The sequence below is a fragment of the Oceanimonas marisflavi genome (assembly GCF_003049725.1).
Classification (GTDB): domain Bacteria; phylum Pseudomonadota; class Gammaproteobacteria; order Enterobacterales; family Aeromonadaceae; genus Oceanimonas; species Oceanimonas marisflavi.
The window spans coordinates 1-56612 of record NZ_QAGM01000004.1 but is presented as its reverse complement, the minus strand read 5'-3'; the positions used below and the strand labels follow the sequence as shown (position 1 = coordinate 56612).

General features: G+C 60.4%; 53 protein-coding genes, 1 tRNA gene, 3 rRNA genes and 1 riboswitch (1 of these 58 running past the window's edge). Of the genes, 15 read left to right on the top strand and 42 right to left on the bottom strand.

Going from position 1 to position 56612, the window contains the following annotated elements:
• The 4 genes in view from DA373_RS03865 to DA373_RS03850 are tightly spaced (at most 43 nt apart) and all read right to left on the bottom strand, a layout consistent with a single transcriptional unit that may run on beyond the window.
• Nucleotides 1-77 carry the 5' end (the start) of a DUF2489 domain-containing protein gene (locus DA373_RS03865; protein WP_107851036.1) on the bottom strand. Its footprint begins 382 nt before the window's first position, so the window shows 77 of its 459 coding nt (coding positions 1-77); its start codon is at nt 75-77; its stop codon lies off the left edge, out of view.
• Nucleotides 74-628 carry a Der GTPase-activating protein YihI gene (yihI, locus tag DA373_RS03860; RefSeq protein WP_107851035.1) on the bottom strand — a complete coding sequence of 185 codons (555 nt, stop codon included), beginning with the start codon at nt 626-628 and terminating at the stop codon, nt 74-76. Before yihI ends, DA373_RS03865 begins: the two co-directional genes overlap by 4 nt.
• Complete coding sequence (locus DA373_RS03855) at nt 625-1284, bottom strand: class I SAM-dependent methyltransferase (protein WP_107851034.1); 660 nt, start codon at nt 1282-1284, stop codon at nt 625-627. Before DA373_RS03855 ends, yihI begins: the two co-directional genes overlap by 4 nt.
• A 43-nt stretch (nt 1285-1327) precedes the next feature.
• Complete coding sequence (locus DA373_RS03850; RefSeq protein ID WP_107851033.1) at nt 1328-1945, bottom strand: c-type cytochrome; 618 nt, start codon at nt 1943-1945, stop codon at nt 1328-1330.
• A gap of 142 nt (nt 1946-2087) precedes the next feature.
• Between DA373_RS03850 and yihA the strand changes: the two genes are divergently transcribed.
• Both yihA and rsuA read left to right on the top strand, forming a co-directional pair.
• Entirely contained in the window at nt 2088-2726 is a 639-nt protein-coding gene (gene yihA, locus DA373_RS03845) for a ribosome biogenesis GTP-binding protein YihA/YsxC (RefSeq protein WP_107851032.1), read from the top strand.
• Nucleotides 2726-3415, top strand: coding sequence for a 16S rRNA pseudouridine(516) synthase RsuA (rsuA, locus tag DA373_RS03840; protein ID WP_107851031.1), 690 nt, complete (start codon nt 2726-2728; stop codon nt 3413-3415). The genes yihA and rsuA overlap by 1 nt, the downstream gene beginning before the upstream one ends.
• Before the next feature lie 30 nt (nt 3416-3445).
• On the opposite strand, the gene DA373_RS03835 is transcribed toward rsuA, so the two are convergent.
• Together DA373_RS03835 and DA373_RS03830 are read right to left on the bottom strand one after the other, a co-directional pair.
• Nucleotides 3446-4978: a GAF domain-containing sensor histidine kinase gene (locus DA373_RS03835; RefSeq protein WP_107851030.1), complete on the bottom strand. Its 1533-nt coding sequence runs from the start codon at nt 4976-4978 to the stop codon at nt 3446-3448.
• Nucleotides 4975-6750, bottom strand: a complete 1776-nt coding sequence (locus tag DA373_RS03830; protein WP_198650230.1) for a sensor histidine kinase — start codon at nt 6748-6750, stop codon at nt 4975-4977. Before DA373_RS03830 ends, DA373_RS03835 begins: the two co-directional genes overlap by 4 nt.
• Nucleotides 6751-6890: 140 nt before the next feature.
• Here DA373_RS03830 and DA373_RS03825 point away from each other — a divergent pair, with 140 nt between their 5' ends.
• Entirely contained in the window at nt 6891-8546 is a 1656-nt protein-coding gene (locus tag DA373_RS03825) for a GGDEF domain-containing protein (protein ID WP_107851028.1), read from the top strand.
• 9 nt (nt 8547-8555) lie between these two features.
• Entirely contained in the window at nt 8556-9353 is a 798-nt protein-coding gene (locus DA373_RS03820) for a response regulator (protein WP_107851027.1), read from the top strand.
• Nucleotides 9354-9380: 27 nt separating this feature from the next.
• On the opposite strand, the gene mnhG is transcribed toward DA373_RS03820, so the two are convergent.
• The 9 genes from mnhG to polA all read right to left on the bottom strand — a co-directional run bounded on the left by mnhG (nt 9381) and on the right by polA (nt 19252).
• On the bottom strand, nt 9381-9755 hold the full coding sequence (gene mnhG / locus DA373_RS03815; RefSeq protein WP_198650229.1) for a monovalent cation/H(+) antiporter subunit G: 375 nt from the start codon (nt 9753-9755) through the stop codon (nt 9381-9383).
• On the bottom strand, nt 9745-10020 hold the full coding sequence (locus DA373_RS03810; protein ID WP_107851026.1) for a monovalent cation/H+ antiporter complex subunit F: 276 nt from the start codon (nt 10018-10020) through the stop codon (nt 9745-9747). The genes mnhG and DA373_RS03810 overlap by 11 nt, the downstream gene beginning before the upstream one ends.
• 3 nt (nt 10021-10023) lie before the next feature.
• Nucleotides 10024-10497: a Na+/H+ antiporter subunit E gene (locus DA373_RS03805; RefSeq protein WP_107851025.1), complete on the bottom strand. Its 474-nt coding sequence runs from the start codon at nt 10495-10497 to the stop codon at nt 10024-10026.
• On the bottom strand, nt 10494-11996 hold the full coding sequence (locus DA373_RS03800) for a Na+/H+ antiporter subunit D (protein ID WP_107851024.1): 1503 nt from the start codon (nt 11994-11996) through the stop codon (nt 10494-10496). The genes DA373_RS03805 and DA373_RS03800 overlap by 4 nt, the downstream gene beginning before the upstream one ends.
• A complete protein-coding gene (locus DA373_RS03795) occupies nt 11993-12340 on the bottom strand; it encodes a Na+/H+ antiporter subunit C (RefSeq protein ID WP_107851023.1) in 348 nt (115 codons plus the stop codon). The genes DA373_RS03800 and DA373_RS03795 overlap by 4 nt, the downstream gene beginning before the upstream one ends.
• A complete protein-coding gene (locus DA373_RS03790; protein WP_107851022.1) occupies nt 12341-12769 on the bottom strand; it encodes a Na+/H+ antiporter subunit B in 429 nt (142 codons plus the stop codon).
• Nucleotides 12769-15066: a putative monovalent cation/H+ antiporter subunit A gene (locus tag DA373_RS03785; RefSeq protein WP_107851021.1), complete on the bottom strand. Its 2298-nt coding sequence runs from the start codon at nt 15064-15066 to the stop codon at nt 12769-12771. The genes DA373_RS03790 and DA373_RS03785 overlap by 1 nt, the downstream gene beginning before the upstream one ends.
• 199 nt (nt 15067-15265) lie before the next feature.
• Nucleotides 15266-16072, bottom strand: a complete 807-nt coding sequence (thiD, locus tag DA373_RS03780; protein ID WP_107851020.1) for a bifunctional hydroxymethylpyrimidine kinase/phosphomethylpyrimidine kinase — start codon at nt 16070-16072, stop codon at nt 15266-15268.
• Between the two features lie 40 nt (nt 16073-16112).
• A riboswitch (TPP riboswitch) is annotated at nt 16113-16213 on the bottom strand.
• A gap of 306 nt (nt 16214-16519) precedes the next feature.
• Nucleotides 16520-19252, bottom strand: coding sequence for a DNA polymerase I (polA, locus tag DA373_RS03775; RefSeq protein ID WP_107851137.1), 2733 nt, complete (start codon nt 19250-19252; stop codon nt 16520-16522).
• A gap of 313 nt (nt 19253-19565) precedes the next feature.
• Here polA and elbB point away from each other — a divergent pair, with 313 nt between their 5' ends.
• The gene (gene elbB, locus DA373_RS03770) at nt 19566-20213 is read left to right on the top strand and encodes an isoprenoid biosynthesis glyoxalase ElbB (protein WP_107851019.1); all 648 of its coding nucleotides are present in this window, start codon (nt 19566-19568) and stop codon (nt 20211-20213) included.
• Nucleotides 20214-20610: 397 nt separating this feature from the next.
• On the top strand, nt 20611-21192 hold the full coding sequence (locus DA373_RS03765; RefSeq protein WP_107851018.1) for a hypothetical protein: 582 nt from the start codon (nt 20611-20613) through the stop codon (nt 21190-21192).
• Nucleotides 21193-21267: 75 nt separating this feature from the next.
• Here DA373_RS03765 and DA373_RS03760 read toward each other — a convergent pair whose 3' ends face one another.
• From DA373_RS03760 to DA373_RS03750, 3 genes are all read right to left on the bottom strand, one after another.
• Nucleotides 21268-21927 (bottom strand): 7-cyano-7-deazaguanine/7-aminomethyl-7-deazaguanine transporter, encoded by a 660-nt coding sequence (locus tag DA373_RS03760; protein WP_107851017.1) that lies wholly within the window; start codon nt 21925-21927, stop codon nt 21268-21270.
• 124 nt (nt 21928-22051) lie between these two features.
• Nucleotides 22052-22309, bottom strand: coding sequence for a DUF3630 family protein (locus tag DA373_RS03755; RefSeq protein ID WP_232821185.1), 258 nt, complete (start codon nt 22307-22309; stop codon nt 22052-22054).
• Between the two features lie 2 nt (nt 22310-22311).
• Nucleotides 22312-23745 carry a protein adenylyltransferase SelO gene (locus DA373_RS03750; protein ID WP_107851016.1) on the bottom strand — a complete coding sequence of 478 codons (1434 nt, stop codon included), beginning with the start codon at nt 23743-23745 and terminating at the stop codon, nt 22312-22314.
• A gap of 119 nt (nt 23746-23864) precedes the next feature.
• Here DA373_RS03750 and DA373_RS03745 point away from each other — a divergent pair, with 119 nt between their 5' ends.
• Nucleotides 23865-24164, top strand: a complete 300-nt coding sequence (locus DA373_RS03745) for a c-type cytochrome (RefSeq protein ID WP_107851015.1) — start codon at nt 23865-23867, stop codon at nt 24162-24164.
• A 42-nt stretch (nt 24165-24206) separates the two neighbouring features.
• On the opposite strand, the gene recQ is transcribed toward DA373_RS03745, so the two are convergent.
• Nucleotides 24207-26033 carry a DNA helicase RecQ gene (recQ, locus tag DA373_RS03740; protein WP_107851014.1) on the bottom strand — a complete coding sequence of 609 codons (1827 nt, stop codon included), beginning with the start codon at nt 26031-26033 and terminating at the stop codon, nt 24207-24209.
• Nucleotides 26034-26183: 150 nt separating this feature from the next.
• Between recQ and rarD the strand changes: the two genes are divergently transcribed.
• A complete protein-coding gene (gene rarD, locus DA373_RS03735; RefSeq protein ID WP_107851013.1) occupies nt 26184-27086 on the top strand; it encodes an EamA family transporter RarD in 903 nt (300 codons plus the stop codon).
• 235 nt (nt 27087-27321) lie between these two features.
• Here the strand turns inward: rarD and uvrD are convergent, their stop codons facing one another.
• From uvrD to lptM, 7 genes are all read right to left on the bottom strand, one after another.
• Entirely contained in the window at nt 27322-29490 is a 2169-nt protein-coding gene (gene uvrD / locus DA373_RS03730) for a DNA helicase II (RefSeq protein WP_107851012.1), read from the bottom strand.
• 324 nt (nt 29491-29814) lie between these two features.
• Nucleotides 29815-30522, bottom strand: coding sequence for an HAD-IA family hydrolase (locus tag DA373_RS03725; RefSeq protein WP_107851011.1), 708 nt, complete (start codon nt 30520-30522; stop codon nt 29815-29817).
• Between the two features lie 85 nt (nt 30523-30607).
• Entirely contained in the window at nt 30608-31528 is a 921-nt protein-coding gene (gene xerC, locus DA373_RS03720) for a tyrosine recombinase XerC (RefSeq protein WP_107851010.1), read from the bottom strand.
• Nucleotides 31515-32198 (bottom strand): DUF484 family protein, encoded by a 684-nt coding sequence (locus DA373_RS03715; protein WP_107851009.1) that lies wholly within the window; start codon nt 32196-32198, stop codon nt 31515-31517. The genes xerC and DA373_RS03715 overlap by 14 nt, the downstream gene beginning before the upstream one ends.
• Nucleotides 32195-33028, bottom strand: a complete 834-nt coding sequence (gene dapF / locus DA373_RS03710; protein ID WP_107851008.1) for a diaminopimelate epimerase — start codon at nt 33026-33028, stop codon at nt 32195-32197. The genes DA373_RS03715 and dapF overlap by 4 nt, the downstream gene beginning before the upstream one ends.
• A gap of 3 nt (nt 33029-33031) precedes the next feature.
• Nucleotides 33032-34288 (bottom strand): diaminopimelate decarboxylase, encoded by a 1257-nt coding sequence (gene lysA / locus DA373_RS03705; protein WP_107851007.1) that lies wholly within the window; start codon nt 34286-34288, stop codon nt 33032-33034.
• Nucleotides 34289-34299: 11 nt separating this feature from the next.
• On the bottom strand, nt 34300-34422 hold the full coding sequence (lptM, locus tag DA373_RS03700) for an LPS translocon maturation chaperone LptM (protein WP_107851006.1): 123 nt from the start codon (nt 34420-34422) through the stop codon (nt 34300-34302).
• 72 nt (nt 34423-34494) lie between these two features.
• On the opposite strand from lptM, the gene cyaY reads away from it, so the two are divergent.
• On the top strand, nt 34495-34806 hold the full coding sequence (cyaY, locus tag DA373_RS03695; RefSeq protein ID WP_107851005.1) for an iron donor protein CyaY: 312 nt from the start codon (nt 34495-34497) through the stop codon (nt 34804-34806).
• A 4-nt stretch (nt 34807-34810) separates the two neighbouring features.
• Here the strand turns inward: cyaY and DA373_RS03690 are convergent, their stop codons facing one another.
• Nucleotides 34811-37345, bottom strand: coding sequence for a class I adenylate cyclase (locus DA373_RS03690; RefSeq protein WP_107851004.1), 2535 nt, complete (start codon nt 37343-37345; stop codon nt 34811-34813).
• A 197-nt stretch (nt 37346-37542) separates the two neighbouring features.
• On the opposite strand from DA373_RS03690, the gene hemC reads away from it, so the two are divergent.
• Genes hemC through DA373_RS03670 form a run of 4 tightly spaced genes read left to right on the top strand, consistent with a single transcriptional unit; the run spans nt 37543 to nt 41538 of the window.
• Complete coding sequence (gene hemC, locus DA373_RS03685; protein WP_107851003.1) at nt 37543-38472, top strand: hydroxymethylbilane synthase; 930 nt, start codon at nt 37543-37545, stop codon at nt 38470-38472.
• A complete protein-coding gene (locus tag DA373_RS03680; protein WP_107851002.1) occupies nt 38469-39218 on the top strand; it encodes a uroporphyrinogen-III synthase in 750 nt (249 codons plus the stop codon). The genes hemC and DA373_RS03680 overlap by 4 nt, the downstream gene beginning before the upstream one ends.
• Nucleotides 39211-40350: a uroporphyrinogen-III C-methyltransferase gene (locus DA373_RS03675; RefSeq protein ID WP_107851001.1), complete on the top strand. Its 1140-nt coding sequence runs from the start codon at nt 39211-39213 to the stop codon at nt 40348-40350. Before DA373_RS03680 ends, DA373_RS03675 begins: the two co-directional genes overlap by 8 nt.
• Before the next feature lie 9 nt (nt 40351-40359).
• Nucleotides 40360-41538: a heme biosynthesis HemY N-terminal domain-containing protein gene (locus DA373_RS03670; protein WP_107851000.1), complete on the top strand. Its 1179-nt coding sequence runs from the start codon at nt 40360-40362 to the stop codon at nt 41536-41538.
• A 211-nt stretch (nt 41539-41749) separates the two neighbouring features.
• Here DA373_RS03670 and DA373_RS03665 read toward each other — a convergent pair whose 3' ends face one another.
• The 7 genes from DA373_RS03665 to ilvG all read right to left on the bottom strand — a co-directional run bounded on the left by DA373_RS03665 (nt 41750) and on the right by ilvG (nt 50085).
• On the bottom strand, nt 41750-42619 hold the full coding sequence (locus DA373_RS03665) for an NAD(P)-dependent oxidoreductase (protein ID WP_107850999.1): 870 nt from the start codon (nt 42617-42619) through the stop codon (nt 41750-41752).
• The gene (locus tag DA373_RS03660) at nt 42616-43458 is read right to left on the bottom strand and encodes an urea transporter (RefSeq protein WP_107850998.1); all 843 of its coding nucleotides are present in this window, start codon (nt 43456-43458) and stop codon (nt 42616-42618) included. Before DA373_RS03660 ends, DA373_RS03665 begins: the two co-directional genes overlap by 4 nt.
• A 307-nt stretch (nt 43459-43765) precedes the next feature.
• Entirely contained in the window at nt 43766-45322 is a 1557-nt protein-coding gene (gene ilvA / locus DA373_RS03655; protein WP_107850997.1) for a threonine ammonia-lyase, biosynthetic, read from the bottom strand.
• A gap of 3 nt (nt 45323-45325) precedes the next feature.
• Nucleotides 45326-47176 (bottom strand): dihydroxy-acid dehydratase, encoded by a 1851-nt coding sequence (gene ilvD, locus DA373_RS03650; protein WP_107850996.1) that lies wholly within the window; start codon nt 47174-47176, stop codon nt 45326-45328.
• A gap of 67 nt (nt 47177-47243) precedes the next feature.
• Entirely contained in the window at nt 47244-48167 is a 924-nt protein-coding gene (locus tag DA373_RS03645) for a branched-chain amino acid transaminase (protein WP_107850995.1), read from the bottom strand.
• 11 nt (nt 48168-48178) lie between these two features.
• The gene (ilvM, locus tag DA373_RS03640; RefSeq protein WP_107850994.1) at nt 48179-48439 is read right to left on the bottom strand and encodes an acetolactate synthase 2 small subunit; all 261 of its coding nucleotides are present in this window, start codon (nt 48437-48439) and stop codon (nt 48179-48181) included.
• Nucleotides 48436-50085 carry an acetolactate synthase 2 catalytic subunit gene (ilvG, locus tag DA373_RS03635; RefSeq protein WP_107850993.1) on the bottom strand — a complete coding sequence of 550 codons (1650 nt, stop codon included), beginning with the start codon at nt 50083-50085 and terminating at the stop codon, nt 48436-48438. The genes ilvM and ilvG overlap by 4 nt, the downstream gene beginning before the upstream one ends.
• Nucleotides 50086-50464: 379 nt before the next feature.
• On the opposite strand from ilvG, the gene DA373_RS03630 reads away from it, so the two are divergent.
• Both DA373_RS03630 and DA373_RS03625 read left to right on the top strand, forming a co-directional pair.
• Entirely contained in the window at nt 50465-51976 is a 1512-nt protein-coding gene (locus tag DA373_RS03630; protein ID WP_107850992.1) for a YifB family Mg chelatase-like AAA ATPase, read from the top strand.
• Nucleotides 51977-52005: 29 nt separating this feature from the next.
• On the top strand, nt 52006-52296 hold the full coding sequence (locus tag DA373_RS03625; protein WP_107850991.1) for a hypothetical protein: 291 nt from the start codon (nt 52006-52008) through the stop codon (nt 52294-52296).
• Between the two features lie 43 nt (nt 52297-52339).
• On the opposite strand, the gene DA373_RS03620 is transcribed toward DA373_RS03625, so the two are convergent.
• The 8 genes from DA373_RS03620 to DA373_RS03585 all read right to left on the bottom strand — a co-directional run.
• Nucleotides 52340-52942, bottom strand: a complete 603-nt coding sequence (locus DA373_RS03620) for a thiol:disulfide interchange protein DsbA/DsbL (protein ID WP_107850990.1) — start codon at nt 52940-52942, stop codon at nt 52340-52342.
• A gap of 42 nt (nt 52943-52984) precedes the next feature.
• Nucleotides 52985-53953, bottom strand: coding sequence for a serine/threonine protein kinase (locus DA373_RS03615; RefSeq protein ID WP_107850989.1), 969 nt, complete (start codon nt 53951-53953; stop codon nt 52985-52987).
• A 61-nt stretch (nt 53954-54014) separates the two neighbouring features.
• Nucleotides 54015-55430: a cytochrome c oxidase accessory protein CcoG gene (ccoG, locus tag DA373_RS03610; RefSeq protein ID WP_107850988.1), complete on the bottom strand. Its 1416-nt coding sequence runs from the start codon at nt 55428-55430 to the stop codon at nt 54015-54017.
• A gap of 130 nt (nt 55431-55560) precedes the next feature.
• Nucleotides 55561-55974, bottom strand: a complete 414-nt coding sequence (gene cueR, locus DA373_RS03605) for a Cu(I)-responsive transcriptional regulator (protein WP_107850987.1) — start codon at nt 55972-55974, stop codon at nt 55561-55563.
• Between the two features lie 127 nt (nt 55975-56101).
• A 5S ribosomal RNA gene (rrf, locus tag DA373_RS03600) occupies nt 56102-56216 on the bottom strand.
• A gap of 7 nt (nt 56217-56223) precedes the next feature.
• Nucleotides 56224-56299: transfer RNA gene (locus DA373_RS03595), tRNA-Thr, on the bottom strand.
• Between the two features lie 11 nt (nt 56300-56310).
• Nucleotides 56311-56425: ribosomal RNA gene (gene rrf, locus DA373_RS03590) — 5S ribosomal RNA — on the bottom strand.
• Nucleotides 56426-56510: 85 nt separating this feature from the next.
• Nucleotides 56511-56612, bottom strand: a 23S ribosomal RNA gene (locus DA373_RS03585); the annotation flags it as partial.

The window sequence follows — 56612 nt, the reverse complement described above, 5'->3', positions numbered from 1 at the left end:
AGCATGCCCGCATACACGGCCAGACCCGCTATGATGACGCCGCCCGCCAGGGCGGCCATCAGCCAGGGTGAGATCATGACTTGTCTTCCTCCTCCCGGTATTGAGCAGGATCAAGCTCGGCGTCCATAAAGCGGTCCCAGAGGTCATCGCCGTCCTGAGATTCGTCATCCTCTTCCTCGTCCAGCAGGCCGAGCTGCTCCAGCAGCTGCTGATGGCGGGCCAGGGTACGGTCGAGCCAGGCCTTGTCTTCCTTGCCGAGCTTGTCGCCTTCTTCCACTCTGTCCAGCAGGGCGTTCAGGCGTTCGTCGTTCTCAAGCGCTTCAAGCTCCTGCTCCGGCGTGAGCTTGTTCGCCTTGACAGACGGCCTGGCTCTGACGGCGGCCACAGTGTCACGGGCAGCGTCTTCCTGCACCAGAGCGACCGGCTTGCGTGAGCCCAGGCGCGGGTCCTTGGGTGCCTTTTGCACTCCACCGCCCTTGTTATCACCGCCCACATTGTGGCGCGAGCCCGGGTTAAGGCCCTTTCGTTTTGCCTTGCGCTTGCGTTCCCTGCCCTGCTCGGCGGTTTCCCGGTTTTCCTTGCGGGCACCGATACGACCCGGGGTACGGGCCTTCTTGATACGTGTCATAGCGACTCCGGTTTGTGCAGAAGAATAACGTCGGCACCGATAAACTCGATGCCGAGCCCGTCCCGTTCTGCCAGCCACATAAAGGTGTCGCGGCTGAAAAAGCAGACATGGGTGGGATCCTGTTTATAGTGCCAGGAGGCAAAGGCCGCCTGGTCCCGGGCCAGCTTGGTCATCAGTCCCAGCCAGCCACCGGGCCGGAGCATGGCCAGCAATTGCTGCCACTCCCGCCCGGGATGATAAAAGTGCTCAATGGCTTCGGTACAGGTTACAAAATCATACTGACGCTGCAACCGCCCGGGATAATCCGCATAGTAAGGATCATAGGTGGTCACCATAAAACCGGCTTCATTGAGCATGGCCGCCAGCGCCGGACCAGGCCCGCAACCAAAATCCAGCCCCTCACTGCCCGGCGCCAGCCGCGCCGCAAGCGGCTCAGCCAGCCGGCTCAGAAAACGCCGGTAGCCCGCATCATGAGCATCGTTCTGGTGCAGATCATACTCGGCCTTTTCCGCCGCCTGGGCCAGTCGCTGACCAGGCTCCACAAAGATCAGCCGGCACCGGGCACAACGATGGTAACGGCGGCGATCCTGGTGAAACAGTGCATGGTCGGGAGCGTGGCAGAGGGGGCAGTGCAGAGCGGGCAAACAAGAAGACATCAACAAACCAGAAAAATGAGGGGCCGGATGGCCCCTGAATCAATCAGTGCAGACCAGCCACATACTGGGACAGCACGGCAATATCGTCGTCGGTCAGTTTGGTGGCGATGCCACGCATCATGCCGTTGGGATCATTGTTGCGCTCGCCGCTGCGGAACATTTCCAGCTGGGCCTTGATGTAGGCCGGGTGCTGGCCGGACAGGCCGGGGAACTTGGCGGACTCCAGACCCTCGCCGCGAGGACCGTGACAGGCGATACAGGCGGTAATGCCGCGCTCGATGTCACCACCCTGATACAGGGCCGCGCCACGCTCAATCACCTCTTCGGATACCGCAACCGGGGTGATGGCCTGGCTGGCGTAGTAGGCAGCCAGATCGGCCATGTCCTGCTCGGACAGCGGCATGGCCATGCCACCCATGATAGCATTGGCACGACCGGTGCCGCCGGTGGCAGCGGCCTTGAACTCGGCCAGCTGCTTCTCAATGTAGGAAGCGTGCTGACCGGCCAGCTTGGGATACATGTCGGCCGGGCTGTTGCCATCGGCACCGTGGCAGGCTGCGCAGGCGGCGGATTTGGCCTTACCGGCTTCGACGTCGCCCTGGGCCTGTGCGGTACCGGCCACTCCGAGCATTAAGGCTAGCGTGAAAACAATTTTTTTCATGACGTTCCGACTTCTCGTAGTTAGAGCTTCCAGATCACATACCTGCAAGGGCATGTTACAATGCGACTTAAAAAACCGCACTATTCTACACAATTTTGCCAGAAAGTAATCAGGGTGGCTTCATAACCTCGGGGAATTCACATTGCACAACAACAAGATAAACTTTAACGCCGCCCGCTTTATTACCAGCGCGCCCAACATACGGCAGATGCCGTCCGACACCGGCGTTGAGATCGCCTTTGCCGGCCGCTCCAACGCCGGAAAATCCTCTGCGCTGAACACAATTACCCAGCAGAAATCCCTGGCCCGCACCAGTAAGACTCCGGGCCGCACCCAGCTGATCAACGTGTTCGAGCTGAGCGAAGGCAAACGCCTGATCGACCTGCCCGGCTACGGCTACGCCAAGGTGCCGGAAGAAATGAAGCTGAAGTGGCAGGAGGCGCTGTCGGAATACCTGCAGCAGCGCGACAGCCTCAAGGGACTGGTGGTGCTGATGGACATTCGCCATCCGCTGAAGGACATCGATCAGCAGCTGCTGCAATGGGCCAGCGACTGCGAGCTGCCGGTGCTGGCGCTGCTGACCAAGTGCGACAAGCTGAAATCCGGCGCCCGCAAGGCCGAAGTGCTCAGAGTGCGCGAAGCCGTGGCCATCTTTGGCGGCAACATTCGGGTCGAGGCCTTCAGCTCCCTCAAGGGCCTGGGCGTGGATCAGGCCAAGGAAGTGCTGACCGAATGGCTGCTGCAGGACGACGAGCTCAACATAGAGGGCGAGCCCGCCTGATGCGCCTGGATCGCTTTTTGTGTGAGACCACCGGCCTGACCCGCTCCCTGGCCAAAAAGGCCCTGTCCCGGGGCGAGGTCACGGTGAACGGCGAGGTGGTCAAAAAGGGCGATATCAAAATCGGTGAGCAGCAGGTGTGCCTGGCAGGCCGTCTGCTGAGTCTGCAGCCGACCCGTTACCTGATGCTGCACAAGCCACCGGGCTATATCAGCGCCACTCAGGACGAGGTGCACCCCTGCGTGCTGCAACTGCTGCCGCCCGGGCTGGGGGCCGGCCTGCAGTGCGCCGGCCGGCTCGATGTGGACACCACCGGCCTGCTGCTGCTCACCGACGACGGCCAGTGGTCACACCGGCTGCGCTCACCCAAACGGGCCTGCCCCAAGACCTACCGGGTGGATCTGGCCGAGCCGCTGGCCGCCGGCACCGCCGAGCGTTTTGCCGAAGGCGTGCTGCTGAACGGCGAGGACAAGGCCACCCTGCCCGCCACTCTGGAAGTGATCAGCCCCACTCAGGTGCTGCTGACCATACAGGAAGGCAAATACCATCAGGTAAAGCGCATGTTCGCCGCCGTGGGCAACCGGGTTACCGCCCTGCACCGGCTGCAGATCGGCGAAATCCTGCTGGATGATTCCCTGACCGAAGGAGAGTGGCGACACCTGACGCAGGAAGAAGTGGCGTCGGTTGGGTGAGGCGTGAGGCGTCCCCTCACTTCTTTCCCCTCACTCCTCACCGGCCGCGGGAATATCCAGCCAGAAGCAGGCGCCTTCCCCTTCTTTTGATTCAAAACCCACGGCGCCGCCCATGCGCTCCATCAGCTCTTGAGTGATCGCCAGGCCCAGTCCGGTGCCGCCTTTTGGCCGGGTGTCGGAACTGTCGGCCTGAGCAAACTTTTCAAAAACCCGCGTCCGGAAGCTCTCGGGTATGCCTTCGCCCCGATCCTGCACCAGCACCCGCCAGCTGCCCTGACCGGCGGGCTCGGTATAGATATCGACCCGGCCGTGATCGGGTGAAAACTTGACTGCGTTAGATACCAGGTTGGCCAGCGCCTGCAGCAGCCGGTCCCGATCCACCCGCACTCGCACCGGCGCCGGCGGCTCGCCCAGCACCAGCTCCACGCCCCTGTCCTCGCCCAGCGGGCGATGGCATTCCACCGCCTCGTGCAACAGGCCGGCCAGATCGTGTGCCTGCACATCAAAGTGCATCTTGCCCGCCACCAGCTTTTCCATATCGAGCAAATCATTAATCAGCAAATTAAGCCGGCGGCTGTTGTTGCTGGCCACTTCCACCAGCTTCGCAATGGGCGGAGCAAGCTCACCCATGGCTCCCTGCGCCAGCAATCCCAGAGATCCGGTAATGGCGGTAAGCGGTGTGCGCAACTCGTGGCTGACGGTAGACACAAACTCCTTCTGCATGCGCTCCACCTTTTTCAGCTCGGTAATGTCCTCCATCAGCGTCCACACCAGCGGTTGCCCGCCCACATCCCGAATCAGCATACCCTGCTGACGCACCGGAAGAGCGGAGCCATCACGGCGTATCAGCTTCTTTTCAAAGGGCCCATAACGGCCATGCCGCGCCAGGGTGGCCCCGGCCTCGTTATCAGCCTCCACATATTCCGATGGCGTCAGATCAGACAGACTCAAACCTGACAGCTCGGCCTTGTCATAACCGGTGGCGTCCAGCAGGGCCTGGTTCACATCGAGAATACGACCACTTTGTGCATCACTCAGGACAATCGCGATGGACGACAGCTCAAACAGCCCCTCCAGGCGCTGCCGGCACATCAGCTCTTCCACACAGTCGGCCAGCGTGCGCAACAGCTCTGTGTCTTTATGCCCGAAGCGGCGGGGGCGGCTGTCGATCACACACAGGGTTCCAACGCGGTAGCCCTCCTGACTGTGCAGGGGGGCGCCGGCATAGAAGCGAATGTGGGGTGCCTGGGTGACCAGGGGATTATCGATAAAACGTTCATCCCTGAGCGTGTCTTCCACCACAAAAACCCGGCTGTCGAGAATGGCGTGGCCGCAAAAGGAAATGTCACGGCCGGTCTCGCAGACATTCAGCCCCTGGGCCGACTTGAACCACTGGCGATCACTGTCCACCAGTGATATCAGGGCAATTTCCACGCCAAAGCTTTGCCGGGCGATACGGGTCAGCCGGTCAAAGCGCGCTTCGGGAGGCGTATCCAGCAGGCCGGTTCGTTGCAATGCCTGCAGTCGCAGTGATTCATCAACAGGAAAAACAGGTGTTTTCATGACTGGACTCCCCTTCCGCTGGGCAACTCAATCCACAGGTGCGCCCCGCTCCGATTATAAAAACCGATTTGTCCGCCCATCAGCTCCACCAGCTCCTTGCAGATGGCCAGCCCCAGCCCGGTGCCCTGCACCGCCCGCATGGTGCCATGCTCCGCCTGAGCAAAGCGATCAAACAGCCGATCGGCAAAGTCCTCGGGAATGCCCTCGCCCTGATCACTGACGGTCAGTCGCAGCCGATCCGGCTGTGGTTGTTCAACCGACACAGTCACCAGGCCATTTTCGGGAGAGAATTTGATGGCATTGCTGATCAGGTTGTCCAGCAGCTGGCGTATGCGCAGCGGGTCCAGCACCACCGGCAGAGGCGCACCCAGCGCGTTGTGCAGCGTCACCTCGTGAGCCTCTGCCATGGGCGTGTTGCCGGCAATGGCATCGTCAATCAGCCGGTTCAGGCAGCAGTCCACCGGCACCAGCTCCAGCTTGCCGGCCCTGAGCTTGCTGAAGTCCAGCAGCTCGTTGATCAGATGCTGCAGCCGTTCACCGTTACGCAGAGCCAGTGCAACCAGCTCGCCGGTTTTTTCCGGCACCGGGCCGGTCACCCCTGAATGCACCAGTCGCAGCGCACCATTGATGGAAGTGAGCGGCGTGCGCAGCTCGTGACTGACCACGGCCACAAAGTCATCCTTGACCCGGCTCAACGCCCGGCGTTCGGCAGTCAGCCGGTTAAAGGCCCGGGCCAGACTGATCAGCTCGGGCACGCCGCTTTCCGGCAAGGGCTGATCACTGCCGGCCTCGTTCGCCATGCCCCGAATACGCCGGGTCATGGTTTCAAGCGGCCGCAGTGCCCCCCAGGCCAGCCAGAAGGCAATCAGAGCCAGTGCTGCGCCGATCACCAGGCTGATGCCGGCAACGCGCGTAAAAAACGCCCGCGCCGGGGCGACGACCTGCTCATAGGGCAAGGCACGAACAAACACCCAGCCCAGCTGCTGCAGGTGGGTACTGGCATAAACCCGGCGCTTGTCGCCATCCCGCTCAATGACGCCCAGTCGTTTGCCTGACAGCACCGCATCAATCAGGGCATTTTCACCGGGCTCCGGCAAGGGTTCCAGCTTGCTCGACAGCTCCTGGCCGTTATACACATATACCCGGTGTTCGGTATCCAGTATCTTGAAGCCCACACCTTCACGCCTTGCCTCGGCCAGCCGCTGCTCGGGCAATATGGAGGTGGTGGCCAGATTAATCACACCGCCCAGCATGCCCAGCAAATCACCGTCACCGGAGAGAATGGGACTCACAAACACAAGGAGAGGCATGCCGGTGGTACGCCCGATAATGGGATGGCTGATCACCGATTTACGAGTACGTTGCAGGGTTTTGAAATAATCCCGGTCGGCATAACTGGTCCCCAGCCGTCCGGGCACGGTGACGGTTTCCACTATGGCGGTCGCATTGGCATCAAACACCATAAGGCCATCGGGAAAAAGTTGCTGCAGCAATGGGTGGCGCGCCAGACGGGCCTGCAGTCCGGCCACCGAATACAGACTGATGCCGTTGGACAGCGAGGGAGCCAGCATTTCCAGCGCATGCTGGCGAAAGACCAGACTCTGCTCTACCTCCTCGGCGGCGCGCACGGTTGCATTGAACTGGCGCTGGCTGTAAAGCTGTTCAAAGTCATCCACCAGTGAGTGGTAAGCCGTAGCCAGCACCCCCAGCACGGTGAGCAGGGCGCCGGTCAATATGATCAGTGCAATCCGTCCCTTAAGCGATAATCCCATGCGGCCTCTTTCTGATGTGTTGTCGGGCTGATAACGGCACCGACATACTGGTCCCACACAGGACTTTATCAGCATATACTGGGGGGAACTACGCAGAACGGGTTCATATGAATTCCACCCGACACCTCTGGGAGCCAATAATGTCTGACACCGACACGCTGGATCAACAACTTGCCCGGCTGCGGGAACGGTTTACCGAGCGCACGCTGAACCAGATTCAGAAAAAAATTCACCAGCTGAGCGCCTGGCAACCGGGAGAGCCTCACCAGCCACTGCTGGAAGCCCTCGCCCAGTTGCTGCACCGGCTGGCGGGGTCGTCCGGCACTTTTGGCCTGACGGAGCTGGGGCGGCAAGCCGCCGAGCAGGAACGCACGCTCAAGACGTGCCTGGACGGAGAGATACTCACCGGCGGTCAGATTGCCAGTCTGGTCGATTGGGCAAGGCGTGACCTGGCAGCATTGGCCGTGCTGCTGCAAGCATCGTCGCAGCCGGCAGCGGCTTCGCCTTCCACTTCCGGTTTAGCTGCCGGCAACGACTGTGAACTGCTGGTACTGGGCAGCGGACTGAGTGCCCTGGCGGGCACTCTCCGTCATTACGGCTTCAAGCTGGCTGAAGCCACTGACGCCGGAATTCTGCAAAGCTCGGACTGGCACGACAGCCTGATTATTCTCACCGACCAAGAGCAGCTGCCGCCACTGATCCAGTGGAACCAGCAGCAGGCCGCCACAGCCGGCAAAAAGCCGGCCTCCGTGCTCTGCGCCGGTAATGGTGCCGATTTTTCCAGTCATTACCGGCTGGCGGAGCTGGGTGTGGATGGCCTGTTTGCCCTGCCGGCAGACATTCCCGAACTGGTAGAGCGCATAGAGCAGCTGCGCCAGGAGCGGTTGCCAGGCCACCGGGCAAGAGTGCTGCTGCTGGATGACGACCTGGAGCTGGCCGAGCACTGCCGTCTGGTGCTGTCCGGCGCCGGAATGAAAGTGCGCATACTGAATCACCCCGAGACCATGATGAATGTGCTCGCCGAATTCCGGCCCGATATTTTGCTGATGGATATTCACATGCCTCCCTGGTCGGGCACAACGCTGGCACGCATGATCCGCTTTACTCCCCAGTGGCTGAGCCTGCCGATTGTTTATCTGTCATCAGAGCTGGATCGGGATCGCCAGCTCAGCGCCCTGGCGCAGGGAGCCGACGAATTCATTACCAAACCCATCTCGGATGAACGACTGGTGCGTACCGTGAGTATTCTCTGCCACCGCGCCCGCCAGCTGTCACAGCTGCTGTCGAGCGATGGGCTGACCGGTCTGCTCAACCACCCTCATATCAAGCAGGCGCTGGCTCATGAGCACGCCCGGGTGCGCCGGACAGGCCACAATACCATGGTGGCCATGCTCGATCTGGATCACTTCAAACGGGTTAACGACAATCATGGCCACGCCACCGGGGACCAGGTGATCCGTACGCTGGCCCATCTGCTGAAGCGACGCCTGCGCACCACCGACAGCCTGGGTCGCTACGGCGGCGAAGAATTTGTGGCGATACTGCCCGACTGCGAACCGGAGCAGGCCCGCAAGCTGTTTGCGCATATTTGCCGTGACTTCGCCGCCCTCGACTTTCACGGGCCGGAACACTCGTTTCATGTCACCGTGAGCGTGGGGCTGGCGCGGCTCAACGATTTTACCACCGCAGAGCAGAGCCTGAATGCCGCCGATATCGCCATGTACGAGCGCAAACGAAGCGGACGCAACGGTGTTACCGACTATGCTGAAGTGCACAAGTCAGAATCAAATGAGTAGGGATGCCCGTTGAACATACTGTTGCTTGAAGACGATGAATTAATCGCCAGCCTGCTAGAGGCCGTACTGGCCGGCCTTGACGGTCATGCCCGGGTTTTCCGCACAACCACGCTGGCCGCCGCCAGCGCCGTCTGGCTGCAACAGGGCGCCGATCTTGTCTTGTGTGACTGGCATCTGCCCGATGGCTGCGGTCTGAAACTGCTCACTCTCGTTCGCCAGTCCGGCCGTAATACACCCGTGATCATCATCAGCGCAGAACCCGGACTGAGCGCCAGGCAGGCACTGCAGCTGGACATTGACGACTTTATTGCCAAGCCCTTTGACATCGCCACACTGCAGCAACGGCTGCAGCCTTTACTGACAGAAATCACCACCAACCCTGTTACCCACGCTTCACAGCAAGGACTACCTATGCCACAGAGCACCGACCCCAGACGCATTCTCTACGTGGAAGACGACGATGACATTCGCGAAATCGCCCGGCTGGCGCTGGAGTTCGTGGGAGAGTTTGAAGTGATGTTGTGCGCCTCGGGGGAAGACGCCGTGGCCGGCGCCGCCGCCTTTAACCCCGATATCATACTGCTGGACGTGATGATGCCGGGCATGGACGGCCCGTCCACCCTTACCGCCCTGCGCCGGCAACCGGCACTGAGCCATACCCCGGTGGCCTTTATGACCGCCAAGATCCAGCCTCAGGAAATTGCCGCCTACAAGGCCATGGGCGCCGTTGACGTGATCGCCAAACCCTTTGATCCCATGACCCTGCCCGAGCAGATTCGAAGCATCTGGCAAAACAGCCGGCAGTAGTCAGCATGACTGCAGGGGCACGCTACATCAGTCATCCCGCTTGCGGGCGGAGCTGCCGAGCTGATGGGTCTTGAGATCGTAGCGTTCCTTGATCACGTCCTTGACCGTGCCTTCCCACAGCCGAATCCCCACAAAGTAACCGGCCCGGGCCAGCACATGGGCCGCCACCGGCGCCGTCATGATCACGAACACCACCACCGCCAGCGCCCGCACCACTATGCTGACCTCGGGAAAATACACCGCAAAGCCACAGGCCATCAGTCCGGCCCCCAGGGCGCCGGCCTTGCTGGTGGCATGCATGCGGGTCAGCAGATCCGGCATGCGAATAATGCCAATGCCGGCCAGCAGCATCAGAAAAGAGCCCAGCAGCAAAAACAGGCTGGTAATGATTTCAGTCATCATCGCGCTGGCCCCCTTGCTCCAGGTAGCGGGCAAAGCCCACCGCCGCCATAAAGGAGGTCAGCGCCAGCACGATCACCACATCGATCAGCACCGGCGTATCATAGGCAATGCTGTACACCAGAATAAGTCCAATGGTCAGCGAGGCGATCAGTTCCAGCGCCACCACCCGATCCGGCAGGGTAGGCCCGATCAGCAGCCGCACCGTGGCCAGCACCAGACCCAGACTCAGAAAGATAAACGACAGGGTAAGAGCAAGTTCAAACATGGCTTATCCCAGCAAATCGATAACACGGGCCTCAAGGGCCTTGAACTCCGCCAGCTGGCGGGACTCGTCTTCCAGATACATCAGGTGCACATACAGCACCCGGCGATCGCTCGACACATCCAGGGTCAGGGAGCCCGGGGTGGCGGTGATCAGGTTGGCCAGTATGGTGATGCCGCCCTCGTCCTTCAGATCCAGTGGAATGGCGATCACCCCAGGCCGCATCAGATGGGTCGGGGTCAGCACGTCATAGGCCACCCTGGCATTGGACTTGATCAGATCCCAGATAAAAAACAGCACAAAGTTGACGATGCGCGGCGCCTTGCCGAAATAGCGGGCAAAGGTAGGCTTGTCCCGCCCCACGTAGGCCAGCACCAGGTAACTGAGCAGAATACCGATCACCAGATTGCTGATGGTATAGGTACCCGACAGCACCACCCAGGCCAGGGCCAGCAGCATGTTCCATCCAAAGGCTTTCATCGGTTTCCTCCCAGCACGGCATCAATGTAACCCGCCGGCGACAACAGCTGATCCGCCGTGGCCATGGCCAGCTGCACAAACCATTCGGCGCCAAAGCCGATGGTCAGGGTGATCAGCGCCAGGGCGGCGATGGGGGCATACAACACATAAAGATGCGGATCCTGCTGCCCCCGCAACGGCTTGGCATCCTCGGGCAGCCCTTTCCAGAACGCCTCGGCCCAGATCTTGACCATGGAATACAGGGTCAGCAGGCCCACGATCAGCGCCATGGCCACCATCAGCCAGTGGCCCTCGATCACACCGGCCTTGATCACCGTGAACTTGGCAAAAAAGCCCGACAGCGGCGGCAGCCCCGCCAGCGACATGGCCGGGATCATAAACAACGCCGCCAGCCAGGGAGCGGAGCGGTACAGCCCCCCCAGCTTCGCCAGATCATAACTGCCGTGATAGCGGTACATGACCCCGCTCACCAGAAACAGGTTGGTCTTTACGATAATGTGGTGAAAGATGTAGAACACGCCGCCAGCCACCGCCAATGGCGTAAACAGCGCCAGCCCCACCAGCATGTAGCCGATCTGACTGATGATGTGAAAGGACAGAATGCGCCGCACCTCAAACTGGGCCGCCGCCCCCAGCACCCCGGTGACCATGGTAAAGATGCCCATGGCCATCAGCACGGTGCCGTGGGTAAAGCCGGTGTCCTGCACGAAGATCAGGCTGAACACCCGGTACAGGGCATAGACCCCCACCTTGGTGAGCAGGCCGGCAAACACCGCCGAGATCGCCACCGGCGGGGTGTGGTAGGACGCCGGCAGCCAGAAAAACAGCGGAAAGGCCGCCGCCTTGATGCCAAAGGCCACCAGAAACAGCATGGCGATCACCGTCACCAGCCCGGACTGCTCGGGACCGTTCAGCTTCACCGCCAGATCCGCCATGTTCAGGGTTCCGGCATAGCCGTAGAGCAGGCCCACGGCGGTAAGGAACATGGCGGAGGAGATCAGGTTAAGGGTCACGTACTTGATCGCCCCTTCCATCTGGGCCCGCTCGCCCCCCAGTATCATCAGGCCAAATGAAGCGATCAGCAGGATCTCGAACCACACATAGAGGTTGAAGATATCCCCGGTGAGAAAGGCCCCGGCCACCCCCGCCAGCATCAGGTGCAGCAGCGGATAGTAACCAAAGGCCTCGTGGCTGCGGGTCATGGTGGCGAGGGAATAGACCGCCACCGCCAGGCCGATCACCCCGGTGACCACCACCATGATGGCGCTGAGCAGATCCGCCACCAGGGTAATGCCGTAAGGAGCGGGCCAGCTGCCCATCCAGGCCACCTGAATGCCGTCGTTCTGTACCTTGTGCAGCAGCACCAGAGAAGCGATAAACAGACCGGCCCCCGACAGCACGGAAATCCAGCGCTGTACCGTACGCCAGCGCCAGCAGGTGAGGCACAGGGCCCCGGCCAGCATGGGAATAAGAATGGGTATAATGACTTCTGCTTTCACGAGTCCGTGCTCTTCATTTCGTTAACATCGTCGGCGCCGATCACTTCATAGGCCCGGTGAATAAGCACCACCGCAAAGGCCAGCACCCCGAAGCTGATGACGATGGCGGTGAGGATCAGCGCCTGGGGAAGCGGGTCGGCAATGGTGCCCGCCGGCTGATACAGGCCTTCCGGGATCAGCGGCGGCGCGCCCCGCACCAGGCCACCGCTGGTAAAGATCAGCAGGTTGGCGGCGTTCGACAGAATAATCAGCCCGATCACCAGTTTGACCACGCTGCGCCTGAGCATCATAAACAGGGCGGTGGCGTACAGACCGCCCACCACAAAGGCAAACAGGTTTTCCATTTATTCCTCCACCTTGGCCAGGGACAGCATGATGGTGGTCACCACGCCGATCACCACCAGAAACACGCCGATATCAAAAAACAGCGGCGTGCTCAGCTTGAGCTCGCCGAGGCCCGGCACGTACAGACTCCACCACTGGCTGGACAGAAACGGCTGGCCCTTGAGCACCATGCCCACGGTGCCACTGACCAGCGCCAGCAACAGGCCGCAGCCCATCAGCAGCTGACTTTCTACCCCCATCAGCTTGCGGGTGCTGCTGGCGTCAAAGGCAAACAGGTGCAGGGCAAAGGCTCCGGACGCCACCAGGCCGGCGATAAAGCCGCCACCGGGCTCGTTATGGCCACGCAGCAGCAGAAACACCGCAAACAGAAACAGCAGCGGCACCAGAAAGCGGGTGGCGGTCTGCAGAATAAGCGACGAGCCGAACATTATCGGTAGTCCTCCCAGCGAAAGCGGATCATGGCGTTCACGCCGATGGCAGCCAGGGCCAGCACAAAGATCTCCCCAAGGGTGTCCAGGGCCCGGTAGTCCACCAGAATAACGTTGACGATATTGCGGCCGTGGGCCACTTCATAGCTGTTGGCCACCAGATAGTCGCTGATGCCTTCGCCCAGGGAAGACTGGTTCACGGTCAGCACCATCATGGCCACCAGCACCCCGAACACCCCGGCCACGGCGGCATCGCGCCAGCGGGTTTGAGTGCTGGACAGATCCTGAAAGCCGGGCAGACGGAACAGCACCAGCACCAGCAGGATCACCGTCAGGGTTTCCACCAGCACCTGGGTAATGGCCAGATCCGGCGCACTGAAGAACACATAGATCAGCGCCATGGCAAAACCCAGCACCCCCACCGCCGCCACCGAGCCCAGCCGCAAGTGAGTGGCGCTGGCATACACCACGGCCACCAGCATCAGCAGGCTGATCACCACCTCGTAAAAACGCACGTCCTCAAACGACAGCGAATACACAAAGGCATCGTGGGCCCAGAAGGCATACACCAGAAGGCCGATGGCGGTCAGCAGTATGGTCAGAATGTAGTTGGTCATATAGCCATTCTGCAGCAACCGGGTCTGCCAGTGGGCCAGCCGTACCAGACCATCCATCATTCTTTCATAGCCCCGTTCGGGGCCGTATGACAGCGGGTAAATGACCTTGCCCAGGGGCTGATGGATTCGGTCCCAGCCACGATACAGCAACGCACCGGCCATCAGGGCCGCCGCGCTGAACAACAGCGGCAAATTGATGCCGTGCCACAGCGCCAGATCCAGATCCGCCGCCGGCGCACCGCTGATGGCGGTGACCGCCGCCGCCAGCAGCGGCTCTGCCAGACCCGGCATCAGCCCCAGCACCAGGCTAAGGGCAGCCAGCGCGCTGAAGCCCAGCCGCATGGCGGCAGGCGCTTCATGCGGGGCTCTGGGGGTGGGTTTGAGCGCGCCAAAGAAGGGCTTGATGGCCACCAGAGCACTGGCGGCCACAATGCACACCGCGGTGATCATGGCCAGTGCCACCAGCAGCACCGACAGGGAGGATGCCCCCAGCGCCGCCTCAAACATCAGCTCCTTGGCAATAAAGCCGAACAGCGGCGGAATACCCGCCAGCGACAGCGCCGCCAGCCACAGAAACAGCGCGGTCTGGGGCATATGGGCACGCAGCCCGCCCAGCTCGCGCACATCCTTGCTGCCGGTGGCGTGATCCAGGGTGCCGGCGGCCATAAACAGGGCGCCCTTGTACAGGGCATGAGCCAGCAGAAACACCATGGCCGCCTTCAGCGCCACCGGGGTGCCGATGCCGATCAGCATGGTCAGGGTGCCCAGGGCCATGACGGTGGAAAAGGCCAGAATGCGCTTGAGATCCGTGCTGCACACCGACATCACCGCCCCCACCGTCATGGTCACGGCACCAAACAGTGACAGGGTCAGCAGCCAGGCGTCGCTGCCGGCCATCACCGGCTGCAGCCGGGCCATCAGAAACACCCCGGCCTTGACCATGGTGGCCGAGTGCAGATAGGCGCTCACCGGGGTGGGCGCGGCCATGGCGTTGGGCAGCCAGAAATGGAACGGGAACTGGGCCGACTTGGTAAAGCAGCCAGCCAGCACCAGCACCATCATCGGCACAAACAGCGGGTGCTGCTGCAACGCCGGCCCCTGCGCCAGCACCTCGGTGAGTTCAAAGCTGCCGGCCATCCAGCCCAGCATAATCAGCCCGGTCATCAGCGCCAGGCCACCGCCCATGGTGACAAACAGCCCCTGCAGTGCCGCCTTGCGGGCCTTTTCCTGCTCGTGGTTAAAACCGATCAGCAGGTAGGAGGTAATGCTGGTGAGCTCCCAGAATACAAACAGGCCGATAAGGTTGCTGCACAGCACCACCCCCAGCATGGCGCTCATAAAGGCCAGCAGGTACATCAGCAGCTTGTGCCTGTCCTTGTTGCCGTCGAGGTAGCGGCCGCCATAGATCAGAATAAAAGTGCCGATACCGGTGATCAGCAGGGCAAACATCAGGCTGAGACCGTCGAGCAGAAAGCTCAGGCTGACGTTAAGGCTGGGAATCCAGTCGTAGTGAAAACTAACCCCCTCGCCGCCGGTGATCCGGGACCAGAAACTGGCAAAATAGCCAAACAGCGCGGCCGGCAGCAACGCCAGGCACCAGCCGATATGTCTGCCCAGCAGCGGGCTCAGACGCGGCACCAATGCGGCCAGAATAAAACCTGCCAGAACGGCAACAAGCATACGCAAGACTCCTTTCAATGCCCCTTGAAGGGCGTCAGGATCGGCGAAAATAAAGGAGAGACTCTTTAGAGCAGACTATAGCAGTGAAGTAATTGGATTAACTATCAGGGAGTTAATCCATTTTTTATTGATTATTGGCGCAGGAATACTACAAGCCGCCCCGGCCGGACGCAAGCGGGCCGGGGCAATAACCGCCGGATCAACGGGCGAAGAAATGCTCCACCGGACCCCGGCCCTGACCGATTTTCAAGTGAGCACCGGCCTCGATCGCCTTCTCGATATAATGCTTGGCCGAGGCCACCGCCAGCTCCAGCGAGAGCCCTTGGGCCAGGTAGGACGCCAGCGCGCCGGACAGGGTGCAGCCGGTGCCGTGGGTGTTGGTGGTGATCACCCTCGGGGTGTCAAAACAACGCAGCTCGTCACCGTGCAACAGCCAGTCGGGGCTGCGGGGCTCCTGCTGCAGAAAACCGCCCTTGAGCAGCACGGCCCGGCAGTCCAGTTCGCTCAGCGCCGCAATCAGCGGCTCTATTTCCCGCAGCGAGGCCGGCACCGGTCGTTCTGTCAGGCAGGCGGCTTCCGGCAGATTGGGGGTGATCACGTCCGCCAGGGGCAACAGTCGCTGCTTGAGGCTTTGCACCGCTTCCGGCGCCAGCAACATATCGCCGTTGGCGCTGACCATCACAGGATCCACCACCAGGTGCTGCGGCCGGTATTTTTCCAGGGCGTCGGCCACCGTATTGATGGTGTCGGCGTCCCCCAGCATGCCCACCTTGACCGCCGCCACCGGCAGATCGCTGAACACGGCATCGAGCTGGGCACGAATAATATCCTGGGGCACAGGGTGCACCGCAGATACACCACGGGTGTTCTGGGCGGTGATGGCGGTGATCACCGAGCAGGCGTAACCACCGGTGGCGGAAATGGCCTTGATGTCGGCCTGAACGCCGGCGCCGCCGCCGCTGTCGGATCCGGCAATGGAAAGAATAATGGCTTTGCTGCTGTGCATGTCCTTATGGTCCTCTCTGGGCGCAGAAACCATCAAGGCCATCTTTCAGCCACCGGTTCCCTGCGCCAGTATTAGCTGGATCAGGTTCAACGGGTTCGGCGTGATGCCGTCTCAGCCATCAGGGCTCCCCGACCAATGGGCCGATGATACCCAGCCCTATTCTCAAATGCCAGAGTGAGCACGGACGGGTGTGCAGCAGTAAAACTGTAACCTTTTTACAAAAAATTAATTTTGTATACAAGTTACAAAAAATTCTGGATCAGGCAAAAAAAACGCCTTCAGCAGTCATGCTGAAGGCGGCCTGAGCAATCATGTATCGAATGCATAAAGAAAGTCAGGCAGGGCATGTCCCCTGCCTCTGTACCTGGTACTACTTTACTTCCGGCGCGGCACAGAGAAAAGCCCCAAACCGTAATTTTATTTCATTATTGTTTTTTTAATACCAAATTAGTGAGCCTGATCCCAGTTGTCTCCCACTCCGGCTTCCACCAGCAGGGGCACATCCAGGCTGGCGGCCTGCTGCATCAGCGCACAGATTTGCTCCCGGTATTCCTCCACCCTGTCTTCGCGAATTTCAAACACCAGTTCATCGTGCACCTGCATCAGCATGCGTACCTCGCCTTCGGGCAGCCCGGTGAGCCAGTCGTTCACCCGAATCATCGCCTTTTTGATGATGTCGGCGGCAGTACCCTGCATGGGCGCGTTGATGGCAGCCCGCTCGGCACCCTTGCGCCGGGCGCCGTTTTTGGACCTGATCTCCGGCAGGTAGAGCCGGCGACCGAACAGGGTGGAGACATAGCCCTGCTCGCTGGCCTGGGCCCGGGTGTCTTCCATATAGCGCAGCACGCCCGGATAACGCTCGAAGTAGATATCCATGTACTGCTGGGCTTCGTTACGGCCAATGCCCAGCTGGCGCGCCAGACCAAAGGCGCTCATGCCGTAGATCAGGCCAAAGTTGATGGCCTTGGCCCGGCGGCGCTGTTCGGTGCTGACTTCATCCACCGCCACCCCAAACACTTCGGCGGCGGTGGCGCGGTGAATGTCCTGACCGTGGGCAAAGGCGTCTAGCAGGCCCTTGTCCTGGGACAGATGGGCCATGATGCGCAGCTCAATCTGGGAGTAGTCCGCCGCCACCAGCCTGTAGCCGGGCTCGGCCACAAAGGCCTGACGAATACGCCGCCCTTCGTGAGTGCGAATGGGAATGTTCTGCAGGTTGGGATCCGACGACGACAGCCGGCCGGTGGCGGTGTTGGCCTGGTGATAGGAGGTATGAATGCGGCCGCTGTGCTCGTTCACCATCTGCGGCAGTTTGTCGGTATAGGTGGACTTGAGCTTGCTCAGGGCCCGGTATTCCATCAGCAGTTTGGGCAGGGGGTAGTCCAGCGCCAGCTCCTGCAGCACTTCCTCGGCGGTGGACGGCGCGCCCTTGGGGGTTTTCTTGATCACCGGCAGCTCGAGCTTGGTAAACAAAATCTCGCCCAGCTGCTTGGTGGAGCTCAGGTTAAAGGGCTCGCCGGCAAGCTCATGGGCCTCCAGCTCCAGCTCCTTGAGCCGCTTGGCGATCTCGTCACTCTGAATGGCCAGCAGCTGGCTGTCGATGCGCACGCCCGTGTATTCCATTTCCGCCAGAATGGGCACCAGCGGCAGCTCAATGTCGGTGAACACGCTTTGCAGCACCGGCTCGGCGGCCAGTTTTTCACTCAGGTGATGATGCAGCCGCAGGGTAATGTCGGCGTCTTCCGCCGCATAGGGACCGGCCTGCTCCAGGGGGATCTGGTTAAAGGTCAGCTGCTTGGCCCCCTTGCCGGCAATGGACTCGAACGACGTGGTGCTGTGATTGAGGAAAAACGCCGCCATGCTGTCCATGTCGTGCCGGGTCTGCACCGAGTTCAGCGCATAGGACTCCAGCATGGTGTCGAGCAGCGCCCCCTTCATGTGAACGCCGTGATTCTTCAGCACATTAATGTCGTACTTGAGGTTCTGCCCCAGCTTGATGCGGGTTTCGTCTTCCAGCAGCGGTTTGAGCGCACCCAGCACGGCTTCTTCGCTCAGCTGCTCGGGCGCATCCAGATAGTCATGACCAAAGGGCACATAGGCGGCCTGGCCGGCTTCTACCGCAAACGACACGCCCACCACCCGGGCGTCCCGGTAGCTGAGGCTGGTGGTTTCGGTATCAAAGGCAAACAGCGGCGCCGCCTTCAGTTTTTCGATCCAGGCGTCCAGCTCGGCCTGCTCGGTGATCAGCTGATAGTCGGTTTCCATGGCCGGCGCGGCCTGCTCTTCTTCCGCCTGCTCGGGATCCAGTTCGGCCAGCAGGTTGCGGAATTCATATTCCTGATAGAGGGTGCGCAGGGCCTCGGTATCCGGTTCGCTCTGTTGCAGATCGGCGGGGCCCACATGCAGCGGCACATCGGTCTTGATGGTGGCCAGGGTGTAGGACAACCGCACCATCTCTTCGTGCTCGGCAAACTTGGCGGCAAAGGACTTGGATCCGCGAAAGCCGAGCCCGGCGATTTTGTCGGTATTGGCGGCGATATCATCGATGGATCCCAGCCCCTGCAGCAGCGCCAGCGCGGTTTTCTCACCCACGCCGGGCATGCCGGGAATGTTGTCCACCTTATCGCCCACCAGCGCCAGCAGATCGATGATAAGCGAAGGCGGCACGCCGAACTTCTCCACCACGCCGTCCCGGTCGAGAAAGCTGTTTTTCATGGTGTCCATCAGCAACACGTGATCCGACACCAGCTGGGCCATGTCCTTGTCGCCAGTGCTGATCACCACGTCCAGCTGCTGCTCGGTAGCCTGCCGGGCCAGAGTGCCGATCACATCGTCCGCTTCCACTCCTTCCTCGATCAACAGCGGCAGCCCCATGGCACGAATAATGTCGTGAATGGGCTGGATCTGGCTGCGCAGATCGTCCGGCATCGAGGGACGCTGAGCCTTGTATTCCGGATAAATGTCATCACGAAAGGTTTTGCCCTTGGCATCAAACACCACCGCCACCCGGGACTCGGGAAACTGTTTGTGCAGGCTGCGCAGCATGTTGGTGACCACGCGAATGGCCCCGGTGGGGCGGCCGTCACTGGTGCGCAGATCCGCCTGCTGTGAAGCGAAATAGGCACGATACAGATAGGAGGATCCATCGACCAGGATCAGGGGTTTGGCAGGAATGGCAACCATGGTGTTGTTCTCGTTAATGCGTTGGCCGCTAGCATGCCACAGCGGGCCGCCGGACTCCATGTTGATGCCGTTTGAGGCCTGTGGATAACTCTGTGAAGGAGCGATCCGTCCAGGATCCGACAAATAACAACAAACCTTTATTATTCAATGGTTTGCAGTTTAATAATGGATCTTGATAAGCGATCGTTAAATGTGGAAAATCGACAGACAGGAAATGTTGCACAATTATTAAGCGCACATAATGCTAGCACACGCTGACGCATTCGGCCCGAGCCGCGTCACAAAATTTACCCCCTCTGACAAGGAGCACAACATGAAAAAAGTTGCCGTCATTCTGAGCGGTTGTGGTGTCTACGACGGTGCGGAAATTCACGAGGCCGTGCTGTGCCTGCTGCACCTGGCCCGCCACGGCGCCCGCTACCAGTGTTTTGCCCCCGACAAGCCTCAGCATCATGTGATCGATCATCGCTCCGGTGCGGAAAACACCGAACAGCGCAATGTGCTGGCCGAAGCCGCCCGTATCGCCCGGGGAGACATTCAGCCCCTGAGCGAACTCAAGGCCGACGACTTTGATGCCCTGCTGCTGCCCGGCGGCTTTGGGGTGGCCAAAAGCCTGTGCAATTTTGCCTTTGAAGGGGAGAAATGCGAGGTGGACAACGAGGTGCTGGCCGCCTGTCGCGCCTTTGCCAAAGCCCGCAAGCCCGCCGGCTATTGCTGTATTGCGCCGGTACTGATGCCAAAGGTCTATCCGGCCGGAGTGAAAGGCACCATAGGTACCGATGCCGCCACCGCCGAAGCCTTTGCCGCCATGGGCGGCGAGCATATCGGCTGCGCCGTCACCGATGTGGTGGAAGACGAACACTACAAGGTGATCTCCACCCCCGCCTATATGCTGGCGCAGAGCATTACCGAGGCCGACACCGGTATTGGCAAGCTGGTGAAACGCCTGCTGGAAATGTAAAAGCTCAGTCACAGCCAGTGTTTCACGAGCGTCGCGAGCGAAAGCCAGGCGAGGCGAAAAGTGGCGAAAAAGCGGAGTGTACTTGCGGTACATGAGCATTTTGAGCCGCTTTTCAACGAAGCATGGCTGAGCGCAGCAGCTCGCTTGTAAGCACAAAAAAAGGGCCGGCAATAAGCCGGCCTTAAACTCTGGAAGCAATGTGAGCAATGTCGTGCCTTCGAAAGCCGCCTGTATCCTACATCTGACTGAATGAAAGGCTGTGTTCGGAAAGCAAGGTAACGATAATCGTTATCATTTGTTATTGCAACCCATATCTCCTCCTTTCGATCACTTTTTGTTCCCCTCCCGTGCCGCCCCCTTGGCTACACTGAGACAAAACACCAGCCGGGGACACCACATGAACAAGCACTGGTTATGGACAAGTCTGCTGTTGCCGGGCCTGCTGCTGGCCGATGACGCCGAAATTCGGCGGGCCATCGAGGAAGGCACCCGCGCCTACGAGGCCGAAGAGTGGTCCCAGGCCGCTTCCCAGTTCGACTATGCTGCCACGTTAATTCGCCAGCTGCAGGCCGGTGAGCTGGGTGAGCTGTTTCCCGATCCCCTGCCCGGCTGGCAGGCCGACGAAGCCGACACCAGGGCCGGCGGCAGCGCCATGTTTGGCGGTGGTATTCATGCTTCCCGCCAGTACCGCAAGGACAATGCCCGGCTGGAAATGACCATTACCAAAAACTCACCTCTGCTGCAGACCATGGCCATGCTGTTTACCAACCCCAGCATGGCCACCATGAGCGGCTACAAGGTGCGCCGCATCAATGGCCAGACCGCCATGGTCAAGGAAGAAGGCAACAGCAAGGAACTGATGATGCTGGTGGCCAACACCACCCTGGTGCAGCTAAGCGGCCGTGGCAGCGAACTCACCAGCGAGGATCTGGAAGCCTACGCCGGCGCTCTGGATGTGAACGCACTGTCGGCGCTGTGATGGACTGTGAGGGGTAAGGCGTGAAGGGTGAGGAGCAGTGAAGAGTCACCTCACTCCTTTCCCCTCACCCCTCACTCAGTTGCTGGTTTGCAGCACCGCCTGGTCGTCACCCAGCACTCGGCGGCTCAGGTATTTCAGCAGCAGGCCGTAGGCGGGCACAAACAGCGCCAGACTGAACACCAGCTTGAAGCCATAGTCCACCCAGGCGATCTCCACCCAGTGCTCGGCCATAAAGGGATCCGGCGAGCGCCAGAACGCCAGGCTGAAGAACGCCAGGGTATCGATCAGATTGCCGAAAATGGTGGAGCAGGTGGGCGCCACCCACCAGGCACGCACCTGGCGCAGCCGGTTAAACACAGACACATCCATGATCTGCCCCAGCACATAGGCCATAAAGCTCGCCAGAGCGATACGGGCCACGAACAGGTTGAATTCCGTCAGCGCCCCCAGGCCCTGATAGCTTGCCTCAAAAAACAGCACCGACAGCACATAGGAGCTGGCCAGGGCCGGCAGCATCACCGCAAAAATGATGCGCCGGGCCAGCCCGGCACCAAAGATGCGCACCGTCAGATCCGTGGCCAGATAGATAAAGGGAAAGCTGAGCGCGCCCCAGGTGGTATGAAAGCCAAACAGGGTAAAGGGCAGCTGCACCAGATAGTTGCTGGCGGCGATCACCGCGATATGAAACAACGACAGCCGGATCAGGGCCGTGCGGTATTGAGCAGAGGTAATCATATATCACCTTTTTGATAAATGGGGTGAGGGAACCCATGGCGGGTTAAAGCATGCACTCGACAATGCGAAGGGGCGCATTCTAGTCGTTTTTTAAGCACTTGTCTTTATCTGAAGTTAATTCCATTCAGCCCCGGTTCCACTCTCCGGTCAGCCAGTCGGCCACCTCCTGATCCTGTTCACTCAGCGCCTCCAGCCAGGCGCAGTCGGCATAGTGCTGAAAACACAAAAACAGCCGGCTGCCTTCAAAGTCCACCAGCCACTGGTGATAGTCGGCACCGGCTTCCCGCTCCAGTACGGTCAGCTCCAGTGCCTGAGCCAGCTCATCGGCCCAGGCAGGAAAGCTTTCAATGGTAAGGGGTGATTGGCTTTGTAATGGCGTCATGGTCAGGAACTGCAGGAAATACAAAGGGATGCCGCCCACTCGGGGGCCGGCTCGGCATAAGCATCGAACCCGGGCTGCTCGTCAAAGGGCCGCGCCAGCAGCTGCAGCAGGATGTCAGCTTCCGCCATGTCACCCCGCTCGGCCCGCTCGATGGCGTTCTGGGCCAGGTGGTTGCGCAGCACGTATTTGGGATTGACCGCGTCCATGGCCGTCCGACGCTCGGCGAAAGTTCGTTCTTCCTGCGCCAGCCTTGCCCGGTAACGGGCAAACCAGTCCTGCCAGGCGGCAGGCTCGGGCAACAAGGCTGCCAGGCTTGGCGGCAGTTCGCCTTCGGCTTCCAGCAGCGCCAAACGACGAAACCAGCAGGTGTAATCGACGTTATGCTCGGACATCAGGCTGAACATGTCACGGAACAGCGCCGGATCGCCTTCATGCCACTGCTCAAGGCCCAGTTTTTGCCGCATCAGTTCGGAATAGGTAGTCAGCAATTTATGCTCATATTTCCCCAGGGATTGCTGCAGCACGTCCAGCTCGATATGACCCGACAGCGCCTGGGCCAGCCGCTGCAGGTTCCACAGCCCCACCGCCGGCTGCTGATCATAGGCGTAACGACCGGCAGGGTCGGAATGATTGCAGATGTGGCCGGGATCATAGGCATCGAGAAAACCGTAGGGACCATAATCCAGGGTCAGGCCCAGCATCGACATATTGTCGGTGTTCATCACCCCATGGCAGAAGCCCACCGCCTGCCATTGGGCAATCAGCCCGGCGGTGCGCGTCACCACCCGGTCAAACAGGGCGCCGTAGTCTTGAGGCTGTTGTTTCAGATCCGGCCACTGGGTATCGATCAGATAATCCAGCAGTTCAGGAATGCGCTCGGACTGACTGCTGTAATAGAAATATTCAAAGTGGCCAAAGCGCAGATGGCTGGGGGCGGCCCGCAGCAGGGCGGCGCCGGCTTCCACCTGCTCCCGGTAAACCGGCTCGTCACTGCCCACCAGGCACAGCGCCCGGGTGGTAGGAATAGCCAGATGATGCAGGGCCTCCGAGGCCAGGTATTCCCTGAGCGAGGACCGCAGCACGGCCCGGCCATCGCCAAAACGGGAATAAGGGGTTTTGCCCGCCCCCTTGAGATGCAGATCCCAGCGCTCGCCGCCCGGGGTCACCACTTCTCCCAGCAGCAGGGCCCGGCCGTCACCCAGCCGCGGGCTGAAACCACCAAACTGGTGGCCGGCATACACCTGGGCAAAGGGGGTCATGTCCGGCAACAGCCGTTCACCACTGGTGATGTCCCGCCACTGGCGGTCATCGAGTGAAATGCCCAGTTCGCCGGCAAGGTCATAATTAACGAGCAACAGCCGGGGCGCCTTTAGTGGATCAGGCTCAGTACGGGTCCCGGCCCACTCAAGACCCGCATAACGGTTATCCAGGATCATGGTTTCACCTTTTAGCTAAATCGCGGGTTTTATTTTTGACCACAGCTTAACTTATACTGCAACGGCTCAAAAGATGAGCCAGGAAGCAATTCGCGATTCAATAACAACGGAGTTCAATGATGAATAAATTGATGACAGCTGCCGCCCTCGTGGCCATGATCAGTGCTCCTGCCTTTGCCGCCGGTGATGCCGAGGCAGGCAAGGCCAAAGCCGCCGTGTGTGCCGCCTGCCATGGCGCCGAAGGCATTTCCACCATGGACATCTACCCCAACCTGGCCGGTCAGAAAGCCGCCTACGTCGTAGCTCAGCTGAAAGCATTCAAGGCCGGCGAGCGCAACAATCCCATCATGGCGCCCATGGCCATGCCCCTGTCCGATCAGGACATGGAAGACCTGGCTGCCTACTACGCCAGCCTGTAATACCCAAGGGTCCGCCCCGGCGGGCCTTTATTTCCTGCGGCGTTAGTCTTCCCGCCGCAACAGCTCCAGAAACGCCTCGCCAAAACGCTCCAGCTTGCGCATCCCCACCCCGTTAATGCCCAGCAGCTCCGCCTCGGTTTTGGGCCGGTAACGGGCCAGCTCGGTAAGAGTGGCGTCGTTGAACACCACATAGGGGGGCACATCGGCCTCTTCGGCCAGTTGCTTGCGCAGTTGCCGCAGCGCCTTGAACAGAGCGCGGTCTTCGGCCCGGGTCAGCCCGCTTTCCGCCTTGTCCTTTTGCTTTACCCGCGCCAGCCTGGGCTCCGCCAGCTCCAGGGCCACTTCGCCGCGCAGCACCGGACGGGCCGCCTCGGTGAGCTGCAGCACCATGTTGCGGGTAATGTTCTGGGTCAGCAGACCGGAGTGAATAAGCTGGCGCAGCACGCTCACCCAGTGCTCCTGACTTCGGTCCTTGCCAATGCCATAGGTGGAGAGTTTGTCGTGGCCGTGTTCACGAATGCGCTGGGTATCGGCGCCCCGCAGCACTTCCACCACATACATAACCCCGAAGCGCTGGCCGGTACGGTACACGCAGGACAGCGCCTTTTGCGCGTCTTCGGTGCCATCGTAGCGCTTGGGCGGATCCAGACAGATATCGCAGTTGCCGCAGGGCTCACGCTGATATTCACCAAAATAGTTGAGCAGCACCTGGCGGCGGCAGGTGAGGGATTCGGCAAAGGCCGCCATCACATTGAGCTTGTACAGCTCCACCTGCAGCTGCTGCTCGTTGTCGCTGTTTTCCAGCAACCGCCGCACCCGGCCCACATCCCCCGGATCGTAGAGCAGCAGGGCTTCCGACGGAAGGCCGTCGCGCCCGCCCCGGCCGGTTTCCTGATAGTAGGACTCGATGTTCTTGGGAATGTCGTAGTGCACCACATAGCGCACATTGGGCTTGTCGATGCCCATGCCAAAGGCCACCGTGGCCACCACTATGTCGAGATCGTCGCGAATAAAACGCTCCTGCACCGACTGGCGCAGCTCCAGAGGCAGGCCGGCATGGTAGCTGGCGGCCTTGTGGCCCCGGGCCAGCAGCCGCTCGGCCACCTCTTCCACCCGCTTGCGGCTGGAGCAATACACAATGCCGCACTGGCCGTTTTGCTCCGCCACGTAGCGCACCAGCTGATCCAGCCCCTTGAACTTTTCCACCAGGGTGTAGCGAATGTTGGGCCGGTCAAAACTGGCGATATGGATCAGCGGCTCGGTGAGGTTAAGCCGGCCCAGCATGTCCTGGCGGGTGGCCTCGTCGGCGGTGGCGGTGAGCGCCATGATGGGCGTGTGGGGAAACCACTGCTTGAGCCGGCCCAGCTCGGCGTATTCCGGGCGAAAGTCGTGGCCCCATTGTGAGATGCAGTGAGCCTCGTCGATGGCGAACATGGCCAGCTCCAGCTCGCCGAGCCGCTCCATGAATTCGTGCTGCAGCAACCGCTCCGGCGACACATACAGCAGCTTGATCTCGCCCCGGCGCAGGGCGGTAAAGTGGCGCAGCATGGTTTCCCGGCTGAGCGAACTGTTGATATAGGCCGCCGCCACGCCGTTGGCCACCAGGGTATCGACCTGATCCTTCATCAGCGAGATCAGCGGCGACACCACCACGGTGAGCCCCGGCCGCAGCAGCGCCGGGATCTGGTAACACAGCGACTTGCCGCCGCCGGTGGGCATAATCACCATGGCGTCGCGTCCGGCCACCGCCGCTTCCACGATATTCAGCTGACCCTTGCGAAAGTCCTGATAGCCGAACACCTGCTGCAGCACGCCATGGGGCGTGTCGGGAATGGGCACGGAAGCGGTGTTGTCGGTGTCGGGATTCATTGCGGTCAGCCGGGCAAAAATGAAGGATCATTGTAAGGCAGGGGGCGACAACAATAAACCGCAGGCCATGGCCACAAAGTTTCACTTGTTACTGGATGCCTTTCGAGGCTGACATTACACTTCTGCTTTTCTCACTGTTGATGACTCAAGATGGAACAGGATCAATCCGCCCGTGGCGCCCTGCTCGCCCTGTGCGCCTATTTGCTGTGGGGTCTGGCCCCGGTGTATTTCAAGCAACTGCTCGAGGTGCCGGCACCGGAGATTCTGGCGCACCGGGTGGTGTGGTCCTGCCTGCTGCTGCTGGGGCTGATCACCGCCCTGGGCTACTGGACCCGGGTACGGGCCCTGCTGCGCCGGCCGGCATTGCTGCTGTTGCTGCTGGTGTCGTCTTTGGTGATCGGCACCAACTGGCTGGTGTTTATCTGGGCGGTGAACAACAACCATATTCTCGATGCCAGCCTGGGCTATTACATCAATCCGCTGCTCAATATTGTGCTGGGCATGGTGTTCCTGCAGGAACGTTACCGGCCGCTGCAATGGCTGGCGGTGGCGCTGGCCGCCGTTGGCGTGCTGGTGCAGATACTGGTATTTGGCAGCCTGCCCTGGGTGGCGCTGGTGCTGGCGCTGTCGTTTGGCACCTACGGCCTGATCCGCAAACAGGTACCGGTAGACCCCTTTACCGGCCTGCTGCTGGAAACCTCGGTACTGCTGATACCCGCTCTGCTTTGGCTGTGGGGACTGGATTCCGCCACCGGCAACCTGACCGCCAATGCCGCCAGCCTCAACCTGCTGCTGCTGGCCGCCGGCCTGGTCACCACAGTGCCTTTGCTGCTGTTCGCCGGCGCCGCCAGCCGGCTGCGGCTCTCGACCCTGGGCTTTTTTCAGTATCTGGCGCCCAGCCTGGCGCTGCTGCTGGGGGTACTGGTCTACGGGGAAGCCTTTACCACCGACAAGGCCATTACCTTTGCCCTGATCTGGACCGCACTGGTCATCTACAGCCTGGACGGCCTGCGCCAGCGACGGCGGGCAAGGCTGGTGAGGAGTGAGGTGTAAAGCGCACTGCCGAACGGGCTTGTATGCATTCCCACGCAGAGCGTGGGAACGAGAAAAAGAGCGGTAGGTTGGCGATGAGCGCAGCGAATCCCAACATTCCGCAAGCGCCTTTATTTGTTGCGATTCGCTTCGCTCATCACATCTACGCCTGCTGCAAGCGATAAGGGTTAACAAGCACCACTCAAAAACGGCCAGCAAAACCTGGCGACTTACAGCTGACCGCTTACGACTGCTTTTATAGCGCCTCGAGCCTAGCGTAGGCGGTGACCAGCCATTTGGCGCCGCCATCGTCGAAGTTGACCTGCACCCGGCTCTGGGCACCGGCGCCTTCATAGTTGAGCACCACGCCTTCGCCGAACTTGGGGTGCAGCACTCGCTGGCCCAGGCGGAACCCGGTCTGGTTAAAGGTATCCTGCACGCGATCCTGGCTGAAGCGGCCGTTGGGAATGGTGCGGGTCACTTTAGCTTTCAGCCGGATTTCCTCCAGGCACTCGGCGGGCAGCTCCTTGATAAAGCGGCTGGGGCGGTGAAACATTTCCCGGCCATAGAGGCGGCGGCTTTCGGCATGGCTGATATAGAGCTTTTCCATGGCCCGGGTCATGCCCACATAGGCCAGCCGGCGCTCCTCCTCCAGCCGGCGGCTTTCTTCCGCCGACAGCTGGCTGGGAAACATGCCTTCCTCCACCCCCACCATAAACACCAGCGGGAACTCCAGCCCCTTGGCGGAGTGCAGCGTCATCAGCTGCACGGCGTCGTCAAACTGATCCGCCTGGCCCTCGCCCGCTTCAAGGGCGGCATGGGACAAAAACGCCGACAGCGGCGACATGTCCTCTTCTTCCGATGGAGTGAACTGGCGGGTGGCGGACACCAGCTCCTCCAGGTTTTCCACCCGGGACTGGGCCTTCTCGCCCTTTTCCGCCAGATACATGGCCTTGAGGCCCGACAGTTCAATCACCCTGTCGGTCTGCACATGCAGCGGCAGCTCGCGGGTATCGTCTTCCAGCTGGTTGATCAGATTGATAAAGCGGCTGACCGCGGCGGCGGCCCGGCCGGTGAGGATTTTTTCTTCCACCAGCACCCAGGCCGCCCGCCACAGGGTGACTTCCCGATCCCGGGCCGCCTCGCGGATCAGCCCAAGAGTACGCTCGCCAATGCCCCGGGTGGGGGTGTTGACGATACGCTCGAACGAAGCCTCATCACCTCTGTTGTTGATTAAGCGCAGGTAGCCGAGGGCGTCCTTGATCTCCTGCCGTTCAAAAAAGCGCAGGCCGCCGTAGATGCGGTAGGGAATGCGCTCCTGGATCAGCGCCTCTTCCAGCACTCGGGACTGGGCGTTGTTGCGGTAGAGAATGGCGCTGTCGCTCAAGCTTCCGTCTTTATTACGCCACTGCTTGATGCGCTCCACCACAAAGCGGGCCTCATCCACTTCGTTAAAGGCGCTGTACACGGCGATGGGCTCGCCTTCGGTGCCTTCGGTCCACAGCTCCTTACCCATGCGCTCGGCGTTGTTGGCAATCAGCCGGTTGGCGGCCTTGAGAATGGTGCCGGTGGAGCGGTAGTTCTGCTCCAGCCGCACCGTCTCGGCACCGGGAAAGTCCTGCAGAAAACGGGAGATGTTTTCCACCCGGGCCCCGCGCCAGCCGTAGATGGACTGATCGTCGTCGCCCACTATCATCACCCGGGCGCTGTCGCCGGCCAGCATGCGCAGCCAGGCATACTGAATGCTGTTGGTGTCCTGAAATTCGTCCACCAGAATGTGCTGAAAACGCTGCTGGTAGTGTTCCAGAATGTGCGGCTTGTACAGCCACAGCTCGTGGGCCCGCAGCAGCAGTTCGGCAAAGTCCACCAGCCCGGCCCGGTCGCAGGTGTCCTGATACACCTGATAAATCTGGCGCCAGGTCTTTTGCAACGGATCGTTGAGCACCTGAATATCACCCGGCCGCAGGCCCTCGTCCTTGCGACCGTTGATATAGCCGGCCACCTGTCGCGGCGGCCACTGTTTTTCGTCCAGATTCAGGCTCTTGAGAATGCGCTTGAGCAGGCGCAGCTGATCGTCCGAGTCGAGGATCTGAAAGTCCTGGGGCAGGTTGGCGTCCAGGTGGTGAGCCCGCAGCAGCCGGTGCGCCAGACCATGAAAGGTACCCAGCCAGAGACCGAACAGGCGGCCGCCCAGTAACTGCTCCACCCGGCTGCGCATTTCGGCGGCGGCCTTGTTGGTAAAGGTCACCGCCAGTATGCCCGAGGCCGGCACCTGCTCCACCTGCATCAACCAGGCAATGCGATGCACCAGCACCCGGGTCTTGCCACTGCCGGCACCGGCCAGCACCAGCATGTTCTGGGAAGGGGCGGCCACCGCCTCTCTTTGCTTGTCGTTCATGCCGTCAAGCAGGCTGGATACATCCATCACAACTCCTGTCTGTACTTTGAAGGCAATACCGTGCAGGCCAGGAGGAGGAAGGGTAGCCAACGCCAACACGCAGCATAAATTGCCACCTTCACTTTTTGCCTGCTGCGAACTGTCATTTGAAGTTCGGTCAGACAAAAAGCTCGGCGCTAGCGAGCAAGCTCGCCCATGTATGCTCGACGATGGCGATCGTGGGGAAACCGCCGTATCATCGCTTCGCGATGCTGGCGGCGGTGCCAGGCGCTTCGCGCCCCCTGCCATCGACGGTTGGCTAAGGCTATCCCTTCCCTCTCCCGAATAGTGTGTATTGCAGTAAACCGGCGATTATAACAGCTCGAGCAGCTGCTCCAACCGCGTCAGGGCTACCTGAGGCAGGCACTGCAGATCCGCTTCGGTACGGCCGTTATCATTCAACCACACCGCCTGACAGCCACTGTGTACGGCACCGGCCACGTCGGTGCGAATATGATCGCCAATATGCAGGATCTCGGAAAGCGCTACTCCGGCCTGCTCCGCCAGCCGGTAAAACAGATCCGGCGCCGGCTTCATGCGGCCATCGGGGCCGGCCTTGAGCACAATCTCGAAATAGGGCGCCAGCTCGGTGTGCTCCAGCGGCATATTGCCGTTGGTGATCACCGCCAGCCGGTACTTTTCCTTGAGCGAGGTCAGCACTCTGTGAGTGGTCTCGGGCACCTTGATTTTGCCCCGCTCGGTGAGAAAGCCCTGATAAAAGATCTCGGCCAGCTCCTCGGTTCTGCTTTCTGCCACGCCCTGCTGGCGCAGACCTTCGCTCAGCACTTTGCGGCGGCAGGCGCTGACATCATGCGCCAATGCCGGTTGTTCGGCGATCAGCCGGCGCTTGATCGCCGCCAGATTGTCGGCCCCCAGCAGAGTGGATTCCGGGTAATCATTACGCAGCGCCTGCAGCAGCCAGTCCTCGGCTGCCGTCATCACCGGCACGTTGTCGTAGAGGGTATCGTCCAGATCAAAGCTGAGCACCTTGATCGGCGCCATTCGTTTGTAAAAGCGCATCCATGGGTTCCGGTTACGAAAGTCAGTGCAGGCATTCTAACCTGCTTTCACCTCACACCTCACCCTTCACGCCTTACAAGCCGTCTTACTCCTCATCCTTGCGGCGTTTGGCGCGCGGATGGGCCTGATCGTAAGCGTTGGCCAGGTGCTGAAAGTCGAGGTGGGTGTAGATCTGGGTGGTGGCCAGATCGGCATGGCCCAGCAGTTCCTGTACCGCGCGCAGATCACCGCTGGACTCCAGCATGTGGGTGGCAAAGGAGTGGCGCAGCTTGTGGGGGTGCACATGGCTGGACAGCGCCTGTTGCCGGCCGCGCTTGGCCAGGCGCAGCTGCACGCTGCGGTGGGTGATACGCCGGCGCTGCTTGCTTACAAACAGCGCCGGCTCGTCGGGGCCGGCCAGCTCGGGACGCACGCTCAGCCATTTTTGCAGCCAGTCCAGGGCCATGCGCCCCACCGGCAGAATGCGCTCCTTGTTGCCCTTGCCGGTCACGCGCACCTGGCGCTCGGCAAACTGCACGTCGTTCAGGTTGAGCGCCACCAGCTCCGCCAGCCGCAGACCGGAGGAATACATCAGCTCCATGATGGCTCTGTCCCGCACCGCCAGGGGGTCGGACTCGTCCAGATTCATCAGCTGATGCAGTTCGTCCACATCCAGGTTCTTGGGCAGGGGCCGGCCCTGCTTGGGCGCGCTCACCCCCTTGGCGGGGTTGGCGTCAAGCCGGCCGGTAAGCACCAGCCAGTCGCAGAAGCTGCGCAGGGCGCTGAGTTTGGCGGCAATGGAGCGGGGTGACAGTCCCTGCTTGTGCATGCGGGTGGCCAGGCCCCGGGCATGAGCCACAGAAAGCTCATTCCAACTGGCAAGGTGAAGATCGGTCAGCTGTTCGCTGATGGCGCTCAGATGACGGCGATAGTTATCCAGGGTGTGCGGGCTGAGCTGGCGCTCCACCCGCAGGTAGTCGAGAAAGTCGTCAATGGCCGGAGCCAGTGCCGGATCAGGGGTGACCATGTTCCACCATGCGCGGCAACAGCAGGGCGAGAAAGCCGGCGAGCTGGCGAATGATCAGGGTGTCCATGCCCGAGCGGTAATGGCTGCTGTCGGCGCTGCCAAAGGCCAGCAGGCCCATTTCACCCTGTGTGCCAATGCGGATCAGGGCGCAGGAGTTCACCAGACTGTCACCAAACAGCCGCTGTTTTTCTTCCCGGCCGAGGCGTCCCAGATACACGTCCTGCCCGGCCATGCGCTCGCGGTAGAGTTTTTCCAGCTGCTCACCGGGTTGTGCCTTGGGCAGGCTGCACCAGCGCGCGTCCGGTACCAGCCGCACCGCCGTGACCCGAAGCCGCTCCCGCAGGGCATGAGCAATGCGCTGCTCCAGCTCGGCGGGTGTGCGGCAGTCAAACAGCCGGGGATACAGATCGAGGTAAACACGAAAAATACGCTCGTTCTCGCCGGCCACCGTCATCAGCTGGGTGATTTCTTCCTCCAGCTGATGAATGCGCTGGCGCTGGCGTTCCATGCGGGCTTCCACCAGCGACACACTGCCCCGCTGCTCGTGGGGCAGACGCAATGCGTCCAGCAGCTGCGGATGGCGGACAAAAAAGTCCGGCTGGCCGGCCAGGTAGTCGGCAATATGGCTTTCATCGAGCCCGGCGTTGGCCAGGGCGCATTTCTCGGTCATAGGTTGATTTGTCCGTCAAACACATGCTTGGCCGGGCCTGTCATAAACACCGGCTTGCCCGGCCCCTGCCAGGCAATGGTGAGGGTGCCGCCGGGCAGCTGAACCTTGACCCGCTCCGCCAGCTTGCCCCAGCTCATGCCCATCACCGCTGCTGCACAGGCACCGGTGCCACAGGCCAGGGTTTCACCGGCACCGCGCTCGTGCACCCGCAGTTTCACTTCCCGGGCATTCACAATCTGCATAAAGCCCACGTTTACCCGTGCCGGAAAACGTTCGTGATTTTCCAGCTCGGGTCCAAGCGTGCCCACCAGCGGCGTATTGATGTCGTCCACTTCCACCACGCAGTGCGGGTTGCCCATGGACACGGCGCCGCACAGCACGGTTTGATCCTGAGTACGCACCAGATAGGTTTTTTCCGCCTTCTGGGCCTTGAACGGAATATGGGCCGGATCGAACTCGGGCACCCCCATGTTGACGGTGACCTGATCATCCTTCTCCAGCTGCAGCACGATATTCCCTTTTTGAGTGCTGACGGCAATGCGATCCTTGTTGGTCAGGCCCTTGAGCCGCACAAAGCGGGCAAAGCAGCGGGCGCCGTTGCCACACTGCTCCACCTCGGAGCCATCGGCATTAAAAATGCGGTAGTGAAAGTCGAGCTCGGGATCATAAGGCGGCTCTACCAGCAGCAGCTGATCAAAGCCCACACCGAAGTTGCGATCCGCCAGCTGGCGGATCACTTCAGGGTTGAAAAAGACTTTCTGGGTGACGCCGTCCACCACCATAAAGTCGTTGCCCAGGCCCTGCATCTTGGAGAAATGAAGCGTGCTCATGGCTCAGGCCCCGGGCAGCAGGTGCTCGCCCCGCCACAGATCCGCCAGCTCTTCCCGCTCGCGCACCACATAAGCCTGCTCGCCGTCCACCATCACCTCGGCGGCCCGGGGGCGGCTGTTGTAGTTGGACGCCATCACAAAACCGTAGGCACCGGCAGAGCGCACTGCCAGCAGGTCACCTTCGGTAATGGCCAGTTCACGGTCCTTGCCGATAAAGTCGCCGGTTTCACAGATGGGACCCACGATGTCATACACGGCAGATTGCCGTTCCAGGGTTCGATCTACCGGAATAATGGCCTGCCAGGCGCTGTACAGGGCCGGACGGATCAGATCGTTCATGGCGGCGTCGACAATGGCAAAGTTCTTGGCTTCACCGGGCTTGAGGTGCTCAACCTTGGTCAGCAGCACGCCGGCGTTGGCGGCAATGGCCCGGCCCGGCTCAAACACCAGAGTCAGGTTGCGGCCCTGCAGGCGCTTTTTCAGCTCTTCGGCGTAGTGACTCGGCTCCGGCGGGGTTTCGTGGTCGTAACGCACGCCCAGACCGCCACCCACGTCCAGGTGACGAATGTGAATGCCATCGGTGGCCAGATCGTCAATCAGCACCAGCAGCTTGTCCACCGCTTCCAGGAAGGGGGACAGTTCGGTGAGCTGGGAGCCGATATGGCAGTCCACCCCGTGAATGTTCAGGCTGCTCATGGCGGCGGCCTGACGGTAGATGTCCCGCGCCTGCTCGATGGGAATGCCGAACTTGTTTTCCTTCAGACCGGTGGAAATGTAGGGATGAGTGCCGGCGTCGATATCCGGGTTTACCCGAATGGAGACCGGCGCCTTCACGCCCATGCTTTCCGCCACCCGGTTGATGCGCGCCAGCTCCGCCACCGACTCCACGTTAAAGCAGAAAATTTGCTGCTCCAGGGCAAAGCGGATTTCGTCGTCGCGCTTGCCCACGCCGGAGAACACCACCTTTTTGGGATCGCCACCGGCGGCAATCACCCGGCGCAGCTCACCCACGGACACAATATCAAAGCCCGAGCCCAGCCGCGCCAGCACATTGAGCACCGCCAGGTTGGAATTGGCCTTGACCGCATAGCACACCAGGTGGTCCACGTCGCCGGCAGCCCGGTCAAAGGCGTTCCAGTGGCGCTCCAGAGTGGCCCGGGAGTAGACATAAAGCGGCGTGCCGTGTTGCTCGGCCAGACGGGAGAGATCGCAGGCTTCACCGTACAGGCGGCCATCATCCTGATAATTGAAATAATCCAAGGTAGTTTCCTTTACGACTGCTCAACCTGAGTGGGTTGCGGCTCGGACTCGGGCAGGGTCAGCGGGCCCTTGAGGCCACATGCCGACAGGCTCAGAACCAGCGCAACCAGTGCGGTCAGCTTGAATTTGTTCATCGTATGACTGTGAATATGGTTCAGGGCTCTTATAATCGCATTCACATTCTCAAAAGCAATAGGAAGCGGGCAATGAACGACAGCGAATTCCACGCTCTGGCGGACGCCATTTATGAGCATATTGAGGCACGTATCGACGACAGCGGTGAAGACATTGAATGCGAAACCGTGGGCGGTGTCATGAACCTGACCTTTGAGAACGGGGTCAAGTTCGTGATTAACCGTCAGGAGCCACTGCATCAGATCTGGCTGGCCACCCGGGAAAACGGGCATCACTTTGCACTGCAGGGAGATCAGTGGATCGATAACCGCCAGGGGCATGAACTGCTGAGCTGGCTCAGCCTGCAGGCCAAACGCCAGGGCGGCGTGGAGCTGGAACTGTAGTTGCTCAGGCCGGGCCAGGCCGCAGCGGGTCCCGGTCATCCTTGCCGGTGCGGTAAGTCAGTACCTGCACCTCGCCGTCCACCCGCACAATTTCATAATACTGGGGCAGGTTGAAATGGCTGAAGTGGCTTTGCCCTTCACCCTGCTCCTGATTGGCGGTGTAAAAACGGTTGATGCTCTGCACCAGCTCGTCCTTGCTGCCGGCGATCTGGTGATAGACCTCGGTGCGGTTGGCCTCGTCGAGAATATACAGGCTGTAGCCGTCGCCGCAGTTCTCAAAAAAGAACTGCATCAACCCTTCACTGGCGTAGGCATCCACCACCTCGGGCACCGGCTGACGCTGGTGCTGATCCAGTCGCAGGGCATAGCCCTGCCTGGCATGAGCCGGCCGGGCCGGCGGTACCGCCACTGGCTGCTCGGCAACCCGCTCCGATTCCATGCGCTTGACGCTCACCCCGCGCCGCTCAAAGAAGATGCCGTATTTATCCGGCCCCAGCATCAGCCGTTTCAGCCTGTGGCCCTGGGATGATTCCAGCCGCAGTTCAATGCACTCCTTCACCAGCTGCTCAAAGCGGGTGCGCAGCAGGCTGCGAAAATGCCGGCTGTAGCAGAATACGTTCAGCGTCTCGGGCGGGCTGGCGCCCTGATGCATTTTGCCCAGTACCGCGGTAAGGGCGTCGACCACGGCGGTGTCGCCGTCAAAGTGCAGGGTGCGCACCTCGTCCCAGGAATTGCGGTAGATAATGTCCACCGAGCCGGCCAGGTTTTCCCGTTGCCGGCCGAAACTGAAAGGATCACTGGTGTCGGCGCCAAACTCGATGGGCCTGTCCCGCCGGCGACCGCTGGGATCGGTTTCCAGATTGAGAAAGATGGCGAGATTGCGCACCTCGCAGGGCCGGCTCAGGGCCAGGTTGGTGGGGGCCGGCAGACGCACCGGAAATACCCGCGCCAGATCCCGGCTGAACTCCTGCAGGTGCTGCAGACTCAGATCCGTGCTCTGGTTGAACAGATGCCATTGGGTCTGTTCGGTCAGCAGACCGTTGAAATGCACCCAGGCCACCAGCCGGCTGACATAGTCGCTGTGCTCCAGCGGGCTGCGCCCCAGTATCTCCACCGGTGACAGGCCGTATTTATACAGATACCAGCCCGCCGGATTGGCGCGGCCCTTTGGTACCTGCACCAGGCTCAGGTCAGGCTCACTCAAATCCGGCGCAATGCGCAGGTTAATCAGTTGTACCTTGCCCGGCAGGTTTTCAAAGGCGGCATAGAGTTTGCGCGACAGTATGCCGATATCTTCCGGATTGATGGACTCGCTGATGTTATTGCGCCGGGCAAACTGAATAAGGCTGCGGTAGCTCTGCATCAGGGCTTCCAGCAACTCGCCATAGGCGGCCCTGACCTCTTCCACCTTCCAGTTTTCGCGATCATCGAGCTTGGCCAGCTTCTCCGCCGGCCAGTCCCAGAGAGCGATCAGCCGGTCCATAATGCGCCGGCGCCAGGCAAAGGCCTCATCCTGCTCCTGGCCCGGTTCCAGCGCTTCCGAGACCTTGAGGTAAAAGCAGCGGCGCACCAGATCAAGGCGCTTTTCATCATTGATGGACTTGAGGTAATCGGTCACCTTTTCCAGCATCAGCACATAGTGATCCCGGGTTTCATCCAGTGTCTCGGCAGTCTGGAACACGCTCTTTAACTGGCGGCACAGCAGGTGCGTGTCGGGGTATTCGTGGGAATAGGCCTCCATCAGCACGGTTTTCAGCACCGCCTTGTAGGGAGAGTCGATGCTTTTATAGAGCTGCCACAGGGCCGAGCCGAAGTATTCTTCCGCCGGAATACGGGCAAATCCGCCCAGATCCAGCCATTCGTCGTGATTGAGGGTGCCGTTGGCAAATTGCTCGGCCACAAACTGATCGTAGTCAGGCCCCAGTTTGCCGGGGGCAAACATCCACACCAGCCGCTTGCCGGCAATGCGCAGATGACTGCGGTAAAACTCGTCCAGCAGCAGCAGGTGCTGGGCGCTGCCGCAGCTTTCCCCTTCTACCCATTGCTGGTTGTCGGTACGGAATTTGTTATCCGGAATAAGAAAGAAGTTGAGCTCGACCCGGCGCTGATCGGCCCATTTGGAGATCAGCAGGCACTTTTGCTGCAACAGCGCCACCCGCTCGGGGGCCATGGTATGGGAATGGCAGACCCAGATATCGAGGTCGGAACGACGGCTCTGGCCGATGGACGAGGTGCTGCCCATGGAATAAAGGCCGAGAATTTCGTGAGTATCCTGAGCCAGCCCCTGATGGCCGTTGGCCGCCCGGCACAGCTCGTCGATGAACTCGCGCTGACAGTCATTGGGAGAGAACTGGCAGATGCCCGCCGGCACGTCGCCGGGTACATAGCCCGGCAGCAGGGGGTGATGGTAGTGCAGCAGCACCGGCAGCAACTGAAACACCTGCTGGCCATACCGGTTCATCACCGCCAGGGCTCGTGTCTGTTTCTGCTGATTGAATTGCTCACACCGCTCGACGAGCCGATGAAAATTTGCGTGCAATGAGTTCAGGCCTTCGTTGGACCGACACAGGCCCGCAGCGGGCCAAAAGTGTGATCATGGTAACAATTAGTCAGTAAATGAACAATATCCTGTAATCACCCGGCCACAGGATACCGGTAAGGCAACGCGCTTTGCCTGAAACAGACGTGCAACAGTGATAGTATCGGGCACAGATACTCACAGACAACGAGAGTTTTATGGCCAATCGCATCATTCGTATCGCTACCCGCAAAAGCCTGCTGGCTCTGTGGCAGGCTCACTATGTCAAAGAGCGCCTGGAAGCCCTGCACAACAACGTGACCGTTGAGCTGATCCCCATGACCACCAAGGGAGATGTACTGCTCGACACGCCGCTGTCCAAAATCGGCGGCAAGGGGCTCTTCATCAAGGAACTGGAACAGGCCATGCTCGACGGCCGCGCCGATATTGCCGTGCACTCAATGAAGGACGTGCCGGTGGAGTTTCCCGAAGGGCTGGGCCTGACGGTGATCTGCGAGCGGGAAGATCCGCGCGATGCCTTTGTATCCAACCACTACAAGACTCTGGACGAGCTGCCCGACGGCGCCGTGGTGGGCACCGCCAGCCTGCGCCGGGAATGCCAGATCCGCGCCCGTTATCCGCAACTGCAGGTAAAAACCCTGCGCGGCAATGTGCAGACCCGGCTGCGCAAACTGGATGACGGCGAATACGACGCCATTATTCTGGCTGCCGCCGGTCTCAAGCGACTGGAGCTGGACGATCGTATCGCCGGCCTGCTGAGCCCGGAAGACAGCCTTCCTGCCAACGGTCAGGGTGCCGTGGGCATTGAGTGCCGGCTCGATGATGCCGAGCTGCTGGCGCTGCTGGCCCCGCTGAATGACCAGGATACTCAGCTGCGGGTAGAAGCGGAGCGGGCCATGAACCACGGTCTGCAGGGCGGTTGCCAGGTGCCTATTGGTTCCTACGCCCTGCTGGAAGGGGATCAGCTCTGGCTGCGTGGCCTGGTTGGCCGCCCCGATGGTACCGAAGTGCTCTATGACGAAGTGCGCGGCCCGGCCGATCAGGGCAAGGCCCTGGGTGCCGAACTGGCCAGACGGCTGCTGGCCGCCGGTGCCGATAAAATACTGGCCGAGGTCTATTCGTCGTGACCCCGCTGGTGGTTCGTCCCGAGCCGCAAAACCACAGTCTGTGCGACGCGCTGCGCCAGGCCGGCCACCGCCCGGTGGCCACTCCCCTGCTGGCCTTTGCTCCCGGCGCCGGACTGGAACAAGTACCGGCGCTGCTGAATCAGCTCGGCTGCAGGGATTATGTGATAGCGGTCAGTGCGCAGGCGGTAAATTTCGCCGATAATGCACTGAAAAATCAGGGACAGCGCTGGCCCGATGCCACCTATGTGGCGGTGGGCGAGGCCACCGGCCAGGCCTTTGCCGCCGTGGGCGTGACCAACGCACTGGTGCCGGATGACCCTCGCTCCGAAGGCATGATCGCCCTGCCCCAGCTGCAGCAACCCGCCGGCCGCCGGGCAGTAATACTGCGTGGCGATGGCGGTCGTCATATGATGGCCCCCGCCCTGGCTGAACGGGGCGCACAGGTTGAGTATTGCGAGGTTTACCGGCGCTGCTATCGCGAGGATACTGACGGGCAACTGGTGAAAGAGTGGCAGCGTCACGGGGTGGACAGTATTATCATCACCAGTGGCGGCCTGCTGCAGCATCTGTTTCAGCTTGCGGCCAACAGCGCAAAGGACTGGCTGCTAAGCCGTTTATTGATTGTGCCCAGCATTCGCGTGGTCGAACAGGCGAAGGCTCTGGGCTTCACTCATATCATCAATGCGAAAGGTGCATCCAACCCGGCGTTGCTCAGCGCCCTGGATGAGAGGAAAAGGAATGACTGACAACAAAAAAGATCAACAACAAGACAAGGTGGTAGCCGACGCCGCGCCGGAATCCACTGCACCCGCCGCCCAGGCCACGGAGACCGTACAGCCGGAACAGACAGCTCCGGCCGATGTGTCCGCCGCCCCCCGGGCGCAGCAGCAAAAGTCGCCGTCATCGGGCAAGGGGCTGGCCATTGTGGCCATCATTCTCGCCATTGTACTGGCCGCCATTCTGTACTGGCATGGTCATCAGCAAAGCGTGGCCCAGGCTGACCAGCTGGAGGCCATGGAAAGCCGCCTGGCCGAGCAACAGAGCACGCTGACAGCCCTGAAGAGCGAACAGAGCGCCACCCTGAGCAAGCTGGAAAGTGCCCAGAACAGCGTCACCGAGCAGGTGGAGGGTCTGTCCCGCAAGGTGCTGGATCTGGACAGCAAGCGTCCCAACGACTGGATGCTGGCGGAAGCCGAATATCTGGTGCGTATGGCCGGCCGCAAGCTGTGGCTGGAGCACGATGCCGTGTCTGCCGCCATGATGCTGGCCAACGCCGACGAGCGCCTGGCCGCCCTTAACGATCCCACCCTGGTGCCCATTCGCAAGGCCCTGGCCGACGACATTGCCAGCATCAAGTCGGTGAAAAAGGTCGACCGCGAAGGTCTGGTGATCAAGCTCAACAGCATCAACGATCAGGTTGACAAGCTCAAGCTGGCCGGCGTGATCATGGCCCGGGCCGAAGAGCCCGACTTTACCGTGTCCGAGTCGGTCAGCGACTGGAAGGAAAACCTGAAAAAGAGCTGGGCCAGCTTTACCGACGACTTTGTCACCGTGCGCCGCCGTGACGGCAACGTGGAAGCCCTGCTCTCTCCCCAGCAGCACTGGTATCTGAGCGAAAACCTCAAGGGCAAGCTGCTGCAGGCCCAGCTGGCGGTGTACCGCGAGCAGCAGGAGATCTTTGACAGCTCTCTGGCCCAGTCAAAGCAGTGGTTGCAGGACTACTTTGCCGACGACAGCGTGCGCCAGTTTATGCTGGAGCAAATCAATCAGCTTGAAGGCCAGCAGATCAGCGTGGACTATCCGGAGCAGTTTGCCGCTCAGGAACGCCTGCAACAGCTGCTGGATGACCGGCTGCAACGCCTGCTCACCGGCCTGTAAGGGGGACTCATGATACGTCTTGCGATTATCGTCGCCATTCTGGCCGCCGGCCTGGTGGTGGGCCCCGAGTTTATGGGCCGCCAAGGCTATGTGCTGGTGGCCGCCGGCAACTACACCATTGAAACCACGGTCACCGTGTTCCTGGTGGGCGCCGTGCTGTTTTATCTGCTGCTGCTGTTTATTGAATGGCTGCTGGGCCGGGTATTCGGCATCAGTCACCGCACCCGCGGCTGGTTTATGGGTCGCCGCCGGCGCAAGGCCCTGAACTACACCCAGAGCGGCATGCAGGCGCTGGTGGCGGAAGACTACGCCACTGCCGAGAAAATGCTGGTCAAGGGCACCAGGGGCAACGAGCTGGCCCTGCTCAACTACCTGAACGCCGCCAATGCGGCCCAGGCTCAGGGCAACGAGGAAAAGCGCGACGACTATCTGCGCCAGGCCCAGGAGCAGCATCCGGCCGCCAGCCTGGCTGTGGGCATTACCCAGGCCCGGCTGCAGTATCAGCAGGGCCAGTTTGACCAGGCGCTGGCCGGTGTGCAGGAGTTGGAAACCACCTACGGTCACCAGCCCGCCCTGCTCAAGCTGCAGAAAGACGTTTATCAGGCCACCGGCCAGTGGCAGGCCCTGCTGGGCATTCTCGACAGCCTGGCCGGCAAGAGCCTGATCGACAACGATGAGAAAGAGGCATTGCGCCAGCAGTGCTGGATTGGCCGCTTCGATCAGGCCGCCCATGACGAAGGCAGCGATGGTCTGATCAAGGTGTGGCAGTCACTGCCCCGCAAGGACAAATACAGCCCCGCGCTGCTGCAGCCCCTGTGTGAACGGCTGATTGGCCTCAAGGCCCACAAGGAAGCCCAGCAACTGCTGCTGGAAGGGCTCGACAAGCACACCGATCCGGGCCTGTTGCTGTGCACCACCCGGCTGCAGCTGAGCGACTATCACCCGCTGCTCACCGCCCTGGAGAAAAAGGCCAAAAAGGAAAACCTGGCCGAGCTGCACTCCGCCCTTGGCCGGCTGTACCTGAAAGACGGCCAGGACGAGCAGGCCGAGCAACAACTGCAACAGGCGGTGGCGCAAAAGCCCGACGCTCAGGACTATGTGCTGCTGGCCCAGCTGGCGGAAAAGCGCAAGGATCTGACCAAGGCCAACGACTACTACAAACACAGCCTGGCCCTGGGAACGGCCTGAGCCATTCCCATAAACGCAAAAAGAGGAGCCTGGGCTCCTCTTTTTTATCGTGCACCTGGCTGAAATGTCGGGGCTCATTCGCAAACTGCGCCAGCTTCCGGATCGCAGGTTGGCGGTAAGCGCAGCGAACCCCAACATTCCACAGCCGGCTTGGTGTTGGAATTCGCTTCGCTCATTCGCAACCTACCACAGGTACAACCGATGCTTCAGCTCAGGCGTCTTTATACAGCCTGATCAGGGTGGCCGGGTCCCGCTCCAGAAAGCCCTTGCTGCCGTGCTGACGCATCAGCTGGGCGGCCAGGCCCGACATGGGGGTGGCGCTGCCGGCGCGCAGGCTCTGGGCCACGGCCATGTCGAGATCCTTGAGCAGGGTGCGCACGTGCCACTTGGGATCCGGGTCGGACTCTTCCGCCATCAGAGGGCCTGTGATCTGCATGGGTTTGGAGTCGGCAAAGCCACCGGCAAGTGCGGTGGGGATCTGCTCGGCGTCCACGCCGCAGGCCTTGGCCAGCGCCATCATTTCCGCCAGCACCATCAGGTTGCAGCCTACTATCATCTGGTTGCACACCTTGGTCACCTGACCGGCGCCCACGCCGCCCATACGGGTCACCCGCTGGGACAGCGGCGCCAGCACCGGGCGAATGCGCTCTATGTCGGCTTCCTCGCCGCCACACATAATGGCCAGGGTGCCCGCCTCGGCACCGGCCACGCCGCCGGATACCGGTGAGTCCACCCAGCTCATGCCGCAGGCGGCTTTCAGCCTGGTGGCATAGTCCCGGGTGGCATCGGGGTCGGAGCTGGAAAAGTCCACCAGCAGCTGACCGGCCCGGCCGTGCCCGGCCACGCCGCCCTCGCCGAACACCACACTTTCCACCACGGCGGTATTGGCCAGGCACAGCATCACCACATCCACCTGTTCGGTCAGCTCACCAATGCTGGCGGCCACGTGCGCACCGGCGGCGGCCACTTCGGTCAGCTTGTCGGCGCTGCGGTTCCATACGGTTACATCATAACCGGCGGCCAGCAGCCGTTCGGTCATGGGCTTGCCCATCAGGCCAATGCCGATAAATCCCAGTTTCATACCTTCTCCCTGTCTGTGGAATTTGCGCACCGGTAATAACACAGGCCCTTCTGCAATGCCAGGCACAGCCAGCAACTGAGCACAAAGGGCATGGTCAGCATGGGCAGGCCGAGCTTGAGCATGGCGGCGGTCATCAAGCCCGCCAGGGCCGGTGCCAGTAATATCCAGATTTGCTTGTGGCCGCCCCAGAACATGGCTATGGCCGCCAGCACGCCGTTGTAGCCGGTCAGGCCAAAGTTGATGTAGTCCGGATTGACCAGCAGCAGCAGGGCCGCGCCGCTCGACACCATGGCCCCCACAAAGGCCCAGCCCAGCATCTCTATGCCCACCAGCAGCAGGGCGGCGCAGATCAGTACCGCAGGCACCATGTCGGGCAGAAAGATCACCTGGCCGATGGCCGACAACGAAAAGTTGTAGCCCTGAGGCACCTCGTCGGCCACCCGCTGGCCAATAAAATACAGCCAGGGCAGCACCACCAGGTTAAAGGGCAGCGTATACCAGGGAATGGCCGCCAGCCGGCGCAGCCGGTAAAACAGCCAGGCCGAGAGCATGCCGCCCAGAGCCGACATCAGCAGCCAGAATGGCGTGTGCTCGGCAAACAGGCCAAAGGCCAGCCCCACCAGGGCGGCGTTAAAGCCGAACAGGCCGTCACGGCGGGCTTCGGGCTCCCACTTGCAGGCCAGCGCCAGCAGGGTGGCGGCCAGGGTCGCCAGCATCATGGTGGCGGCCATCCAGGGTGAAGCCCAGATCACACCCGCCACAATCAGGGCACCGGCAAGGCGGTTGTTTATAAAATATATCTGGCCAATGGCGGCCAGCAGAGAAGACAACAGCGCCATGAAAGACACTCCTGTACCAAAAGGGAAGAAAACAGAGACGGCGCGATTAAAACAGCCGAACGAAAACTGGTCAATAAAAAACTGTAAACAGTTTTGTATCAATCGCATTAAGAAAAAACCGGCCAGATATTCAGGGGTAAAGATGCCCTTAACGGCGCCACTGCGGGCCGGGACGGGGAACGCAAACAGCGCGGAAGAAAGCAAAAACATTAACACAATGTTAATAAACTGCTGCAGGTGCGCCAGTGCGCGGACATAAAAATACCGGGCAAGCCCGGCATTTTTCCGTTATTAAACAATGGCCTTGTCAGTGAGCCAGAAAGAAGCGGTAAGCGGGATCCTGAGTCACGTCGTACCAGGTGTAACCCAGCTCCGCAAGATGACTCTCAAACGAGGCCATGTCGCTGTCGGGCAGTTCAAAGCCACACAGCACCCGGCCAAATTCGGCACCGTGGTTGCGGTAGTGGAACAGGCTGATATTCCAATGGGTGCCCAGAGTGCGCAGAAAGCGCATCAGGGCGCCGGGCTGCTCCGGAAACCGAAAGCTGTACAGGCGTTCCTGCAGCGGCTTGGGGGTGCGGCCACCGACCATGTAACGCACATGGGTTTTGGCCAGATCATTGTCGGTCATGTTGGCCACCGGATAGCCGGCCTGCTGCAACTCCGCCATGATCTGCGCCAGCTCCCGATCGCCGCCGGACAGTCGCACCGACACCAGCAACGCGGCCTTGTCGTCGGAGGAATAACGGTAGTTAAACTCGGTCACCATGCGGTTGCCGAGCACCTCGCAAAACTGCAGAAAGGCGCCCTTGCGCTCGGGAATGGTGACCGCCAGCACCCCTTCCCGCTTTTCACCCAGCTCACACCGTTCGGACACATAGCGCAGGGAATGAAAGTTGACGTTGGCGCCACTCAGCACCGCCGCCATGCGGGCGTGGGCATAGTCCCCGGCCTGGCTGTATTTTTTGAGGCCGGCCAGCGACAGCGCCCCCGAAGGCTCGGCAATGGCGCGGGTATCCTCAAAGATGTCCTTGAGGGCGGCGCAGATCTCGTCTGAAGATACTGTGATCACGCCGTCGAGAAACTCCCGGCACAGACGAAAGGTTTCGGTGCCCATGCGCTTCACCGCCACGCCATCGGCAAACATGCTGACTCTGTCCAGGGTGACCAGCTCACCGGCGTTGAGCGCCGCCTTGAGACAGGCGGAGCCCTCGGCTTCCACTCCGATCACCTTGACCTGGGGCAACAGCTGCTTGATGTATACCGCCACGCCGGCGGCCAGGCCGCCACCGCCCACGGGCACAAACACATGAGTCAGCCGGGTGTCCTGCTCCAGCAGCTCCCGGCCCACCGTGCCCTGACCGGCGATCACGTCTTCATCGTCAAAGGGCGGGATCAGGGTGGCGCCGGTTTCCTGCATCAGCTCCAGACAACGGGCATAGGCCTCATCGAAGTTGTTGCCGTGCAGCACCACCTTGCCGCCAAAGCGGCGCACCGACTCCACCTTGATATCGGGCGTGACCGTGGGCATGACGATGGTGGCGTCTATGCCCAGTTTGGCCGCCGACAGCGCCACCCCTTGAGCATGGTTGCCGGCAGAGGCGGCGATCACGCCGCGCTGCTGTTGCTCGGGAGTGAGCTGGGCAATCTTGTTGTAGGCACCCCGCAGCTTGAAAGAATGTACCGGCTGCATGTCTTCCCGCTTGAGGGACACCGGGTGTCCCAGCCGCTCGGAAATTTTCTTGAGCGGCGACAGCGGCGTAACCCGGGCCGCCTCGTACACCGGCGACAGCAAAATATGGCGCAGGTACTCGGTGGCGGAGCGGGGCGTGCCTTTTTCGTCTTTCAGTGCCGGTTGTGCCATACATCAGCCTCCCAGTTTGCTGCGGTCGCGTACCGCGCCCTTGTCGGCGCTGGTGGCCAGTGAGGCATAGGCGCGCAGGGCAAAGGACACTTCCCGCTCACGGTCAACCGGGCGCCAGGCCTGTTCGCCCTTGGCATCCATGGCTTCGCGGCGGGCCGCCAGCTCCTGCCCGGACACCGCCAGCTCGATTTTGCGGGCCGGAATATCGATATCGATGATGTCACCGGTCTGCACCAGACCAATGGTGCCGCCGTTGGCCGCTTCGGGAGAGACGTGACCGATGGACAGGCCGGAGGTGCCGCCGGAGAAGCGGCCATCGGTGATCAGGGCGCACTTGGTGCCCAGGCCCATGGACTTGAGATAGGTGGTGGGATACAGCATTTCCTGCATGCCCGGGCCGCCCTTGGGGCCTTCGTAGCGAATAACGACCACTTCACCGGCTTTTACTTCGCCACCGAGAATGCCGGCCACGGCGGTGTCCTGGCTCTCGTATACCCGGGCCGGGCCACGGAAGGTGAGGTTTTCGTCGGCCACGCCGGCGGTCTTGACGATACAGCCGTCAATGGCCAGGTTGCCGGCCAGCACGGCCAGACCGCCTTCCTGACTATAGGCATTGTCGATGCTGCGAATACAGCCTTCGGCACGGTCGTCATCCAGGGTGTCCCAGCGGCAGTCCTGGCTGAAGGCACGGGTGGTGCGAATGCCCGCCGGACCGGCGCGGAACATGGTCTTCACCGCCTCGTTGCCGGTGACCATGATGTCGTATTCGGCCAGCTGCTCGGCCAGAGTCATGCCCAGCACGGTATTCACATTTGTGTTGAGCAGGCCGGCACGGGCCAGCTCGGCCAGAATGCCCATCACGCCACCGGCGCGGTGCACGTCTTCCATATGGTACTTCTGGGTGGACGGCGCCACCTTGCACAGCTGGGGCACACGGCGCGACAGGGCGTCGATGTCGTCCATGGTGAAGTCCGTTTCCGCTTCCTGAGCAGCGGCCAGCAGGTGCAGCACGGTATTGGTGGAGCCGCCCATGGCGATATCCAGCACCATGGCGTTCTCAAACGCGGCCTTGGTGGCGATGTTGCGGGGCAGTACGCTGGCGTCGTCGCCTTCGTAGTAGCGCTTGGTCAGCTCCACAATGCGGTGACCGGCGGTCTTGAACAGCTGCTCGCGGTCGGCGTGAGTGGCCAGCAAAGAGCCGTTGCCGGGCTGGGACAGGCCCAGGGCCTCGGTCAGGCAGTTCATGGAGTTGGCGGTAAACATGCCGGAGCAGGAGCCACAGGTGGGGCAGGCGCTGCGCTCTACCTGTTCGCTCTGGGCGTCGGATACGGTGGGATCGGCGCCCTGAATCATGGCGTCGACCAGGTCGAGCTTGATCAGCTGATCGGACAGCTTGGTCTTGCCCGCTTCCATGGGGCCGCCGGACACGAAGATCACCGGAATGTTGACCCGCAGGGCGGCCATCAGCATACCGGGAGTGATCTTGTCACAGTTGGAGATACACACCATGGCGTCGGCGCAGTGGGCGTTCACCATGTACTCCACCGAGTCGGCGATCAGCTCACGGCTGGGCAGGGAGTAAAGCATGCCGCCATGACCCATGGCGATACCGTCATCCACCGCGATGGTGTTGAATTCCTTGGCCACACCGCCGGCCGCTTCAATTTCGCGGGCCACCAGCTGACCCATGTCTTTCAGGTGCACGTGGCCGGGCACGAACTGGGTGAAGGAGTTCACCACGGCGATAATCGGCTTGCCGAAATCATCTTCGGTCATGCCGGTGGCGCGCCACAGGGCGCGGGCGCCGGCCATGTTGCGGCCGTGGGTGGTGGTGGCTGAACGATACCTTGGCATTCCTTTTACTCCTGATATTGCGTGAGAACAGCGGAGCGCAACCGCGCCCCATCTCCATAAATTTGAATTAGTCTTTTACCGGGGTGAGCCAGCCCCATTTGTCCTGGGTGCTGCCGTCAAACAGACCAAAAAACGCCTGCTGCAGCTCTTTGGTGATCGGACCGCGCTTCCCTTCCCCAAGAGTGATGCCGTCCACACTGCGCACCGGGGTGACCTCGGCGGCGGTGCCGGTCATAAACATTTCATCGGCCAGATACAGGGCTTCCCGGGCGATGGCTTCTTCCCGCACTTCATAGCCTGCTTCCCGGGCCAGGGTCATCAGGGTATCACGGGTAATGCCCGGCAGTATGCAGGCGGTCACCGGCGGCGTGTAGAGCACGCCGTTCTTGATAAGGAAGAGGTTCTCGCCGGCGCCTTCGCTGAGGTGGCCGTGCACATCGAGGGAGATGCCCTCGCTGTAGCCGTGGCGCTTGGCCTCACCGGAAATCAGCTGGGACGACAGATAGTTGCCGCCGGCCTTGGCGCCGGTGGGCATGGTGTTGGGGGCCAGCCGGTTCCAGGAGGTGACACACACATCCACGCCGTTTTCCAGCCCCTCTTCACCCAGATAGGCACCCCAGGGAATGGCGGCAATGATCACCTCGCAGGGCACGTCTTTCGGTGCATTCAGCCCCATGCCCACGTTGCCCACAAACACCAGCGGGCGCAGGTAGGCGCTGTCGAGCTCGTTATCGGCTACCGCCGCCCGGCAGGCGTCCATCAGCTCCGCCTTGGTATAGGGAATGGTCATGCGGTAGATCCTGGCGGAATCAAACAGCCGCTGCACATGCTCTTCCAGCCGAAAGATCGCCGGCCCCTTGGGAGTGTTGTAGGCACGAATACCTTCAAACACCGATGAGCCGTAGTGCAGGGCGTGAGTCATCACATGCACCTGAGCATTCTCCCAGGGCACCATATTCCCGTTGAACCAGATGTACTTGGCGGTAGACATTGTTGTTATCCTCAGGCCGATTTTTTCAGCGGTTGCTCCATGAGATGCGCTTCTACGCGGGTCACGTTCATCAGCTTTTCAAGCTGGTTGCTCAGCAGCCGAATGGGGCGCTCACTGCTGACAGTAACCCTGATGCTCAGGTTTTGACAATCGGCAGAGGTGGACATTTCCATGTCGTCCACGCGAAAGCCGCGGTGGCGGGTCATGCGCAGCACCCGCTCAAGCACTTCCGGGCGAAACTGGGCTTCTATCTGCAAGTTGTGCTGGTTCATGATTTGCTCTCCATCATTTGATCGTTGGCCACGCCCGGCGGCACCAGGGGCCAGACGTTTTCTTCCTCTGAAATACGTACATGCAGCAGGTAGGCGGTGTCGGCCTGCAACATGCGCGCGATGGCGGGCTGCACCTGCTCCTTGCGGGTAATGGTTTCGCCCGGAATGCCAAAGGCGGCGGCCATGGCCACAAAATCCGGGTTGTCGGTCAGAATGGTTTCACTGAAGCGGCCGTCAAAGAACAGCTCCTGCCACTGGCGCACCATGCCCAGGCGCTGATTGTCGAGCAGCACCATCTTCACCGGCAGCTGGGCGCGCTTGAGGGTACCCAGCTCCTGCACATTCATCATGAAGGAGCCGTCGCCGGACACCAGCACCGACTCGTGCTCGGGGCGGGCCAGCTTGGCGCCGATGGCGGCAGGCAGACCAAAGCCCATGGTGCCCAGGCCGGCGCTGCTGAGGTGATTGCGCGGGCTGGTAAAACGCATGTGCTGGGCCACCCACATCTGGTGCTGGCCCACGTCACAGCTGACCATGGCGGTGTCGTCCAGCGCCTCGCTCAGCTGCTTGAGCATCAGCGGGGCAAAGATAGCCTCGCCCGGGTGCTCGTAGCGCCACTGGTGCTCGGCCTTGAGCGCCTTGCACTGCTCGCGCCAGGGGTCAATGGCCAGACGCTCACCGGTGAGCAGCGGCAACACCTCCTTCAGCTCGGCATCGATACCCACATGGGCATGACGCACCTTGCCAAACTCGGAGGCATCCTTGTCCAGGTGAATGACACTGGCGTTCACCGCAAAGGCATCCAGTTTGCCGGTCACCCTGTCATCAAAACGGGCGCCCACCACCATCAGCAGATCGCTCTGCTGAACCGCCAGGTTGGCCGCTTTTGTTCCGTGCATGCCCAGCATGCCCAAAAACAGCTCGTGGTTCGGATTCAAGGTGCCGATGCCTTTCAGGGTGGTCACGGCGGGAATGCCGCTTTGCTCGGCAAAAGCACGTAATTCTGCCTCGGCATTCCCCATGCCGACGCCCCCCCCCACATAGAGGATTGGCTGACGGGCCTCGGCCAGCATGGCCTTTGCCTTGGCCAGGGCGGCTTCGTCCAGCGCCTTGGGGGCCGTGGTGCAGGGCTCGGTGGGGCGCGGCTCCACCAGCGCCACCTGCACGTTTTTGGGCACGTCGATCAACACCGGACCGGGCCGGCCGGAGCGGGCCACTTCAAAGGCTTCGGCGATGATGTCGCCCAAATCTTCCACGTTCTCTACCAGATAGGAATGCTTGGTGCAGGACAGCGACATGCCCAGTACGTCCACTTCCTGAAAGGCATCGGTGCCGATAGCGGCCATGGGCACCTGGCCGGTAATGGCCACCACCGGAATGGAGTCGAGCATGGCGTCGGCCAGACCGGTGATCAGGTTGGTGGCGCCGGGACCGGAGGTGGCCATGCACACGCCCACCTGACCACTGGCTCTGGCGTAGCCCACCGCGCCCAGGGCGGCGGCCTGCTCGTGCCGGCACAGCAAATGCTCCACACCGCCGTCATAGAGGGCGTCGTAAAGCGGCATGATGGCACCGCCGGGGTAGCCGAAGATCTGGGTTACCCCTTGTTGTTTCAGTGTCTGGACAATGTACTGTGAGCCATTCATGTGATTTGCTGTCCCTGTATTGCTGCCAAAGTTTTTATAAAAAAAAACCCCCGAGTGGCTCGGGGGTTTGTGCTTCGTTGTCGGCCGGTTACCGGCTTTCGTCAGACCACAGTGCCCCGAGCGGAGATTTAATAATCACCACTAGGACCACGATAATGTTGACGATGCGTACGATGGAATTCATAAAACCGACCAAAAAATTGAGTGCGTCTGCCGGAGTCCCCGGCGCGGCTGGCCTATAGAACTAGCATAGTGTCCTACACTACTCAAGACTTTCCTGAGCCGGGTTCACAAAAAAATGCGAACAAGGCTTATACACAACCAGTGATAAAAACTGAAAAAACACACAAATTAAAAATAATATTTCAAGGATGAGCCTATGTCTCTTGCCGTTGTGTTTGCCCGGGCCAGCCTGGGCGTGACCGCCCCCCTGGTTACGGTGGAAGCCCATCTGGCCAATGGCCTGCCGGCATTTAACATAGTGGGGCTGCCGGAAACCACGGTAAAGGAAGCCCGGGACAGAGTGCGCAGCGCTCTGATCAACGCCGGTTTTGAATTTCCGGCCCGGCGCATCACCGTTAATCTGGCACCGGCAGACTTGCCCAAGGACGGTGGCCGCTTCGATCTGCCCATTGCCATGGCCATTCTTGCCGCATCGGAGCAGATCCCGGACTCATCCCTCGACGGCCTGGAATTTCTCGGCGAACTGGCCCTGACCGGTGAACTGCGCGGTATCAAGGGGGTACTGCCGGCGGTGCTGGCCGCCCGCGACAGTGATCGCCGGCTGATCATTCCCGCCGCCAACGGCACCGAAGCCGGCCTGCTTAGCCCCAGCCCGGCACTGCTGGCTTCCCATTTGCTGAACATCACCGCCTGGCTGCAGCAGGAAGGTGAACTCACTCACCCCGAACCGGCTGACAGTACCGAACATGTTGCCATCTCCTGCCTGAGTGATGTAATTGGACAGGAAACCGGCAAGCGGGCGCTGGAAATTGCCGCCGCCGGCGAGCATCACCTGCTGTTGCTGGGTCCGCCGGGTACCGGCAAAAGCATGCTGGCCAGCCGCTTGTCGGATCTGCTCCCCCCCATGACCGAAGAAGAAGCGCTGGAAACCGCTGCCATTCGCTCCATCAGCGGCCAGCCTCTGGAGTTCGCCCGCTGGCGACAACGGGCCTTTCGCCAGCCTCATCATTCTTCTTCGGCAGCGGCACTGGTGGGTGGCGGCAGTCATCCGAAACCCGGAGAGATCTCCCTGGCTCATCATGGTGTGCTGTTTCTCGATGAGCTCACCGAGTTTGAACGCAGAGTGCTCGATGCTCTGCGCGAGCCCCTGGAAACCGGTACCATCAGTATTTCCCGGGCAGCCCATAGTGTCACCTTCCCTGCCCGCTTTCAGCTGATCGGCGCCATGAATCCCAGCCCTTGCGGACACTATCAGGACGGTCTTACCCGCAGCTCACCAGAGCAGATTTTGCGCTACCTCGGCAAAATTTCCGGCCCCTTTATCGATCGCTTTGATCTGTCGGTGGAAATTCCTCTTTTACCACCAGGGGAGCTGAGCCGGCCCAGAAAAAAATCAGAAGGCTCGGCCGTGGTCCGCGCCCGGGTACTGGCCGCCCGAGAACGGCAACAGCACAGGGCGGGGAAACCCAATGCCCGACTCAGCGCTGCCGAACTGGATGCACTGTGCCCCTTATCTGCCGAAGATGCCGCCTTTCTGGAGCAGGCACTGCAGCAAATGAAACTGTCCATTCGTGCCTGGCACAAACTGATCCGCGTGGCCCGCACCATTGCCGATCTTGCCGGAGAACAACATATTGGCCGCCCTCACCTGATGGAAGCTCTCGGCTACAGAGCCATGGACAGACTGCTGGCCCGACTGCGAAAATAACCATAAATAACAGCATCTCAGGAGAAGATATGAAAAGTGCCAGGGAATTTTCCGAGTGGCTGCAGGAACGGTTTGGCAAACACAGGGAAGGGGTGTATCTGACCCGGGACGATATTGCCGAGCTTTCGGGACGGCAACGTTATAACCAGCAGTTTGTCTCGGATGTGCATTTTGAGCTGACTCTGCTGGGCATGGGGTTTGTGACTGATTCTCACCGGGAAAAATTCTACCTGTTTCACCTGCCAGTCAAACACTGGAGCGCCTTCAGCCACGACGATATTGATTTGCCGATGCCGCAGCACCCGCGTGATCAACAATAAAAACGGCCGGTAATTACCGGCCGTCATTGACTGCACGTCGACTTTAGTCAGCAGACAGCAAATATTCTACCACCCGGTAAAACCTGTCTTCCGAACCGATTTCGCCCATGTTCAGCTCATACTTGCCACGCACAATCACGGTAGGCGTACCGCGGATCTTGAACTTGTCGGTGAGTTTGTCGTATTTGGCGATCATGCCGTTGAGAGCAAAACTGTTGACGACACCGTCAAAGTCCTTGGCATCCACACCATTTGCCACAAAGACATCCTTTACGTCGTCAATAGACGCCGGCATTTTCTTCTGGCGGTGAATACGATCAAACATCACCGGCGTGATCTTGTCTTCCACCTTCAGCAGCACGGCGGCACCGTAGGCCCGCTGCAGCACAGGTCCCATGTCACGGCCCAGAAAGGCAACCGGTACCTTGTTGATTTCGGCATCGGGCAGACGCTCGGCCAGCTTGTCCATCAGCGGCTCAAAGCTGTAGCAATGAGGGCAAACATAGGAAAAAAACTCGGTCACTTCCGGCTTGCTGCTGGGAACTTCACTGACCACGGTATATTCCACCCCTTCCTGAAATTCGGAAGCGGCATGGGCCAGAGGGACAAGCAACATGGTTACAAAGGCAAAAATCAGCTTTTTCATAGGATGGATCCCATTTATTTAATTCTGATCCAAGTTAAGGAATCAGCTCCATGAGGTCAAGGATAACGGAGGCGCCGAAAGACTCTGATTCTGCTCGATCAAGGCATGAGTCTGCTGCCGCCAGTAATCTTCGGTATTGAACCAGGGAAACGCCACCGGAAAGGCCGGATCATGCCAGCGCGCCGCCAGCCAGGCCATATAGTTGATCATACGGGTGGCACGAAGTGGTTCAATCAGGGCCAGCTCGGCACTGTTGAACTCGCGAACATTCTCATAACCGGCAAGCAGGGTGTCGAGCTGCACCAGCTGCTCATTGCGGTCACCGCTCAGCATCATCCACAGATCCTGCACCGCCGGGCCGCGCCGGCAATCGTCAAAGTCCAGCAGCCAGGGGCCACGCTCCCACAGCAGGTTACCGCCATGACAGTCACCGTGAATAGCAATAAGGGGACCGGGCCGGTAATGTTCGCCAACACCTTTTATCAGCTGATCCAGAGCACTGAAAAAACCATCACGCAGGCTGGCAGGAATGGCAGCCTGTTGCGCCAGTACTCCACGGGAGTGAGTCAGCTCAGTCACCGGATCCATTGTTGGCCGCTGATCCAGCACCAGAGTTTCGCCAACGCTGTGCAGCCGGGCCAGTTGCTCACCCAGGGCTTCCAGGTGCTCCAGATTATCCGGCTCAAAGGCCCGGGCCGGCACCGAGCGCCACACCGAAAACAACAAACCGTGATATTCAAACAGACTCTGCTCATCACGCTGCAGCGGCTCGGCTACCCGCACCCCCGCGCCGGCCAGCGCAGCCACAAAAGCCAGTTCCTGTGCAATCTGAACTTGTGTCCAGCGACCGGGGCGATAGAACTTGGCTACCAGGGTGCCCTCGTCTTCAGACTGAAAGCGATATACCCGGTTTTCGTAACTGTTCAGCGCCATCAGACCGCGATCCACGTAAATGCCCACACTCGCCAGCGCCTCGTCGATCACATCCGGGGTCAGTTGGTAGTAATCCATATTTCTCCAATAAAAAAGCCGCAGGGTCACTGCGGCTTACTCTAGCATGCTTTGTCTGGCATCAGCGCAGGGCGCTGAAGAACTTGCTCTCGGTGCGCACCGAAGTCTTGTCTTCCCCGGCATCCTTGCGACTCATCACAAAGGCAATGTCCTGCACCGGTGAATTCAGCAGGTAAGGATCCACCGACAGGCTGACCGGCAGGCTCAGCACCTCTCCGCCCTCAATGCTGACTTCGGATGGTCCAATCCACTCAACCTCTTCCATGCCTTCCACACTCAGCTGGTAGGTAGCCGGCGTCAGGGTCTTATTGAGCAGCTTGAGGGTATAGGTGTTCTCCACCATGCCTTCCACCGTCTCCCGATAGAGCTGGTTACGATCCCGAATGACCTCCAGGCCCATGGGCATAATACGGGTGGCCATAAAGGCAAAGGCAGCCAGCATGATCACCATGATAATGCCATAGCCAATCAGCTTGGGCCGGGCTACATGGGTCTCTTTATGCACCAGCTTGTGCTCTGTGGTATAGCTGATAAGACCCGGTTCGTAGCCCATGCGCTCCATGGTCTGATCGCAGGCATCGATACAGGCTCCGCAGTTGATGCATTCATACTGCAGGCCGTCGCGAATATCGATGCCGGCCGGACAGACCTGCACGCACATATCACAGTCGATGCAGTCGCCCAGCCCCAGTTCTTTAGGATCCTTCTTGCGCGGGCGTGGGCCCCGTTTTTCACCCCGTTCAACGTCATAGCTGACGATATAGGTGTCCTTGTCGAACATGGCCGACTGAAAACGGGAATAGGGGCACATATGGGTACACATTATGGTACGCATAAAACCTGCATTACCATAAGTACAAAAGGCAAAGAACAGCACCCAGAAACCCACCCAGAAGCTGGTGGAAAAGGTCAGCAGTCCCCAGGCCAGCTCCTGGGCCGGCACGAAATAGGCGATAAAAGTAAATCCGGTCAACAGCGATACTGCCAGCCAACCGGTATGCTTGGCAGTCTTGCGCCAGATCTTGTTAAAGCTCCAGGGAGCCTTGTCGAGCTGTCGGCGCTTGTTGGCGCTGCCTTCAAACTTTTCTTCAAACCAGATAAAGATAAAGGTCCACACTGTTTGCGGGCATAAATAACCACACCATACCCGGCCAAGAAAGGTGGTCAGAAAAAACAGACCAAAGGCAGCCACCATAAACAGCAGGGCCAGCAGCGTCAGGTCCTGAGGCCAGAGGGTAGTGCCAAAAATATGAAAACGTTGCTGCTCCACATCCAGCAGAATTGCCTGGTTACCATTCCACTGAATCCAGGGCCCCACCAGAAACAACAACATTAACAGCCAGCCCATCTGCTTGCGCAGGCGTTGCCATTTTCCGGCCTGTGCCCTGACGTAGATATGGCCGTCATCGGCGGGGCGGTGGGAACGCTTCTTCGGAGTAACGTCCTTGACGTCGATTCTGCTCTTTTTATCGTTCATTCATGCTCACATCTTTGCTCTGGTTGCTGTCTGAATCTGCCTACAAGATGTAACCCCTTGTTAACATGCAGATAAAATACGACTTATGACGCATTTTGCGCCAAAAACGGGAAGGAAAAGGTGATCAAGATCACTCTTTCATCGGGCAAGCGTCACCCGCACCGCCCAGCGCATCCATGATAGGGCAGTCAGGCTTGCCGTCGCCATGACATTGATCAGCCAGGCGACGTAAACCTTTCAGCATATTCTGCATATGAGCAATTCGCTGTTCGATATCCTCGATTTTGGCCAGAGTCAGCGCCTTCACTTCCGCACTGGTTCTGCACTCATTATCGTGTAAAGCCAGTAACTCCCGGCATTCATCCAGGTTGAACCCGGCTTCCCGGGCATTTTTTACAAAGCGAATACGCCGGATCAGGGCATCGTTGTAACGACGGTAGCCGTTTGCGCCTCGATCAGGAGATGAAACAAGGCCGATGGCCTCATAGTAACGAAGGGTTTTGGCGGTCAGGCCGGTCAGCTCAGACACCTTGCTGATATTCATGACTGGCTCCATAAGCGATAAAAACACCACCCAACCATAACCTTTCCCCTTGGGGTAAGGTCAAGCCAATTATCAGCCACAACGAAAAAAGCCCGATACGCTTGTATCGGGCTTTTCGCAATAGAGTGTTTGACTGTGACCTACTTTCACATGGCAGCTGCCACACTATCATCGGCGCGGTTGCGTTTCACTTCTGAGTTCGGCAAGGGATCAGGTGGGGCCACAACGCTATGGCAGTCAAACAAATTTTGGTGCTGATACCCAGAATCGAACTGGGGACCTCACCCTTACCAAGGGTGCGCTCTACCATCTGAGCTATATCAGCAGAAATTGGGTGCCTGGCAGTGACCTACTTTCACATGGCAGCTGCCACACTATCATCGGCGCGGTTGCGTTTCACTGCTGAGTTCGGCATGGAGTCAGGTGGTTCCACAACGCTATGGCCGCCAGGCATAAAATCGTAATTCGGAAAAAACTTTGATGATGAATATGTTGTGCTCTTGAGCCTGCAAGGTCTCACACTTCTTGGGTGTTGTATGGTTAAGCCGCACGGGTCATTAGTACAGGTTAGCTGCACGCCTCACAGCGCTTCCACACCCTGCCTATCAACGTCCTGGTCTCGGACGGCCCTTTAGAGG

Excerpts from the sequence above, each read along its gene's own strand:
- yihI (WP_107851035.1), bottom strand. The coding sequence starts at position 628 with ATGACACGTATCAAGAAGGCCCGTACCCCGGGTCGTATCGGTGCCCGC.
- DA373_RS03855 (WP_107851034.1), bottom strand. The coding sequence starts at position 1,284 with ATGTCTTCTTGTTTGCCCGCTCTGCACTGCCCCCTCTGCCACGCTCCC.
- DA373_RS03850 (WP_107851033.1), bottom strand. The coding sequence starts at position 1,945 with ATGAAAAAAATTGTTTTCACGCTAGCCTTAATGCTCGGAGTGGCCGGT.
- rsuA (WP_107851031.1), top strand. The coding sequence starts at position 2,726 with ATGCGCCTGGATCGCTTTTTGTGTGAGACCACCGGCCTGACCCGCTCC.
- DA373_RS03835 (WP_107851030.1), bottom strand. The coding sequence starts at position 4,978 with ATGAAAACACCTGTTTTTCCTGTTGATGAATCACTGCGACTGCAGGCA.
- DA373_RS03830 (WP_198650230.1), bottom strand. The coding sequence starts at position 6,750 with ATGGGATTATCGCTTAAGGGACGGATTGCACTGATCATATTGACCGGC.
- DA373_RS03825 (WP_107851028.1), top strand. The coding sequence starts at position 6,891 with ATGTCTGACACCGACACGCTGGATCAACAACTTGCCCGGCTGCGGGAA.
- mnhG (WP_198650229.1), bottom strand. The coding sequence starts at position 9,755 with ATGATGACTGAAATCATTACCAGCCTGTTTTTGCTGCTGGGCTCTTTT.
- DA373_RS03810 (WP_107851026.1), bottom strand. The coding sequence starts at position 10,020 with ATGTTTGAACTTGCTCTTACCCTGTCGTTTATCTTTCTGAGTCTGGGT.
- DA373_RS03805 (WP_107851025.1), bottom strand. The coding sequence starts at position 10,497 with ATGAAAGCCTTTGGATGGAACATGCTGCTGGCCCTGGCCTGGGTGGTG.
- DA373_RS03795 (WP_107851023.1), bottom strand. The coding sequence starts at position 12,340 with ATGGAAAACCTGTTTGCCTTTGTGGTGGGCGGTCTGTACGCCACCGCC.
- DA373_RS03790 (WP_107851022.1), bottom strand. The coding sequence starts at position 12,769 with ATGTTCGGCTCGTCGCTTATTCTGCAGACCGCCACCCGCTTTCTGGTG.
- DA373_RS03785 (WP_107851021.1), bottom strand. The coding sequence starts at position 15,066 with ATGCTTGTTGCCGTTCTGGCAGGTTTTATTCTGGCCGCATTGGTGCCG.
- thiD (WP_107851020.1), bottom strand. The coding sequence starts at position 16,072 with ATGCACAGCAGCAAAGCCATTATTCTTTCCATTGCCGGATCCGACAGC.
- polA (WP_107851137.1), bottom strand. The coding sequence starts at position 19,252 with ATGGTTGCCATTCCTGCCAAACCCCTGATCCTGGTCGATGGATCCTCC.
- elbB (WP_107851019.1), top strand. The coding sequence starts at position 19,566 with ATGAAAAAAGTTGCCGTCATTCTGAGCGGTTGTGGTGTCTACGACGGT.
- DA373_RS03765 (WP_107851018.1), top strand. The coding sequence starts at position 20,611 with ATGAACAAGCACTGGTTATGGACAAGTCTGCTGTTGCCGGGCCTGCTG.
- DA373_RS03760 (WP_107851017.1), bottom strand. The coding sequence starts at position 21,927 with ATGATTACCTCTGCTCAATACCGCACGGCCCTGATCCGGCTGTCGTTG.
- DA373_RS03755 (WP_232821185.1), bottom strand. The coding sequence starts at position 22,309 with ATGACGCCATTACAAAGCCAATCACCCCTTACCATTGAAAGCTTTCCT.
- DA373_RS03750 (WP_107851016.1), bottom strand. The coding sequence starts at position 23,745 with ATGATCCTGGATAACCGTTATGCGGGTCTTGAGTGGGCCGGGACCCGT.
- DA373_RS03745 (WP_107851015.1), top strand. The coding sequence starts at position 23,865 with ATGAATAAATTGATGACAGCTGCCGCCCTCGTGGCCATGATCAGTGCT.
- recQ (WP_107851014.1), bottom strand. The coding sequence starts at position 26,033 with ATGAATCCCGACACCGACAACACCGCTTCCGTGCCCATTCCCGACACG.
- rarD (WP_107851013.1), top strand. The coding sequence starts at position 26,184 with ATGGAACAGGATCAATCCGCCCGTGGCGCCCTGCTCGCCCTGTGCGCC.
- uvrD (WP_107851012.1), bottom strand. The coding sequence starts at position 29,490 with ATGGATGTATCCAGCCTGCTTGACGGCATGAACGACAAGCAAAGAGAG.
- DA373_RS03725 (WP_107851011.1), bottom strand. The coding sequence starts at position 30,522 with ATGCGCTTTTACAAACGAATGGCGCCGATCAAGGTGCTCAGCTTTGAT.
- xerC (WP_107851010.1), bottom strand. The coding sequence starts at position 31,528 with ATGGTCACCCCTGATCCGGCACTGGCTCCGGCCATTGACGACTTTCTC.
- DA373_RS03715 (WP_107851009.1), bottom strand. The coding sequence starts at position 32,198 with ATGACCGAGAAATGCGCCCTGGCCAACGCCGGGCTCGATGAAAGCCAT.
- dapF (WP_107851008.1), bottom strand. The coding sequence starts at position 33,028 with ATGAGCACGCTTCATTTCTCCAAGATGCAGGGCCTGGGCAACGACTTT.
- lptM (WP_107851006.1), bottom strand. The coding sequence starts at position 34,422 with ATGAACAAATTCAAGCTGACCGCACTGGTTGCGCTGGTTCTGAGCCTG.
- cyaY (WP_107851005.1), top strand. The coding sequence starts at position 34,495 with ATGAACGACAGCGAATTCCACGCTCTGGCGGACGCCATTTATGAGCAT.
- hemC (WP_107851003.1), top strand. The coding sequence starts at position 37,543 with ATGGCCAATCGCATCATTCGTATCGCTACCCGCAAAAGCCTGCTGGCT.
- DA373_RS03675 (WP_107851001.1), top strand. The coding sequence starts at position 39,211 with ATGACTGACAACAAAAAAGATCAACAACAAGACAAGGTGGTAGCCGAC.
- DA373_RS03670 (WP_107851000.1), top strand. The coding sequence starts at position 40,360 with ATGATACGTCTTGCGATTATCGTCGCCATTCTGGCCGCCGGCCTGGTG.
- DA373_RS03665 (WP_107850999.1), bottom strand. The coding sequence starts at position 42,619 with ATGAAACTGGGATTTATCGGCATTGGCCTGATGGGCAAGCCCATGACC.
- DA373_RS03660 (WP_107850998.1), bottom strand. The coding sequence starts at position 43,458 with ATGGCGCTGTTGTCTTCTCTGCTGGCCGCCATTGGCCAGATATATTTT.
- ilvA (WP_107850997.1), bottom strand. The coding sequence starts at position 45,322 with ATGGCACAACCGGCACTGAAAGACGAAAAAGGCACGCCCCGCTCCGCC.
- ilvD (WP_107850996.1), bottom strand. The coding sequence starts at position 47,176 with ATGCCAAGGTATCGTTCAGCCACCACCACCCACGGCCGCAACATGGCC.
- DA373_RS03645 (WP_107850995.1), bottom strand. The coding sequence starts at position 48,167 with ATGTCTACCGCCAAGTACATCTGGTTCAACGGGAATATGGTGCCCTGG.
- ilvM (WP_107850994.1), bottom strand. The coding sequence starts at position 48,439 with ATGAACCAGCACAACTTGCAGATAGAAGCCCAGTTTCGCCCGGAAGTG.
- ilvG (WP_107850993.1), bottom strand. The coding sequence starts at position 50,085 with ATGAATGGCTCACAGTACATTGTCCAGACACTGAAACAACAAGGGGTA.
- DA373_RS03630 (WP_107850992.1), top strand. The coding sequence starts at position 50,465 with ATGTCTCTTGCCGTTGTGTTTGCCCGGGCCAGCCTGGGCGTGACCGCC.
- DA373_RS03625 (WP_107850991.1), top strand. The coding sequence starts at position 52,006 with ATGAAAAGTGCCAGGGAATTTTCCGAGTGGCTGCAGGAACGGTTTGGC.
- DA373_RS03620 (WP_107850990.1), bottom strand. The coding sequence starts at position 52,942 with ATGAAAAAGCTGATTTTTGCCTTTGTAACCATGTTGCTTGTCCCTCTG.
- DA373_RS03615 (WP_107850989.1), bottom strand. The coding sequence starts at position 53,953 with ATGGATTACTACCAACTGACCCCGGATGTGATCGACGAGGCGCTGGCG.
- ccoG (WP_107850988.1), bottom strand. The coding sequence starts at position 55,430 with ATGAACGATAAAAAGAGCAGAATCGACGTCAAGGACGTTACTCCGAAG.
- cueR (WP_107850987.1), bottom strand. The coding sequence starts at position 55,974 with ATGAATATCAGCAAGGTGTCTGAGCTGACCGGCCTGACCGCCAAAACC.